A 49092-nucleotide genomic window follows, 5' to 3' on the forward strand; every position below is an offset into this window, starting at 1 on the left:
AGTTGAGGGTGCGGGTTACGGCTTTTTTCCAGGCGGTGTAGGAGTCGGTGCGGCGGGTGGGGGGCCAGGTGGGGTGCCAGCGGTGGGATTCTTGCCAGTTTTGGGTTAGGGAGTCGGGGGATTTCCAGAAACCTACTGCTAGGCCGGCGGCGTAGGCGGCGCCGAGGGCGGTGGTTTCGGCTACTACGGGGCGGGAGACGGGGACGCCCAGGATGTCGGCCTGGAGTTGCATGCAGAGATTGTTGGCGGTTATGCCGCCGTCCACGCGGAGGACGTCGAGGGGGACGCCGGAGTCGGCCTGCATGGCTTCGACGACGTCGCGGGTCTGGTAGCAGATGGCTTCCAGGGTGGCGCGGGCGATGTGGGCGCTGGTGTTGTAGCGGGAGAGGCCGACGATGGCGCCGCGGGCGTCGGAGCGCCAGTAGGGGGCGAACAGGCCCGAGAAGGCGGGGACGAAGTAGACGCCGCCGTTGTCGGGGACGCCGGCGGCCAGGGTCTCGCTGTCGGCGGCCTCGGTGATGATGCCCAGCTGGTCGCGGAGCCACTGGACGGCGGAGCCGGTGACGGCGATGGAGCCCTCCAGGGCGTACACGGGCGGGGAGTCGGCGAACTGGTAGCAGACGGTGGTGAGCAGGCCGTGCCGGGAGCGGACCAGCTCGGTGCCGGTGTTGAGGAGGAGGAAGTTGCCGGTGCCGTAGGTGTTCTTGGCCTGGCCGGGGGCGAAGCACACCTGGCCGACGGTGGCGGCCTGCTGGTCGCCGAGGTCCCCGGCGAGGCCGACCTCGCCGCCGAACGGGCCGTCGGCGCGGGTCACGCCGTACAGGCCGGGGTGGGAGGACGGCAGGATGTCGGGGAGCATGGCGCGGGGCACGCCGAACAGGGACAGCAGCTCGTCGTCCCAGTCCAGGGTCCTGAGGTCCATCAGCATGGTGCGGCTGGCGTTGGTGGGGTCGGTGACGTGCACGCCGCCGTCGGTGCCGCCGGTGAGGTGCCACAGCAGCCAGGAGTCGGTGGTGCCGAACACCGCCTCCCCGGTCTCGGCCGCCGCGCGCACGCCGTCGACGTTCGAGAGGATCCACTGGAGCTTGCCGCCGGAGAAGTAGGTGGCGGGCGGCAGGCCGGCCTTGCGGCGGATCACCTCGCCCTTGCCGTCCCGCTCCAGCGCGGCGGCGATGCGGTCGGTGCGGGTGTCCTGCCACACGATCGCGTTGTGGTACGGCCGCCCGGTCCTGCGGTTCCACACGACGGTGGTCTCCCGCTGGTTGGTGACGCCGACGGCGGCGAGGTCGGCGGCCGTCAGCCGGGCCTCGCGCAGCGTGGTCTCGATCACCGCGCGGGTGCGCTCCCAGATCTCCACCGGGTCGTGCTCCACCCAGCCGGCCTGGGGCAGGATCTGCTCGTGCTCCAGCTGGTGGCGCGCGACCTCGTTGCCACCGTGATCGAAGATCATGAACCTGGTGCTCGTGGTTCCCTGATCGACGGCTCCCACGAAGTCGGCCATGGACTGTGTCGCCTCCTTGAACGGCCCGCACGGCCGGGCCCACGCGCGGCGAAGAAGCCCGGTTCCCGGCACGGTACCCGCCCGGAGGCCCGCCGATCACCTCAGGCCACGCGCGCGTTTCCCGTTTCGGCGAGCAACTAACCCGTTGTCATTCCAAATCTGGCGATTTAGCGTTTAACCAGTCCATATCGGAAACTGTGAACTAGCCGAAAGCGGCCTTGCGCCGCCACCTATCCCAGGGAGGACGCGACCCGATGGCCAAACCGCTGGGCGTGCAGCTGTACACGGTCCGCGACCGGATGAAGAGCGATCGCGACGAGGTGCTGGGCCGGATAGCGGGGATCGGCTACGGCGCCGTGGAGCCGTACGATCCGCTGGACGACCCCGAGGGATTCCGGCGCGTCGTCGACGACCTGGGGCTCGTGGTCTCCGGCACCCACGCGATCGACCTGATCAGGCAGGATCCCGGCAAGGTCCTGGACGCGGTGGCCGCCATCGGCACCGACTCGGTGATCGTCCCCGCGGGCATCCCCGAGGAGGACTTCACCACCCTGGACGGCGTCCGGCGGGCCGCCGACCTGCTGAACGGCCTCGCCGAGAAGGCCGCCCCCTACGGCCTGCGGCTCGGGTACCACAACCACTGGTGGGAGATCGAGCCGCGCCTCGGCGGCAGGCACGCCATCGAGGTGCTGGCCGACCAGCTCGCCCCCGAGGTGTTCCTGGAGATCGACACGTACTGGGCGGCGGTGGGCGGCGCCGACGTGCCGCGGCTGCTCGGGCGGCTCGGGGACCGCGTGCGCGCGCTGCACGTCAAGGACGGGCCGGGGGTCAAGGGCGAGCCGCACACCGCCGTCGGGACCGGCGTCATGCCGGTGCCGGACATCCTCGCGGCCAGCCCGGAGGCGTGGCGCATCGTCGAGCTGGACGAGTGCGCGACCGACATGCTGGAGGCGCTGGCCGCCGGATACGCCTACCTGGCCGAGCTGGAGCGGGTGTGACGTCCGGGCCGGTCGGCGTCGCCCTGGTCGGCGCCGGGAAGATCAGCGGCGAGTACCTGCGGAACCTGAGCTCCTTCCCCGACCTGCGGGTGCTCGGCGTGGCCGACCTGGACGCCGCCCGGGCCGCGGAGGTGGCGCGGGAATGGGGGGTACCGGTCGGCGGGGACGTCGACACCGTGCTGGCGCTGCCCGAGGTGGAGATCGTCGTCAACCTGACCGTGCCGGCGGCGCACGCCGACGTCGCGATCACGGCGCTGCGGGCGGGCAAGCACGTGTACGGGGAGAAACCGCTCGCGCTCACGCCCGAGGAGGGCCGGGAGGTGCTGTCCGAGGCCGTGGTGCGGGGGCTGCGCGTGGGCAGCGCGCCGGACACGTTCCTCGGGGCGGGGCTCCAGTCGGCGGCGCGGGCGCTGGCGGCGGGAGTGATCGGGACGCCGGTGGCGGCCACGGCGGTGATGCAGAACGCCGGGCCCGAGTCGTGGCATCCCAATCCGGAGTTCCTGTACCAGCGGGGCGCGGGGCCGTTGTTCGACATCGGCCCGTACTACCTCACCGCCCTGGCCTCCATGCTGGGACCGGTGGCGAAGGTGGCGGCCACGGCGCGGCAGGCCCGGCCGCGGCGGGTGATCGGGTCGGGCCCCCGGGGCGGGACCGAGTTCACGGTCGAGGTTCCCACGCACGTCATGGCGCTGATCGACTTCGTGGGCGGGCCGAGCGCGTCGTCGACGTTCAGCTTCGACTCGTCCGCGGGGGTCACGATGATCCAGATCCTCGGCACCGAGGGGACGCTGTCGCTGCCCGACCCCAACACCTTCTCCGGGCCGCTGCGGGTGCGGGCCGCCGACGACGAGGACTGGCGGGAGCTGCCCGTGGAGGGGGCCACCGCCGGGCGGGGCATCGGGCTGCTGGACATGGCGCGCGCGTTGCGTGCCGATCTTCCGCATCGGGCCACCGGGCTGCTCGGCCTGCACGTTCTGGAGGCGATGACGGCGATCATCGAGTCGGCCGAACGCGGGGAGTTCCGGCGCATCGAGACGGACGCGCCGCTGCCCGAGCCGCTGCCCGCCGGATGGGATCCGCGCGCGGCGACGGTGTGAGACCCGGCACGAGGGTAGGCATCAGGAGGTGAGCCCCTGTTCCGGTGAGCCGGTCGAAGGCAGAGGAGAGCCGCCGATGCACAAGTTCTCTTTGGTAGCCGTGTCCCGCCAGCAGATGGCGCGAGCGGCGGCGTCGACCGGCGGGCTCGCGGCCGACACGGTGGTGGGCGGGCACGAGCGCGTCCTGCGCCAGACGGTGATCGCCCTCATCAAGGGCTCGGCGCAGACCGAACACGAGGGCAACGGCGAGGCGACCGTCTTCGTGTTGTCGGGACGGGTCCGGGTGGTGGCCGGTGAGGTGTCGTGGGACGCCCTCACCGGCGACCTGGTGATCGTTCCCTCGGAACGGCACCGCGTCGAGGCCGTGGAGGACTCCTCGATCCTCCTCACGGTGGCCATGCCCCGCTGACCCGATCAGGTGCCCGCCAGGGCCACCGTCGGGGAGAGGCGGGCGGCGCGCATGGCCGGGTACAGGCCGGCGAGGGTGCCGATCACCAGCGTGGCGCCCAGGGCGGCGCCCACGGACCACAACGGGACGACGCCGGGCCAGTCCCGGGAGAAGGCGTAGGCGACGGAGACGGCCGCGCCCACGGCGGAGCCTATGGCGCCGCCGCAGAACGAGAGCAGGAGCGACTCGGTCAGGAACTGGAGGCGGATCTGGCCCCGGGTGGCGCCGAGGGAGCGGCGCAGGCCGATCTCCCTGCGGCGTTCCAGGACGGAGATGACCATGGTGTTGGCCACGCCCACGCCGCCCACCAGGAGGGCCACGGCGCCGAGGCCGAGGAGAAGGTTGGTGAAGGCGCCCGCGGCGGCGGCCTTGGCCTCCAGGGCGTCGGAGGGGCGGCTGACGTCGACCTCGTCGGGGTTCTCGGGGTTGACCGTGCGGGCCAGGACCTCGCCGACGGCCGTCACGGCCTCGTCCGGGGAGCGTTCGTAGATCATCGTGGGGTGGCCGTCGAAGTCCAGGTAACGCTCGGCGGCGGGCCAGCCGACCAGGGCGGAGCGCTCGATCTCCGGGGCCAGTGGCATCGCGTCGAGGATGCCGATCACGGTGAACCAGCGGTCGCCGAGCCAGACCTGTACTCCGGTGCGGGTGAGGCCGAGGCGTTCGGCGGCGACCGCGCCCAGCACCACGGCGGGGCCGCGGGCGGTGGCGGCGTTCAGCCAGGTGCCGGTGCGGACGGTGCCGCGCAGGGTGGCGAGCAGGTCCTCCCTGGCGGCTTGCACCTGGATGCCGCCGGTCACCGCCTCGGAGATCTTGCTGGTGCGGCGCACCGTCGCGTCGAGGTCGCCGGTCGCGCTGGCGGCGGTGACCGGGCCGACGCGCCGGACCATCTCCACCGATTTCAGCGGCAGCTTGGCGTCCTCGCCGAACATGGTCTGGCCCGGTTTGACGGTCAGCATGTTGGTGCCGAGCGCGTCCAGGCGGCTGAGCAGGCCCGCCCGTGAGGACGACGAGATCCCGATGACCGCCACCATCGTGGCGATGCCGATGGCGATGCCGAGCGCCGACAACGCCACCCGGGCCGGCCGGGTACGCAGCCCGGCGGCCCCGACCCGCAGCACGTCCCGGGGGCCGAGCCGCGCCGGGACCAGTCGCGGCGCGCCGTCGTTCCGCCTGGAGCGGCGAGGCGCCTGCCGCACGGCCTCACCCCCCGGTCGCGCCATGGCATCCGTGATGCCGTCCGCCGGTCGTGTGGTCTCGCTCACCGTTCGCTCCCCTCGCCGGGCCCTCGTGGTCCGGGGCCGCCGGTGTGGGAGGCGAGGCCGTCGGCGCCGCGGCCCAGCCGGTTCAGTGTGCTCGCGGCCGGGTGGCCGCGGCCGGGGCCGTCGTCGGCGGCGATCAGGCCGTCGCGCATGCGGACGCGGCGCGGGGTCCAGTCCGCGATCTCCATGTCGTGGGTGATGATCGCCACCGTGGTGCCCGAGGTGTTCAGGTCGGCGAGGACGGCCAGGACCTCGGCGCCCGCGGCGGAGTCCAGGTTGCCGGTGGGCTCGTCGGCCATGAGCAGCGGGGGGTCGCCGACCACGGCGCGGGCCACGGCCACCCGCTGCTGCTCGCCTCCGGACAGCTGGTGCGGCCGGTGGCCGAGCCGGTGGCCGAGGCCGACCCGCTCCAGGGCGGCGGCGGCGCGGTCGCGGCGCTCGCGGGAGGGACGGCCGCTGTACAGCAGGCCGTCGGCGACGTTGTCCAGCGCCGTGGTCCCGGCCGCCAGGTGGAACTGCTGGAACACGAAACCGAGGTGCCGGGAGCGCAGCGCGGACAGCTCCCGGTCGCGCAGCGCCCCGACCTCGTACCCCGCGATGCGCACCCCGCCGGACGTCGGCCGGTCCAGCGTGCCGATCATGTGCAGCAGCGTGGACTTGCCCGACCCGGACGGCCCCACGATGGCCAGCATCTCCCCCGGTTCGATGGCCATGCTGACCCCGCGCAGGGCCTCCACCTGCCCGGCGTAGACCTTGCGCAGGTCGGTGATCTCGACGATGGCGCTCACCGGTCCGGCACCCCGACCTTCATCCCCTCGGCCAGCCCGGCGCCGGACACCTCGACCCGCCCCTGGCCGTACGCGCCGGTCTCCACCGCCACGACCTTCGACGTGCCGCCGTCGACGAGCTCCACCCCGAAGCCGCCCTCGCGCAGCGCCAGCAGCGCCTCGATCGGCACCGACAGCACGCCCTTGGCCTTCTCGCTGGTCAGGGTCACGCTGACCGGCGCCTGGTCCAGCCGCCCCGCCTTCTTCGGCGACGCCAGCGCGATCTCCAGGCCGACGGTCGGCTCCGACTCGTCGCCGGGCGCGTCGCTCCCGGCGTCCACGACCGTGCCGATCTCGCTGATCTTCCCCTTGAGCTCGGTCCCGTCGGGCAGCTCGACGGTCACCCGTGCCCCCTTGCGGGCCAGCGGCTGCAGGTCGGCCTCCAGGTCCACGTGCACCGTACGGCGGGTCGAGGTGACGGTGAGCACCTGGTGGCCCGGCGCCACCTTGTCGCCCACCTCCGCCTTCACCGCGGACACCCGCGCCGGGCCGGGCAGGAACACCACCTGGCTCGCGTCCACCGCCCCCGTCTCCGGCAGGCCGCGGTCGTCCTGCCAGTCCAGCACGGCCAGGTACGTGGCGTAGGTGAACTCCGTGTCCACCGTCATGTCGTCGCCGTACCCGAGCTTCTTGAGGTTGCGCTCCAGCTGCTCGACGTCCGTCCCGTCGGAGACCCCGCGCTGAAGCGTCCGGTAGAGCGGCAGCCACCCGTACATCAGCACCTGTGGCTTGCGGTCCACCTTGATCAGTGGCCGGCCCCGGGTCACGATCGCGCCCTCCGGCGCGATCGACGTCACCGTGCCGGCCGCGCCCCCGTAGATCTTGCGCTCGCCCTCGTAGGTCAGCGTGCCGTCGACCGACATGCTGTCGGTCAGGTCGCCGCGCTCGATGGCCGCCGTCTTGGCCGGCGGCGGGGCCGTCGTGGGCCCGGACGGCCCGGCCCGGCCGCCGCCCGTCATCACCGCCGCCGCCGTCCCGGCCAGGATCGCCGTCACCGCGATCCCGGCCGGCAGCGCAGGCCGCCGTATCCGCATCACCGTTCACCTCTCAGGCCTCGGGACGATCGCCCTCGGCAAGGCTGATTTGTAGTCAGGGTCTGATTAGCGGCGGATAAGCGACGGCCCTTACCGGTGACTAACACGCGATGGACCAGGCTGAAGGCCTGAAATCGGCCCGGGAGCCCTCCGCAGGTCCGGGCCGTGGCGGAAGGGACCGTGGAGATGCGCGTGCTCGTGGTGGAGGATGAGGACCGGCTCGCCGAAGCCATCGCCCATGGGCTGCGGCGGCGGGCCATCGCGGTGGACGTCGTCTACGACGGCGCCGAGGCGCTGGAGCGGGTCGCCTACGTCGAGTACGACGTGATCGTCCTCGATCGCGACCTGCCCGAGCTGCACGGCGACGAGGTGTGCCGCAGGCTCACGGAGGCGGGGTCGCTCAGCAGGGTGCTGATGCTGACCGCCGCGGGTGAGGTGCTCGACCGGGTGGACGGGCTGTCGCTCGGCGCCGACGACTACCTCACCAAGCCGTTCGCCTTCACCGAGTTGGTGGCGCGCATCCGCACCCTGGCCCGGCGCACCGGCCCGCCGCGCGCGGCGGTGCTGGAACGGGAGGGCGTGCGGCTGGACCTGGCCGCCCGCCTGGTGACGCGGCAGGGCAGGCCGGTGACGCTGACCCGCAAGGAGTTCGCCGTGCTGGCCGAGCTGATGCGGTCGGAGGTCGCGGCCTCGGCGCGGGAGCTGGTCGCGCGGGCGTGGGACCAGAACGTCGAGTCGGGCACCGGGGCGCTGCGGGTCACCATCACCACGCTGCGCAAGAAGCTCGGCCCGCCGGACGTCATCCAGACCGTCCCCGGCATCGGGTACCGCATCGGCGGGGAGCCCTCGTGAGCGGGCGCACGACGGGCGGCGCGTGGGAGGCGCGGCTCAGGAGCACGGCGCGCCGCGTGGCGGAGGGGGCGCGGCGCGGCCCGGGGCTGCGGGCACGCTTCACCCTCATCTACAGCAGCCTGTTCTTCGCGGCCGGCTCGGTGCTGCTGTGGGCGACGTACCTGCTGACGGCGACCGCGCTGAACCGGGAGTTCTACGTGCGGGTGGCCGGGCCGGAGGAGCCGATCGTCACGGAACCCGGGCGCCCGGTGATCGCCATAATGAAGAGGGACATGATCGCGCGGATCGACGAGGCCAAGGCGCAGGTGCTGGAAGACCTGCTGAACAACTCGGTGATCATCATGGTGGCGGTCGGCGTGCTCGCCATCGTGCTCGGCCACATGATGGCCAGCCGCGCGCTGCGGCCGCTGCACCGGGTCACCGTGACCGCGCGCCGCCTGTCGGAGAGCACCCTGCACGAGCGCATCGCGCTGTCCGGGCCGAACGACGACGTCAAACGGCTGGCCGACACGTTCGACGGGATGCTGGACCGGTTGCAGCGGGCGTTCGACGCGCAGCGCCGTTTCGCGCTGAACGCCTCGCACGAGCTGCGCACCCCGCTCGCGATCAACCGGACGCTGCTTGAGGTGGCGATGGAGGAACCCGAGCCGTCGGAGGATCTGGTGCGGCTCGGCAAGGCGCTGCTCAGCACCAACGCGCGGCACGAGCGCCTGATCGAGGGACTGCTGCTGCTGACCCGTTCCGAGCAGGAGGTCATCACCCCCAAGCCCGTCCAGGTGGACGAGCTGGTGGACGCCGTCGTCGAGTCGCTGGACCCGATGGCGAGGCGCAGGCGGATCCTGGTGCTGCGGCGGACGGTCCCCGCCGAGGCGGCGGGCGATCCGGTGCTCATCGAGCGGTGCGTGTTCAACCTGCTGGAGAACGCGCTGAAGTACAACGTGAAGGGCGGCACCGTCGAGATCGCCGTGACGCGGGAGCAGGAGGCGGTCGTGGTCCGGGTGGAGAACACCGGGCCGCAGATCCCCGGGTACGAGGTCGGCGAGCTGTTCGAGCCGTTCCGCAGGCTCCAGGACCGGGTCGGGGCGGCGCACGGCTCGGGGCTCGGTCTTTCGATCGTGCGGGCGATCGTCGTCGCGCACCGGGGCGAGGTGGAGGCCGCCGCACGCGCCGAGGGCGGCCTCGTCGTCACCATGAGGTTCCCGGTGCCCTAGCTCACTCGCCGCCCGTACGGGAGCCGCCGGGCCCGTCGCCGGGGCCGTCGCCAGGCCCGCCGTCGGGGCCGCGGCCGGGCAGGAGGCTCTCGCAGGCCTTCCGCGCCCGCTCCATGGTCTTGCGGTCCATGTTCTTGTCCTTCCGTATCATGATTCCGCCGCCGGGCTCGGGGTCGGGCATGTTGACGCCGTGCTCGCGCATGCAGCGGGCGAACTTCAACGCCGCGTCCCGCGCCCTCGGGTCCTCCGGGCCACCGCCGGGGCCACCCTTCGCCATGTACCGGCCGCACTCCCGGTGCGCCTGCTCCAGCTTCCTCTCGTCCTTCTTGTTCATCTTGATCGAGATGCGCCCGTCGGGCCCGGGGTCGCTCATCTCGATGCCGTGCTCGCGCATGCACTGGGCGAACTTCACGGGGTCGCTCGTCGCGGACGGGCTCGGCGACGCGGACTTGGCCGCGGTCGGGGTGCCCGCCGACGCCACGCTCGGGGTGTTCTGTCCCCCGCCGCACGCGGTCAGCGCCAGCACCGGGAGCACTCCGGCGACCAGCGCCATACGCCTGACCTTCATCTCGGCTCTCCTCCCGCCACCGGGACGCACGCCCGGCGACTGGCACCATGTCTACGGAGCCGTGGATTAGCGAGGAGTAAGCGCGTGCGCGGCCCGTGCCGCGTGGCTGGTGAGAAGGCTCGCGGCCGGTCTGACGGAGGCCGGGGCCGCGGCGGTCAGGTGGTCTCGGGGTTGGCGCCGCGCGGCTTGCCGGCGGCGAGCCAGGCGACGTCCCAGGCGGCGTACCTGCGGCGGTCCAGCGAGCGGCGGACCAGCGCGAAGCAGCCGAGCAGCAGGCCACCGGTCACCGTCACCGTGCCGGTCGCGCCGGCCATGGCGCGGGCCACCGTCATGGCGCGGTCCGGCCGCGTCCCGCCGGGGCGGCCCTTGGCGTCCAGCCACACCCGCACGGTCGAGCCCGCCCGGGTGCCGAGGAACACCGGCGCCTCGGCGATCATCGTGCGGCCCCGGACGTCGGTCCAGGAGACGGGGGTGCGCAGCTCGGCGCGCACGGAGTCGACGGACGTCCTCGGCGCGGGGGCGTCGCGCAGCACGCGGGCCGCCACCCAGTGGCCGGACCGCTCGGCGGCGACCCCGGCGCGGTACAGCGCGCCGCCGGTCGCGAAGGCGAGCGCCAGGCTCCCGGTGAACAGCAGGCCGCACACCAGCACGACGAAGGACTCGATGCGATCGGTGCGCCGGCGAAGGGCGTTGCCGTCGGGCCGGTACAGCCGTACGCGGCGCATCACCCATCGGCCCACGTCCCGCATCGGGACCACCTCCTACCGGCTTCCTTTCGCGTCCAGGCTGTCCCCTTCCCCGATCAGAGGCGTTGCCACGCCGGAATGCCATCCTTCCCTTGGCGGCCGGTTCCGGACGCGACCCGTCCCGGCCGGGCGTGCCTGCCGCGAACCCCCGCCAAGCGGTCTGAGCTGGTGTCATCCGGTGCTATCTCGTCCACAACGTCTCCTGCACGGCGTGCACGAGGGTCGTCACCTCGGCCGGGACGCGGCCGGCGGGCCACGCGAGGCCGAAGGTCAGCCGCAGGTCGCCGGCGTCGAAGGGGACGTACCTGACGTCGGGCCGCCGGATCGACGTGGCGAGCAGGCGGGGCGCGGGCAGCAGGCCGATCCCGGCGGCCACCAGGTCGAGCAGGGCCGCGTAGTCGTCGATGTCGTCGGCGACCTCCTGGTGCTGGTACGCGCCGCGCAGCGTCCCCGCGAGGCGGGCCCACATGCCGCCGGGCGGCCGGACCCTCGGCATGAGGACCTTGTGGCGGCCGAGCAGGGCGGGCGTCACCCGGGGCAGCGCGGCGAGCGGGTCCCCCGCGGGCACGGCCAGGTGGGCGACCGCGACGTGGAAGCGGGCGCCGGTGGTGCAGCCGAGGGGGAACGGTGCGCTCAGCAGGGCGGCCGGCACCTCGCCGCGCGCCAGGGCCTCGGTGGCGGCGCGCCACCCGAGGGGACGCAGCTCGACGTCGATCGCGGGCTCCCGTCCGGCCAGCCGCCGCGCCGCCCGGGCGGCGAGCGCTCCGACCAGCGGTGCATAAGCGAGCTGAATGGATGAGCGGGGCGGGGCGGCCAGGCGGGCCGCCTCGGCGGTGAAGGCGGCGGCCGTCTCCAGCAGCGTGTCCGCGTACGGCAGCAGCCCGGCGCCGGCCGGCGTGAGGCGCACCGCGCGGCTGCTCCGCTCGAACAGCGCCACGCCGAGTTGGCGCTCCAGACGTGCGACGGCCTGGCTCACCGCGGGCTGGGACATGCCGAGTTCCGCCGCGGCGCGGGAGAACCCGAGGTGCCGGGCGACGTGCGCGAAGCACTGGACGTCACGCAGGGGCGGTGCCGTGGCCACGCTCCAGTATGGCTCCCCGATCCATAAGCGGCGTCAATGGCACCGCTCTTACGGGTGATCGCGGCGGGCACGATGCCCGCGAACGCCTCGGCGTGCCCTGGCCATGGGGACGCCCCGGACCCGACGCTAGGAGCCCGAATGACCACCCCACGCATCTCGCCCTTCCCGGCCGCCACGGTGCTCGGCTACCCGAGGATCGGCCGCCGCCGGGAGCTGAAGCGGGCGCTGGAGGCGTACTGGGACGGCCGCGCCACCGCCGCGGGGCTGCGGCGCGCCGGGCTGGACCTGCGGCGGGAGAGCTGGACGCGGCTGGCCGCCCTCGGGCTGGACCGGCCGCCGTCCAACACGTTCTCCCTCTACGACCACGTGCTGGACACCGCGGTGATGCTCGGCGCGGTGCCCGAGCGCTACCGGGGGCCGTCCGCCGAGGACACCTACTTCGCCATGGCACGCGGCACCGACCGGGTGGCGCCGCTGCGGATGACCAAGTGGTTCGACACCAACTACCACTACATCGTCCCGGAGATCGGCCCGGACACCGTGTTCGCCGCCGACCCCGGCAAGCCCGTCGCGGAGGTGCGCGAGGCCCGCGAGCTGGGCCTGTCCACACGGCCGGTGCTGGTCGGGCCGGTGACGTTCCTGCTGCTGGCGCAGGGGGTGCCCGGGGGCGCGCGGCGGTTCGCGCCGCTGGACCGGCTTCCGGACGTCCTCGGCGCCTACAAAAACGTGCTCGCGGCCCTGGCCGCCGAGGGGGTCGACTGGGTGCAGCTGGACGAGCCCGCGCTGGCGGCCGGCCGGACCGAGGCGGAGCTCGACGCGGCGGGCGCGGCCTACCGGCGGCTCGGCGCGCTGCCGGACCGTCCCGGGTTGTTCGTCGCGACGTACTTCGGAAGCGCGGGCGCCGCGCTGCCCGTGCTCGCGGACACACCCGTGGAGGCGATCGGGCTCGACCTGGTGCGCGGCGACGACCACCTCACCGCCGCCTGGCCCGAGGCGCTGGCGGGCAAGACCGTCGTCGCGGGCGTGGTGTCCGGGCGGGACGTGTGGCGCACCGAGCCGGAGCCCGCCCTGGCGGCGCTCGCCGCGCTGCGCGAGCGGGCCGGGAGCGTGTCGGTGAGCACCTCCTGCTCGCTGCTGCACGTGCCGTACGACCTGGCGGCGGAGACCACGCTGGAACCCGCGCTGGTGCGGCGGCTGGCGTTCGCCGACCAGAAGGTGGCCGAGGTGACCGGGCTGGCGGCCCGGCTGGCCGTGCTGCCGCCCGGTGGCGGGCCGTCCCTGCCCCCGCCCGCCGCGCCCGTGCCCACGCGGCCTCCCGCGCCGCCCGCGCGCAGCCCGTACGAGGTGCGGGCGGCGGCGCAGGCCGCCCACCTGCGGCTGCCGCCGCTGCCCACCACCACCATCGGGTCGTTCCCGCAGACCGGTGAGCTGCGCGCGGCGCGGGCCGCGCTGGCCGCCGGGGAACTGGGCGAGGCCGAGTACGACCGCCGGGTGCGCGGCGAGATCGAACGGGTCGTCCGCCTCCAGGAACGCCTGGGGCTGGACGTGCTGGTCCACGGCGAGCCGGAACGCAACGACATGGTGCAGTACTTCGCCGAGCACCTGGACGGCTTCGCGGTCACCCGGAACGGATGGGTGCAGTCTTACGGCTCCCGCTGCACCAGACCGCCCATCCTGCACGGCGACGTACGGCGCGGCGCGCCCATCACCGTCCGCTGGGCCGAGTACGCCCGGTCGCTCACCGCCATGCCGGTCAAGGGCATGCTCACCGGGCCGGTCACCATCGTGGCGTGGTCCTTCGTGCGGCGCGACCTGCCGCTGCGCGACGTCGTGTTCCAGGTCGCGGACGCCGTCCGGGACGAGGTGCGCGACCTGGAGGACGCCGGGATCTCGATCATCCAGGTGGACGAGCCCGCGCTGCGCGAGCTGCTGCCGCTGCGGGCCGCGGACCAGGAGGCGTATCTGGCGTGGGCGGTGGAGGCGTACCGCAGGGCCACCTCCGGCGCCGGGGACCGCACCCAGATCCACACGCACCTGTGCTACTCCGACGCCGACCAGATCCTCGCCGCCATCGACGGCCTGGACGCCGACGTCACCAGCATCGAGTCCGCCCGCTCCCACGGCAGGATCCTCACCGAGCCCGCCGTCGCCGCGTTCGCCCGCGGCCTCGGCCCCGGCGTGTACGACATCCACTCCCCCCGCGTGCCTGACGCCGCCGAGGTGGAGAAGTCCCTGCGGGCCCTGCTGGACGTCCTGCCTCCCGGCCGTGTCTGGGTCAACCCGGACTGCGGCCTGAAGACCCGCACCTATCCCCAGGTGGAGGCCGCTCTCACCAACCTCGTCACCGCCACCCGCCGCGTCCGCGACACCGTCACCTCCGGAGGCGGCACGGGAACGGACGCGCGGGGCGGGTGACCCGGTGGGCCGCGCCCTGCTCAGGAGTAGGGCGGCGGCGGGCGGGGCCCGGATCTGAGTACTTCGCTACTCAGGTCCCGCGGGGCCGGTCCTCCTTCACTGGAAGTGCGAAGGATCGCATCTACCGAAAAGGACCGGTCCCGTGGCACTCACCTTCCAGCACACCCCCGAGCCCTCCCCCTCCCGCAGGACGCACGCGTCGCGGGCCAGGCGAGGGGGCGCCCGCCAACGGCGCGCACGCGCGCTCCTGCACGCGGGCACGACCGTGGCCGCCCTGTGCGACCTGCTCACCCTCATGCCCGCACACGCCGCTCCGACCGGGATCACACCCGCGCAGGCCACCGGCGCCGCTCTGACCGGGATCACACCGGCTTACGCCACCGGCGCCGCTCTGACCGGGATCACACCGGCCCACGCCACCGGCGCCGCCCCGGCCGGGATCACGACCGCCCCGGCGCACCGGGCCGGAGCAGCGGCGGTGCCCTGGTACCTGCCGTGGACCGGCTTGCTCTACCACAAGCTGCGCGACTCGGCCGACGACCGGACCTGGCCCGACTTCGCCGGGATACAGGCGTCCATCGAGATCCCCTGCGTCTCCGGGGACGGTCCGGTGGGGCCGTACCACGCGTGGATCGGCCTCGGCGGGTTCGACACCGGGAACATCATCCGGGCCGGGCTGACCGGCCAGGCGGTGCGGCGCGGGGACGCGGTGGTCACGACGTACACGATCTGGGCGGAGTCCCGCCGCGGCGTCTCGGGCTTCGCCCCCCGCGTCCAGACCAACGTGCCGCGTCCGAGCTTCTCGCGCACCGGCGACGACCTGTGCGGCCGGTCCGTCCCCGTCAAGGTCCGCTCCAACGGCGCCGTGAACCTGGACGGCCGGTGGATCCGCCTGCGCAGGCCCCGTGACGTGTCCACCGCCGAGTACATCCTGCAGGGCCGGCCCCGCTCGTCGGAGACGGTGACGTTCACGGACACGCTCATGACGGCCTTCACCCGGAACCTGAACGTCTACGGGATCGAGGGCCAGCGTGCCGCGGAGCTCGAATACCGGGGCCTCGGCCCCGTCGTCACCGGCCCGTCGAGCTTCCGCCTCACCGCACCCTGACCCCGGGTGGCGCCGCACAGGGGCAGGCGCCTGTCCTACAGCAGGGGGCCGAGGTCGCCGCGGCGGGTGACGCCCAGCTTCTGGTACACCGCCTGGAGGTGGTTCTCCACGGTGCGGACGGAGAGGACCAGCCGTCCGGCGATCTCCCGGCTGGACAGGCCGGAGGACGCGAGGAGGGCCACCTCCAGCTCCCGGCTGGTGAGGCCGGGGCCTCTCAGGCGGGCCAGGACGGGGCTGCGGGCGCCTTCACAGCGGCCGGCCAGGGCGGCGGCGCGCGCCGAGGAGGCGCGGGAGGAGGCGGGGCGGGCGGCGGACCGGTGGGCCTCGGCGGCCTGGGCGGCGGCCTCGGCGGCGTGCAGCAGCATGCCGCGCCGCTCGAAGCGGGACGCGACCTCGTCCAGGCCACGTCCGTCCCCGCCGGCGGCGGCGCGGGCGTGGGCGTCGGCGATGAGAACGAACTCCCCCTGGCACAGCGACACGAGCTCCGCGAGCCGGTCGGCGACCGCCCTGGCCGCGCCGAGCCGTACCGCGTCGTGCCGGGCGATCGCCTCAAGGCTGAACAGCCCGATCCGCGCGGCCCGGTCGCCGACCTCGAGGCAGAGGCCCACCGCCCGCGTCAGCTCACCCGACGTGGCGGCGATCCACGGCCGGACCATGTCGACGTGGCAGCGCAGCAGCGGGAACTCGATGCCCTCCGTGCCCGCCATGGCCCGCTCGGCGCCCTCGGCGTCCCCGCCGAACGCCATGGCCAGCGCCAGGTCCGCGTGCCCGATCGCGGCGTAGCCGCTCGGGACGTTCACCGTGCCGGGATTGCTCATCAGCCGCACGGCCTCCGCGACCTGGCCGCGCAGCAGGGCCAGCCGGCCGCGGACGAAGCGCTCCTCGTAGCGCGCGACCTCCCATGCGCCGTCCTCCGTCAGGGCGGCGTGCCCCTCCGCGACGACGACCTGGTACGTGTCCGGGTCTCCGGTGATCAGCGCGGCGTGGGCCCTGACGGCGTACGCGGTCCGGAGCAGCACCGGGACGTGGTCACGCCACTGCTCCTGGGACGCCAGTGCCCGCCGGGCGAACTCGGCGGCGTCCAGGGGACGGCCGGAGAACAGATGGATCCAGCCGTGGACCATGTTGGCCTGGGCGGCCATCGCCGGGCTCGCCGGGTCGGCGAGGATCCAGCGGGCCAGCCTCGACGCGCCCTCGGTGTCGTTGCGGCCCATCATGAGATGGCCGGCGCGCTGGATGGCGAACTCCTGGCGGTTCTCCGGCCGCACGCAGGCCGGCTCGTGCTCGTCCAGCAACGCGGACGCCTCGGCGAACCGCCCCATGGAGTTGAGCGTGTTGGCCCTGGTCACCGCCAGCAGGGTGCGGGTGCGTTCGTCGCAGGGCCGTTCCAGCGCCGCCGCGAGGAGCCGGTCGGCCTCCTCCCCCCTGCCCGCGTACAGCAGGACCGTGCCGAGCATCAGCTCCGCCTCGCTCCCGCCGCCCCCCGCCACGGCGGCCCGCGCCAGCCGTACGGCCAGGGGGTATTCGTGCAGCGCCCACGCCAGCCTGCACGCCCGCACCAGCGGCCCCGGCTCCCCGGGTGTTCCGCTCTCCAGCCGCCACACCGCCGCCCGCACCTCGTCCCCGCCCACCGCCCCCGCCAGCTCCCCGAACCGCCTCCGCCGCCGCAGCCGCGGGCACCGCCCCCGGATCACCTCGCCGTACAGCGGATGCCCGAGCCACACCATCTCACCCCCGGGATCGGCGTCCCCCTGAGCGCCTACCGTCCCGGGATCGTCGTTCCCCTGAGCTCCCCCCGCCCCGGGATCGGCGCCCTCCTGAGCGGAGGCCGCCCCGCCGCCACCCGCCGCCCCGGGTGAAGACCGCTCGGGAGCGACCCGGACGAGGCCGCGCGCCTCGACGGTCTCCACCGCACGCCACCCCGCCACGGCGACCAGGGCCGCGAGCGGCACCGGCTCGCCGAAGGCGGTCAGCTCCAGTACGGCGGTCTCGTCCTCGCCCAGCTCCCCCATCCGCCCGGCGATCAGTTCGGCCAGGCGGTCGGGCAGCACCGTCCCCTCCCGCCACCGCCAGCCGTCCTCGGTGAGCCGCAGCGTCCGGGCCAGCTCGCGGAGGTACAAAGGGTTACCCTCACTCAGCCGGTACAGCAGGGCACAGGTCTCCCCGGGCACCCGCCCGAGCGCCGCCACCAGCAGTTCGTCCACCTGCTCCCGGGTCAGCGGCCTCAGGTCGACCCGTACGGCCAGCTCGTCCTTCCACAACGACGTGACCGCGTCCGGCCTGGGCTGCCCGGCGCGCAGCGTCGCGAGCACCTGCCCGTACCCGGCCACCTGGTGGACCAGCGCCGCCGAGGCGTCGTCCAGCAGGTGCGCGTCGTCCACCACGAGCAGCAGCCGCCGCTCCCCCGCCAGCGACCGCACCACCCGCCCCGCCCACCCGAGCACGTTGGCCCTCGGCGGCTCCCCGGCCAGCAACGGCCCGAACGCCCCGAGCGGCACATCCCGGGCAGCCCGCGTCCCGTCCACCCTGAACACCGCATACGACCCCCCAACCCCCCCGGCCACCTCCCGCACCAGCCGGCTCTTCCCCACCCCGGCCACCCCGGCCACCACCACCGACCCCCCACCGGCGATGGCCCCCCTGACCACGCCGCGCTCCCGCCCCCGCCCGCAAAAGGGCCACATCCCCCCAGTATCGGGCCCTACCTTCCCCTTGGCACCCGGCTCCCGCGCATCCGGCGGCCGAAGCGATGCATGTAAAATGCATGCATGGTGGCGTTGCAGATCAGGGACGTGCCCGAGAGCGTGCGAGAAGCCCTCGCCGCGCAGGCTCGGGCGCGTGGGATGTCATTGCAGGGATTGCTGCTGGAACTCGTGACCACAGAGGCTCGCCGGGCGCGGAACCTGGCGGTTCTGGATCGGGCCCGTCGCCGGGCCGGAGGTTACGACGCGCGGCCCGGAGAGGCGGTGACGGAACTCGACGAGATCCGCCGGGAGCGATCCGCACGGTTCGAGGGAGACGAGTGATCGTCATCGACGCCTCCGTGCTGGCCGAGGCACTGACCGGGTCCGGCCGGGCGGCCGAGGCCGCGCGGGAGGCCCTGGGGGGCGACCCCAGGTGGGCCGGGCCATCCCTGCTCAAGACCGAGACTCTTTCGGTGATCCGGGGACGCCTGCTCGGCAAGAAGATCACGCAGGAGACGGCGGACGACGCGGTCACCGACCTGATGGCGGTCGTGGTCGACACCGTCGACGAGAACTGCCTCCTGCCCCGGATATGGGAACTTCGCGGCAACCTCACCGCATATGACGCGGCTTACGTGGCCGCCGCCGAAGCCCTCGGCTGCTCTCTGGTCACCATGGACGCCAGACTCAGCCGCGCCATCGGCCCGAGATGTCCAATCCAGGTGGTCACCTCCTGAAAAGGCCTGGGGTCAGGTGAAGCGGCGGAGGCGGAGGCTGTTGGTGACGACGAAGACGGAGGAGAAGGCCATGGCGGCGCCGGCGATCATGGGGGTGAGGAGGCCGGCGGCGGCGAGGGGGATGGCGGCGACGTTGTAGGCGAAGGCCCAGAACAGGTTGGACTTGATGATGCGGAGGGTGCGCCGGGAGAGGCGGATGGCGTCGGCGGCCACGCGCAGGTCGCCGCGGACCAGGGTGAGGTCGGAGGCCTCGATGGCGGCGTCGGTGCCGGTGCCCATGGCGAGGCCCAGGTCGGCCTGGGCGAGGGCGGCGGCGTCGTTGACGCCGTCGCCGACCATGGCGACGGTGCGGCCCTCGGACTGGAGGCGCTTGACGACGTCGAGCTTGTCGGCGGGGAGGACCTCGGCGATGACGTCCTCGGGCGGGATGCCGACCTCGGCGGCGACGGCCCTGGCGGCGGCCGTGTGGTCGCCGGTGAGCAGGACGGGCCGCAGGCCGAGGGCGCGCAGGTCGGCCACGGCCTGGCGGGAGGTCGGCTTGACGGTGTCGGCGACCACGAGGATGCCGCGGGCGGCGCCGTCCCAGCCGACGGCCACGGCGGTGCGGCCGGCGGCCCTGGCCTCGCCGAGCGCCCGCTCCAGCTCGGGCGGGAGGTGCTGGGACCACTCGGCGAGCAGCTGGGGGCGTCCCACCAGGACGGCGTGGCCGTCCACGACGCCCTGCACGCCCAGCCCTTCCAGGTTGGCGAAGTCCTCGGGGACGGGCAGTTCGGCGGCAGCGTCGGCGGCGGCGCGGGCGACGGCCTGGGCGATGGGGTGCTCGGAGGCGTGTTCCAGGGCTCCGGCCAGGTGGAGCACCTGGGCGGGGTCCTCGCCGGGGGCGGGGACGACGGCGACGAGGGTCATCCTGCCCTCGGTGACGGTGCCGGTCTTGTCGAGCACGACGGTGTCGACGCGGCGGGTGGACTCCAGGACCTCCGGGCCCTTGATCAGGATGCCGAGGGCCGCGCCGCGGCCGGTGCCGACCAGCAGGGCGGTCGGGGTGGCCAGGCCGAGGGCGCAGGGACAGGCGATGATGAGGACGGCCACGGCCGCGGTGAACGCGGCGGCGGTCCCGGCGCCGGTGCCCAGCCAGTAGCCGAGGGTTCCGACGGCCAGCGCGATGACGACGGGCACGAAGACGCCGGACACGCGGTCGGCCAGGCGCTGCACCTGGGCCTTGCCGGACTGCGCGTCCTCCACCAGCTTGGCCATCTGGGCCAGCCTGGTGTCCGCCCCGACCCGGGTGGCCCGGACCACCAGCCGCCCGCCGGCGTTGACGGTGGCCCCGGTGACGGCGTCGCCGGGCCCCACCTCGACCGGGACGGGCTCGCCGGTCAGCATCGAGGCGTCGACCGCCGAGGAGCCCTCCTCGACCACGCCGTCGGTGGCGATCTTCTCGCCGGGACGGACCACGAAGCGGTCGCCCACTCCGAGCTGATCGCTCGGCACGCGGGTCTCGGCGCCGCCGCGCAGCACGGCCACGTCCTTGGCGCCGAGGTCCAGCAGGGCGCGCAGGGCGGACCCGGCGCGGCGCTTGGCGCGGGACTCGAAGTACCGCCCGGCCAGGAGGAACGCGGTGACGCCGGCCGCCGCCTCCAGGTAGATGTTGGAGGCCCCGCCGGTGCGCTCGGCGGTGAACTCGAACCCGTGGGTCATGCCCGGCATGCCCGCGTCGCCGAGGAACAGCGCCCACAGCGACCACCCGAACGCGGCGAGGGTGCCGAGCGACACCAGCGTGTCCATGGTGGCGGCGCCGTGGCGCAGGTTGACCCAGGCCGCGCGGTGGAACGGCCATCCGCCGTACACGACCACGGGCGCGGCCAGCACCAGGGAGAGCCACTGCCAGTTGGTGAACTGGAGCGGCGGGATCATCGCCATGGCGATCACCGGGACCGCCAGGACGGCCGAGGTGACCAGGCGCTGCCGCAGCGGGCGCAGCTCGTCCTCCGGGCCGTCCGCGGCGGCCTCTGGCGGGGCGGGGAGGGCGGCTGTGTACCCGGCCTTCTCGACCTCGGCGACCAGGTCGCGGGGGTCGAGGCCGCCGGGGTAGGCGACCTTGGCCTTCTCGGTGGCGTAGTTGACGGTCGCGGTGACGCCGTCCAGCTTGTTGAGCTTGCGCTCGATGCGGTTGGCGCAGGACGCGCAGGTCATGCCGCCGATGGTCAGCTCCACCGACCCGCCGGCCGCCTGCCGTCCGTCCCCGGCCATGGTGTCCCCCTCCCGCGCCGTGCCCCTCATGACCGGTCTACCACCTGGTAACCGGCCTCCTCGACGGCGGCCGTGATGGCGGCGTGGTCGCCGGCGGCGTCGCCGTCCACGGTCAGCAGGCCGGTGGCCAGGTCAACCCGTACCCCGGTGACGCCCGGCACCGCACCCACTTCCTCCTGCACGGAGCTGACACAGTGGCCGCAGGTCATGCCCTTGACGGTGTAAGTGGCGGTCATGGGGGTCGTTCCTTCCGTTAGGCGTGCACACCACAATACACCGTACCCCCCTTGGGTATTCCCGGGCCGCCTCTCAGGCGCACAGGCAGTCGCAGGGGTCCTCGGCGGCGGCCGGGCGCAGCCGGGGCTCCAGCAGCAGGGCGAGACGGCTCCGCGCCCGGGAGGTGCGGCTCTTCACCGTGCCGACCGGGATGCCGAGCGCCTCGGCGATCTCCGGCTGGGTCAGCGACTCGTAGTAGGTCAGCCGCAGCACCGCCCGCTCGTGCGGGTCCAGCTCGGCGAGGGCGCACCGCACCTCCGCGCTGAGCCAGGAGTCCCGTCCGTCGTCCTCCCGGCCCCTCCGCTCGGCGAGGTCCGCCAGCACGTCGGACGGCACGGTGGTGCCGGTCCTGCGCTCGCTGCGATGGACGTCGATCGCGGTGCGCCGCACGATCGCGTACAGCCAGGGGAGCAGGGGCCGGGAGGCGTCGAAGTCCGGGGCCGCGCGCCAGGCCCGCACGAAGGCCAGCTGGACGGCGTCCGCCGCCCATTCGTGATTGCCGAGAATACGCATTGCGGTCGCGAACAATGGCGCGTGATAAGAGTCGTGGATTTCTTTGAACGCGTCCGGCGAACCCTGCTTGAAACACTCCGCGAGCTCGTCGTCACCGCACGTGCACACCGTAAGCCTCCATGAGTCCAGTGGCCGTTCCGCCGCCCTGAGAATCAGCGCCGGACCGCTCTTCTGTCCATGGGATTTATGGCGGCGCATCCGCGCCCCGGAAGATCGCAAATAGGCCTTCAAAGGTGTCTCCGCAGGTAGATGACGATCCCACCTCACCGGACCCGGGGCCCGTTCCCCGCCGAGTGTGTACAAATACACGTACTGGAACGATGTTCGGTCGGCGTTCCGTATATCCGGTGAAAGTCGCCCCACCGGGGCCCGGAAAACAAACGACACGAGGGGCGAGAGTAACGATGATCGGTTTTCACGGCTACGCGCAGGCCGATCCCGAATACTACGCGCCGCTCTCCGGCCTCACCGGGGCGGGCCGCCGGTTCACACCGGGCGGCGTCCCCGGGGGATGGACCTCCACGGACCAGGACATCTGGACCCGCTGGACCGCCGACGGCGTCGAGGTCCCCGACCAGGGCTGGAAGGTCCACGTGTCGGCGCGGCTGGAGCGGGCGGACGCGGTGCTCGGCATCGTGGCCCGCGCCTGCTTCGCCGAGCGGGTGGCGTTCAAGCACATCGCCGCCGAGACGTTCTTCCTCGTCCTGCACCACAAGCACGGGCCCCGCCCCCAGTCGGGCAAGTTCTGCGCGATCTACCCGCCGGACGAGGCGACCGCCCGCCGGCTGATGGAGCGCCTCACCCGGGACCTGGCGGGCGAGCAGGGGCCGTACATCCTGAGCGACCGGCGGTTCCCGGGCTCCGGCGTCGTGCACTACCGCTACGGCGCGTTCCGCCGGCGCGGCGGGACACGACCGGACGGCACCCTCGCGTCGCTGGTGCGCGACGGCCACGGCCGGGACGTGCCGGACACCCGGGGCGTGTCGTTCGCCCCGCCCGCCGGGATCACCGACCCCTTCGCGCCCGAGCCCCCGGCCACGCCGCCCGGGCCCGTGGTGATCAACGGGTACGAGATCCTCCAGGCGGTGCAGCCGAGCAACTCCGGCGGGTCGTACAAGGCCAGGGACACCCGCACCGGGCGCGTCGTGTTCATCAAGGAGGCACGCGCGCACAACGGCCTGTACTGGGACCGCACCACGGCGGCGCAGCGGCTGCGCCGGGAGTACGAGACGCTGCGGGAGCTGCACCGGGCCGTGCCCGGGGTGTGTCCCGAGCCGCTGGACCACTTCACCGAGTGGGAACACGACTTCATGGTCACCGAGTTCGTCGAGGGCGACTCGCTGCACGCCTGGATGGCGCGGCACGCGCCGCTGGTCCAGGCCGGGCGCGGGGCGGCCGGCCACACCGCCTACCACGTCGAATGCCTGACGATCGTCGACCGGCTCGACGTCCTCCTCGGCCGCATCCACCGGGCCGGGTACCGCTACGGCGACCTCAACCCGCGCAACGTGATGGTGACGCCCGAGGGCGCCAGGCTGGTCGACTTCGAGTCCTGCGCGCCGGTCGCCGGCCCGCTCGTCCGCATGGGCGCGCAGGGCTACGCGCCGCCGGACTCCGTGCCGCTGACCGGCCCGTTCACCTGGGACGACTACGGCCTGTCCGCCATCGCGCTCGCGCTGGTCATGCCGATGCACGACGTGGTGAGCCGCAGCCCGGGGAACCTGCGCTGGGTGCGGCGGGAGGCGGGGCGGCACGCGCCGGTCCCCGGGCGGCTCTGGCGGCGCGCCACCCGCTTCCACGACGAGCACGACCCGGCGCCGGACAAGGTCCTGCCCTCCCCGGACGACCTGGACGAACGGCCGCGGGAGAGCCTCACGCGGTTCGCCGGGCACGTCCGGGACGGGCTGCTGGGCATGCTCAGCCCGGACCGGCCTCTGCCCACCGTCCCGCACGGGTTCGAGACGAACACGCTGTGCGTCACCTACGGGCTGGCCGGGGTCCTGCACGCGCTCCTGGTCACCGGGTCGCACGTGCCGCCGGAGCTGACCGGACGGTTCCTCGCCCGGGCCACCGCCGAGCGGGACGCGCTCCCGCCAGGCCTGCACATCGGCGCGGCCGGGGTGAGCTGGGTCCTCGCGGACCTCGGCCTGCTCGGCGAGGCCGAGGACCTGCTGGCCACGGCCGCCCGCCACCCCGCCCTCGGGGACCGGGCCGGTACCGGCACGGCGACGCTGGGCGAGGGATGGGCCGGGGTCGGCATGGCCGCGTTGCGGCTGCATCGGGGCACCGGGGACCAGCGTCATCTGGACCTCGCGGTGCGGGCCGCGGACGGGATCGCCTCGCTCGGCGATCCGCGGGCCGCGCTCGGCGCGGGCAACGCGCGGGGCCTGCTGCACGGGCGGTCGGGCATCGCCCTGTTCCTGCACCGGCTGGCGGCGCGCACCGGAGAGGAGCGCCACCTGGCGCACGGCCTCCGGCTGCTGCACGCCGAGCTGGACCTCGCCCTCGAACTGAAGGACGGCGCGCTGTCCTTCGCCGACGACGACACCGCGCGGCGCGCCCTGCCGTACCTCGGCACCGGATCGGCCGGCGTCGCCCTGGCCCTGACCCGGTACCAGGCCGCCGTCCCCGGCGAACGGATCGCCGCCGCCCTGCCCCGGGTGCTCGCCGACACGGCCAAGACCTACTGCGGCGTCCCCGGGCTGTACCCCGGCCTCGCCGGCCTGGCGTTCGCCCTCGCCGACCACGCCGAGATCACCGGCGACGCCGCCTGCGCGCACGCCGCGCTGGACGCCGCCCGCGGCCTGGTGAAGTACGCCGTGCCCGACGGCCACGGCGTGCGCTTCCTCGGCGACGGATCCCTGCGGTTCAGCGCCGAACTGTGGAGCGGCGGCGCGGGAGTCCTGCTCGCCCTCCACCGGGTCCTGCACGGCGCCTCGGGCCACTTCCTGCTCGACGCCTGACCCGCGCCCCCGAACTTCCGGCCGCCACCACCGGCCGGTCCCCCTCGCACGTGAGAAAGGAGGTGAACCGACATGACCACGATCCTGGCCCTCCAGGAGCTCGGCGCCGAGCTGGAGCAGGACGCCCCGCTCAGCACCCTGAGCTGGCACTGCGGCTCCACCAACTGAGGCCCCCTCCCGAACGAGCCCCTGGAAGGGGGTGAACCGACATGACCACGATCCTGGCCCTCCAGGAGCTCGGCGCCGAGCTGGAGCAGGACGCCCCGCTCAGCACGCTGAGCTGGCACTGCGGCTCCACCAACTGACGCACCACGTGACCGATGGAGACGGGTACCCCTGACGGCCCGCACGGTGCCGCACCCGACCCGAACTCCCGGCACGGACGATCGAGCGCGGCCGGCCCCCGGACGACCCGGTGGCCGGCCGCACCGTCACCCCCAGCCACGACCCTTACGTCAGGACCCTCGATGAAGACCTCCGCCACCCGCCTCCGACTCGGTACCCACCGCCCCGGCCGGTGGGCGAGGACTCCTGCGAACCGGGACCTGCGCCTCTACTGGGGCGGGCAGACCGCCACCGCCTTCGGGTCGGTGTTCACCGCGATCGCCGTCCCCCTGGTCGCCGTGCACGCCCTCGGCGCCTCACCGGCCGAGACGGGCCTGCTGGCCGCCGCCGCGAGCCTGCCGCTGCCGCTGTTCGGCCTGTTCATTAGCGCGTGGGCCGACCGGCTGCGCACCCGCCGCCGGGTGCTGATCGGCTGCGACCTCGCCATCGCGGGCGTGCTCGCCGCGACCCTGGCGGCCGTCGCGGCGGACGTGCTCGGCGTGTGGACGCTCGCCGCCGTCGTGTTCCTCGTCGCCACCGCCGGAGTGATGGTCGAGACGGTGTACATGGTCCACCTGAAGAGCATCGTCGCCCCCGCCGGCCTCGTCACCGCGCGGGCACGGCTCAACCGCGGCGAGTACATCGGCGGCACGCTCGGCCGCGCGCTCGCCGGGCCCGCGGCGGCCCTCGGGCTCGCCGTCCCCTTCCTGGTCGACCTGCTGGCCCGGCTGCTCAGCGCCGTCACCCTGATGCTCATCCGGTCCCCGGAGACACCCACCGCCCCGGCGCCGAACCCGGAGGGAAGGCGGCTGCCGCGGGACCTCGGGGCCGGGTTCCGGCTGCTCGCCACGCAGCCGTTCCTGCGCGGCCTGGTCCCGTTCCTGGCCGGGCAGCAGGTCGTGGCGGGCATGACGCTGGCCCTGGTCGCGCCGTTCCTGCTGAACGTCCTCGGCGTGCCCGCCGGGTGGTACGGGCTGCTGTTCGTGCTGCTCGGCGTCTCCGGCGTGGCGGGCACGTTCCTCAGCGAACTGCTGTCCCGGCGCCTGGACCCCGAACGGCTCACCCTGCTCGGCCTGCTCGGCGCCGCGCTCGGCACCGCCGCGCTCCCCCTCGCGGGCGGCCCGCTCACCGCCGCCGCGGCCGTCGCCGCGCTCGGCATCGGCCTGCCGCACCTGTTCGCCGCCATGGCCAACATCGGCCTCGTCACCTTCGTGACCCTTCGCGTCCCCGACGAGGTGCTCGGCCGCGTCTCGGTCAGCGTTCAGCTGGTCACCGCCGCGGGCGCCACCGCGGGCGCTCTGCTCGGCGGCCTGCTCGGCACGGCCCTCGGCGTCCGCCCCGCCCTGTGGGCGGCGTTCGCGCTGTCCGCGCTGAGCCTCCCCCTGCTCGTCCCGGTGCTGCGCCTCATGCGCGCGGGCGACCGGCCCGACGTCCCGGCACCGGTATGAGCCCCGCCTACCCGCCCGCGCGCCGGGACGGCACGGCCGAGGTGCGGCACGGCCGGGTCATCGAGGATCCGTACCGCTGGCTGGAGGACGCCGTGTCCCCGGAGACCGTGGAGTGGTCGCGCCGCCAGCAGGCGCTCACCGCCGCGTACCTGGACGCGCTGCCGTCCCGGGCCGCGTTCGCCGACCGGCTCGCCGAGCTCGGCCGCACCCGGATCTCGTCGGTGCCCGTCCGGCGCGGGGGGCAGGAGTTCTTCGTCGCACCCGCCGGGCACGGCCTCGCGCTGCACACCCGGCGGCCGGGCGGGGCCGAGCGGGTGGTGTACGACCCGTCCACCCTCGGCCCGCCGGGGCGCGTCTCCCTGGACGGGTGGTCCGTGTCCCCGAGCGGCCGCCTGCTCGCCTGCCAGACGTCCCTGGACGGCACCGAACAGGCCGTGCTGCGAATCGTGGACCTGCCCACCGGCACGGTGACCGGCGCGCCGATCGACGGCGTGCGCTACTCCACCGTCGCATGGCTCCCGGACGACTCCGGCTTCTTCTACGTACGCACACCCCCCACCGGACACCCCGGCCCCCCGCCCACCGGACGCCCCGGCCCCCGTGTGTGGCTGCACCGGCTCGCCGGCGGCGAGGACGTCCCGGTGTTCGGGTCCGGCGCCGACCCGCGCGCCGTCCACCGGGTGCGCCTGGACCACGGGCGCTGGCTCGTGGTGTCCACCCGCACCGGCACCGATCCCGCCAACCGGCTCCACCTCGCCGACCTGGCGTCCACCCCCGCCGCCGCCCCCCGCTTCACGCCGATCCCCCTCGCGCCGGGCACGCGGGCCGTCGCCCAGGTGAGCCGTCAGGGCGTCGTGTACCTGCACACCACCGAGGGCGCCCCTCGGGGCCGCATCGTGGCCCTGCGCGCGAACGACCTGCCCCTCGGGGACGACCTGCCCCTCGGGGACGACCTGCCCACCGGGAACGGCCCGGCCCCCGCGAAAGACCCAATCCCCGCGAAAGACCCGGCTCCCGAGAGAGACCCGGCCCCCGGGAAAGGGCCGGCCCCCGGGAAAGGGCCGGCCTCCGAGAAAGGGCCAGCCTCCGAAAAAGGGCCGGCCTCTGGGAAGGGGCCGGCGGGAACGCGAACCTCCCCCGTGGAGATCGTCGCCGAGGACCCCGGCGCCGTGCTGTCCGCCTTCGTCCTGCTGGACGACGACGGGATCCGGACCCCCCGCCTGCTGGTCTCGCACACGCGGCACTCGGTGGCCGAGCTGACCCTCAGGGACGGTGCCTACGGGCGTCCGCTCGCCACCGTCCCCCTCCCCGGCGCGGGCACCGTCCGCGACCTCACCGCCGACACCGCGGCCCCCGCCACGGCCTGGTTCACCTACACCGACCACCTCACCCCGCCCACCGTCCTGCGGTACGGCACCCACGAGCCCGCGAACCCCCTCCCGGGGCACCGCACGGGGATCGCCTCCTGGCAGGAGACCTACACCTCGCCGGACGGCACCCGGATCCGCATGTTCCTGCTGGCCCCGTCCCGGCGCCCCGACCGGGCACGGCCCGCGCTGCTCACCGCGTACGGCGGTTTCGGCGTGCCCATGACCCCGTCGTTCGACCCGAACGTCCTGGCCTGGGTGGAGCGGGGCGGTGTGTTCGCCGTCGCCTGCGTCCGCGGCGGCGGCGACGAGGGCGAGGCGTGGCACCGCGCCGGGCGGCGCGAGCACAAGCCGAACACCTTCGCCGACCTGCACGCCGCCGCCGCACATCTCGTCGCTACCGGCCGGACCACCCCGGCCCGCCTGGGCCTGATCGGTGCGAGCAACGCGGGCCTGCTGGCCGCCGTCGCCGTCACCCAGCGCCCCGAGCTGTACCGCGCCGCCGTCTGCCTGGCCCCTCTGACCGACATGGCCCGCTACGAGCTCTCCGGAATGGGCCGGGCCTGGCGCGCCGAATACGGCACCGCCGACAACCCCGAGGACCTCGACCGGCTCCTGGCCTACTCCCCGTACCACCAGGTCACGCCCGGCACCCCCTACCCCGCCTGCCTGTTCGCCGCCTTCGCCGCGGACACCCGCGTGGACCCCCTGCACGCCCGCAAACTCACCGCGGCCCTCCAGCACGCCACCACCACCCCCACCGCCCCGATCCTCTTCACGTCCTACGAGGCCCTGGGCCACGGCCCCCGCCCCGTCCCCGCCGCCACCGCCCTGGGTGCCGACACCCTGGCCTTCCTCGCCCACCAGACGGGCCTGTCAGAGAGCGAGGACCCGGGCGGCGGCGTCGAGCAGGGAGTCACGGTAGCTCCCGCCGTACAGGCAGACATGCACCAGCAAGGGGTGTAGCTGGTGCAGGGGGACCCGCTCCCGCCAGCCGTCCGCCAGGGGCGTCTCCTCCTGGTAGGCGGCCAGCACGGCACCGAGGCGCGGCAGCCCGAAAAGGGCGAGCATCGCGAGATCGGTCTCCCGATGCCCGCCGTGCGCCGCCGGATCCACCAGCACGGCCCCGTCGGCGACCCACATCACGTTCCCGCTCCACAGGTCCCCGTGAATCCGCGCGGGCGGCTCGGCGGGACCGGCGACAGCGGGCAGACGCTCCGCCACCCGATCCAGCACCCCGGCGTCCCGGGCCGAGAGCCGCCCGGCGTCCCGCGCCGCCCGCACGAACGGCGCCAGCCGCCGCACGGCGTAGAACTCCGCCCACGCCCCCACCGGCCGGTTGTCCATCGGTATCCGCGCGATGAACCCCGCCCACGGCGCCCCGAACCCCTCCGCCCCCGCCGCGTGCAGCCGCGCCAGCCCCCGCCCGAACCCCTCCGCGGTCCGCGCCGACGCCACCCCCGCCTCCACCCAGGACACCACCAGCCGCTCCCCCGTGACCTCCAGCACCTCGGCCACCCCGACCGCCCCCGCCTCCCCCAGCCACCGCAGCCCCGCCGCCTCGGCCGCGAACACCGCCGCCGACCCTGAGGTGGCGTCCGTCTTCACGAAGACCCGCCCCCACTCCGGCGACTCGGCCTCCCGCAGCTCCCACGCATGGGACCGGCCAAGCGAACGAACCGTCCTCATCTGACCGCCTGCTCCAGATGCTTCGCCAGCCCCTCGGCGGCCGTCTCCACCATCTGAAGCACTTTGACGAACCCGTCGGCCCCGCCGTAGTACGGATCCGGCACCTCGGCACCGTCCGGCGCGGACGCGTCAAAAGACCGGAACAGCCGGATGTCGGTCCCCGAAGGCGCCATCCGCCGCAACGCCCGCAGATTCTCCTGATCCATGGCCAGCACAAGATCGGCCCGCCCGAACCACCCGGACTCGAACCGCCGCGCCCGATGCGCCGCCCCGTCGTACCCACTCCGGGACAACACGGCCGCGGCCCGCTCGTCCATGGGCTCCCCCGCGTGCCACCCCCCGGTCCCCGCACTGTCCACCGTCACCAGCTCCTCCAGCCCATGATCAGCCAGCACCCGCCGCACCACGATCTCCGCCATCGGCGACCGGCAGATGTTCCCCATGCACACAAGACAGACGTGATAACTCATCCCCCAAGCATGCAACACCGGCCGCACTCCGCCGGACGCGACGGTACCCGCGAATCCGCCGCTGAAATGGGCTACTGTCACCATTAGTCGTGCATTCCCAGGGAGACGCATGGAGTACGCGATCCCGTTACGGCCGTCCTTCCGCTATGTCCACGAGCCATTGCAGGTAGGCGACGGCGCCATCCCCTTTCTCGGTGACATGGCACTGGTCGACGAACTCGCGACCCGTGTCGGATACTCCCGGGGCGGCACCTTTCTCATCACCGGATTCCGGGGCATCGGCAAGACCACATTGGTGACGCACGCCCTGCACCGCATCGCCGAGAACACCGAGCCCGACGAGATCGTGGTCCCGGTCGTGCTCAGCGTGGCCCGGCCCGTCACCCCCGACCGGCTGCTGTACACCGTGCTGCGCCGCACCTACGAGCAGCTCAACGAGCTCGGCGGCCTGCGGCACCTGCCCGACGAGGCGCGGCGTTCCCTGCTGCTGGCCTACCAGCGCACCTCGGTCATGCTGAAACAGTCGAACACGGCGACGAGCGAGGCCGGGATCTCGGTGTCGTCCGGCGAGAAGGGCGTGCCGGGGGCCGGCCTGACGGCCAAGCGGGGGCGCACGATGGCCACCGAGGCGTCGTACCTCACCTACTCCGAGCACGACGTCGAGTACGACCTGACCCGCGTCGTGCGCGCCTTCGGCGGGCAGGCCGCCCCGTCGTTCAGGCGGTCCCGGCGCCGCCTGTGGGGCGGGCGGCGGGCGGCCCGGGTGCGGCTGGTCGTGGTGCTCGACGAGGTGGACAAGATGACCGCGGGCCCGACCGGCCTGTCGGTGGTCGAGGACCTGCTGACCAGCCTCAAGACGGTGCTCACCATGCGCGGCGTGCACTTCCTGGTCGTCGGCGGCCCCGACCTGTACGACCACGCCCTCAAGGACGTGGGGCGGGGCAACAGCGTCTACGAGAGCGTGTTCGCCTGGCGCCTGTACGTGCCGTGCACCTGGGACGCCGCCAAACGGCTCCTGGAGGCGGTGACCGCCGAGCGCGTCCGCGGCACCGAGGAGCTGGAGCGGTACCTGAGCTTCAAGGCCCGCGGGGTGCCCCGCCGCCTGCTCCAGGAGTTCAACGAGCTGGTGACCTGGGACGACGGCCGTCCGGTGATCAGGCTGGACGCGGCGGCGAGCGACCGCATCGGCTTCTACGCCAAGCTGGAACGCCTCCTGGACGACCTGCACCAGGAGACCGGCACCTTCCTGTTCCCCATCGCCATCGACGAGGACCGCCGGCGGCTGAGCGCCTACTACGTCATCGACTGGATCCTGCGCACCAACGGCAGGACGTTCAGCGTGCTCGACATCCTCGGCAGCACCCACCAGAGCGAGCTGGACCCGCTGCTCGGCATCTCGCGGCGCCGGGTGGACCGGCTGCTGGCGCACCTGGCGGGCCACGGCGTGATCGAGGCGGTGCGGGAGCTCGGCGCGACCGCGACCATCATCCCGGACGTCGCCGCCGCGCAGGTCACGGCGTACAAACTGGTCGACAACGTCAAGGAGATGCTGCTCGGGCTGGCCCGCCACCACGAGAGCGAGCGCGGCGGCCGGTCCTTCGCCGCGCCGCCCCCAGGCCCCGACGGCTTCTCCGGCACCTCCGCCGACAACCTGGTGGCCGACCGGTACATCCTCGGCGCGCGCATCGGCGCCGGCGGCATGGGCGAGGTGTTCAGCGGCTTCGACCTGCACCTGCGCAGGGACGTGGCCATCAAGGTCCTTTACAGCACGGCCGCGGGCAGCCCCGCCGCGCTGACCCGCTTCCGCCGCGAGGCGGAGATCACCATCCGCACCCGCCACCCCCACCTGGTGGCCGGCTACCAGTTCCTCGACGATCCCCGCGTGGGCCCTGCACTCGTCCTGGAACTGGTGGAGGGCACGGCCCTGGACGACCTGGTCCGCGACGGCGGCCCCCTGCCACCCGCCGCGGCCGTCCAGGTGGGCGTCGCCCTGGCCGAGGCGGTGGAGTACCTGTCCGGCCAGTCGATCATGCGCCTGGACCTGAAGCCCTCCAACGTCATCGTCTCCCCCTTCCGCGGCCCCGTCATCATCGACCTCGGCGTCGCCCGCGAGGAGGGCTCGGACCACCTCACCGACACCGGCATGTTCATCGGCACGCCGGGTTACCTGGCCCCGGAGACGGTCGAGGGCCTCGACGACGACTACAAGTCCGACGTCCACGCCCTCGGCGCCGTCCTCTGCTACGCCCTCACCGGCCGCCCTCCTTTCGGCAAGGGCACCCTGGAGATGGTCTTCTACAACATCACCACCGGCAAGATCGACCTGGAAGCCGACATCTCCCCCGCCCTCCGCACCGCCGTCCTCAACGCCATGACCCGCGACCCCGCCCTCCGCTCCACCCCCCGCGAACTCCGCGACGCCCTCCTGTCCACCCCCGAGGCCACCCTCCTCCCCATCCCCTGGCCCACCCACCCGAACGAAATCACCGGCGAAATCCCCGGCAAGTTCTCCCAGCCCTCCCCCGACGACTCCCCCACCAGAACCGCCGCCCGCCCTCTCCCCGGCATCTTCGCCCCTCCCCCTCCCGTCAACGTCCCCCACCTCGAGAACGACCACCTATTCCTCACCAGAGAGGTCCGATTCCCCAAAGCCCCGGAACAGCCCACGCCCTGATAGTCCGGGCCGGACTGCCACCCCATTTCGTTATCAACCCGATGTACCGCAATTGCCGCGTGCCCCTCGTCTCCCGGAGCTATGGTTTAAAGCGCTACAACGACCGGCTTAGGCATTAGTGACCGCCTTAAGACGGTATATAAGTGCTTTATTCCGGTAAAACGGACAGGAGCCGCGGGTGAGGAGATGGCGGGGGGTGGCCCTGTCCCTGATCATCGGCATCCTCCTCATCATGGGAGCGCCGGCGGTCTACCAGGCCCTCACCGACGACGGATCGGAAGGCGACGCCCTGCGCGCCCTCTGCCTGTCGCCCACCTGGCGCGGCAGGTTCACCGAAGTGGGGCTCACGCTCGGCACCATCCCCGCCGTCAAAGGCACCGACGTCGACCTCGGCGGGAAGCCGCTCACTCTCGAGAAGTGGCGCGAACACCACGAGGCCGCCTTCGAGCGCACCTGCAAGGCCATGCGCGCGACCGTCCCGGGCCTGCCCGCCCTGTCCGGCGGCGACAGCGGCTGGGCACCCGCCCTCCAGACACTGCTCGGCGCGCTCGCCGGCGGCCTCGCCACCCTCGGCGTGACCGCATGGCAGAGCGCCCGCAGCCAGGCGGCCACCCAGGCGGAGAGCCTGCGTCAGGCCGCAAGGGAGTTCCGCCAGGAGGCCGAGCGCTACCTGGAGCAATGGGAGGACCCGGACGGCGGACGGCCCTCCCACCATCCGGTGCTGATACGGCGCATGGACCTGTCCTCCAGACTGCTTCAGATCCAGCGACTCCATCCGCGCTGGAAGTCCCCCGAGCGGCTGCTGAGGACGCTCGGCGAGGAACTGTCCATGGGCGACCAGAGCTGGTGGCTGAGCCTCGGGAAAAACCTCGGTGACGAGGCCGGGAAGCTCAGGGCCAAGCTGAAGCGGTTCGACGAGGAGGTCGGCGTTCTGTCGGAGTCGGTACAGCATCCGTTGTGGACGCGCCGGGACAAACGGGACGTGGAGCAGGGGGATCCGCTCAAGGGTGCTCCCGCGACGGCCGCCGTCACCGCGCCTGGCGAGCCCCCGGAGTAGCGACGTTGGCCATCATCAATCCTTTCGGATTCCCCGACCGGCCGAGACGCGTCAACGACACGCCGCTGCGCCCGTGGGAGAAGAAGAACGACGGGAAGTGGTACGTCGACATCGACGACACCGAGACGGCCTTCGGCGAGTTCCAGGAGACGTTCACTCGGAACGGTGCCGTACGCCAGGGCCATCTCGTGGTGGCGACCGGCGGCACGGGCCAGGGCAAGACCTCTTTGATCAACCGCTGCGTCGCCTGGTTGCAGGACCACGCCGCCGGAGACAGCAGTTTACAAGTCTTCGACTTTTCCGGAGGCTCCAGCGGCCTGACGGTCGCCGAGCAGGAAATCAATTTCTACCAACGCCTGATCGGGCGATTGAAACGCCCCCTGAGGCTCACGGAGCATCAAGTCGAATCATTGCTGGCGAGCGAGGTGCAAACCGGGTTCGACACGCTCAGTGAGTTGTTGCCCGACATCCAAGGAGTGGCGCTCGTCCTGGCTCCGCCATTGACGAATGTCGCCCAGGTGGAGATGTACGCCAAACTGATTCGCAGTGACATGATCTTCTTTACGGAGGGCCAGGATGATGATATTATCAAAAGTTGTGCCCGGAGATCGCGGTCCCAGGACAATGTGATCCGCATCCAGGCGGGGGAGTTGAAGCCGGATGACCCGCAACTGTTCGTACAAGAGCGGACAAGTCGCCAGATCGGCGACGAGGACTCCTTTCCCGATATACCCCCCGAAGTGGTCACCGCGATGATGAAGAAGGTCCGCCCGGAGATCGTCTCCATCCGCAAACTCCAGCTAACGCTCCACACACTCTGCGAACACGTCGTGGCCGATAACCGCGACATGGTGTCATTGAACGACATCGATCGGTGGAGAACCATCCAGCAGGAACTGCTGGCGACGTAGCCGACGCGCCACGGAGATTGACAGGAAAAGAGGCCGACAATGGGCGCCGACCATCGCGACGACCCCGAATCGTCGGGAGCACCGGTTTACCGTCACGCCTCTGTCGCCCGCCTGTCCCGGTACCATTACAACGAAGACAACTACGAACCGCCGCCGACCGTACGCACGCCCGCCGTCGTGAATCTCGTCCAGTACATCAACGATTATTTCCGGGCCACCTTCGAGACAAAACCGTCCGTGATATCGGGCTCCGGCGGATGCCTCTTCATCAGCGGTGAATACGGTATCGGAAAGACCCATCTCGCCCAGATCGCCTGGAATCGCATATCCGCGCACAGCGACGACACGGTGCACCGGCTCCTCCTCGACGTTCCGCGCGAGAACTTCCTCACCATGTACCGCGAGTATCTGATCGACCAGATCGACCACAACGACCTGTTCGAGCGGGTCGAGGACTATTACCGGTACATCGTGGCCGCCGAGTTCACCGGCCCGGACAACCGCGGATCCGCCGACCCCATCGCCGAGGGACTGAAACGGCGTGAACTCGATCCGCAACCGGTCGTCCAGAAACTCGGGCTCGTCGAGAGCACCCTGCGCGCGGATCTGCACCGGAAACTGCGCCTGGTCACCGAGGCCAGGAAGTTCAGCGTCGCCCTCTCGCTGATCCTGGACCCCGACTACAGCGACGCGGTCTGGGAGTGGCTACAGGGACACCCGCCGTCCACGCTGCTGCGCGAGCGGGGCGTCACCGAGGCGATCGACAGCGACCGGGCCGCCCTGGACGCGCTCGGCGTGCTGGCGTTCGTCTACGGCCGCATCGGGCACCGGATGGCGTTCGTAGTGGACGACCTGCACGTGATCATGAGCGATCTGGAGGAGCGGCGCGTCCCGTTCCTCCAGGCCTTCGAGCGGCTCGTCAACGTCTTCATCGACGTGGGCGGGCTCCTCGTCGTCTGCGGCACACCCGAGGTCGAGGAGGCGCTGTCCCGCAGCACCCGCGACCGAATGCAGGTGATCAGGCCGAACAGGTTCACCGCCAAGCACACGGAGAAGTACATCGAGGACAGCATGCCCGAGAACCCCTCACTGTTCGCGCCGGGCGCTGCCGCGTACATCACCGAGCTCGCCGACGGCCTCCCCCGCCGCATCCTGCAGCTCATCGACCAAGCCGTAGAGATCGCCGCCCGTAACCGCAGCCGGGTTTCGGACGCCACCGTGCGCGCCGCGGTGCGGGCGGAGTACGAGCAGGTGCCGCTGGACGAGGTGCGCCGGATGGTCTGGCGGACCCTGGAGGCCGAGGGACGGCCGTTCAGCGCCGACCAGCCCGCCGGAGAGGGTGGCGGGGCGATCATCGACGCGTGGATGCCGATCGGCACCCAGGCGGCGGTCGCCGTCATCGTCGTGGGGGCACTCCTCATCTCCGAACAGATCCCGGCGATCGACCTCAAGGTGTCCGCGGCCCGGTCCGCGGTCCCGGACTGCGAAGTGATCCTCGTCGTGAACGGGTACGTCGCCGCGTCGCTGCGGACGGACGTCTCGTTCATCACCGGCAGGCAGCCCCTGGTCTTCGAGAGCAGGGGCTTCCCCGGCGAGTTCCGTGAGGCCACCCGGGCCGTCATCGGCAAGGTGGAGAACGCGCTGCAGGAGGACGTGCTCGCCGTCGTCAAACGGCAGGTCGACCGGATCGGCCTCCAGCAGGCCTACGGCCAGACGCTCATCGAGCAGTTGGCGGGGATGTTCGACACACAGCGCGCCGAATCGGACCGCCGCCTGAACGCCATACAGGGGGAGCTCGCCGAGCTGAGCCGGTCGGCGGCCGGGTCGAGGCCGGGGCAGGCGGACGGGGCTCCGGTACGGGCGGCGCGGCCCCCGGGGCTTCCCGACGACGTGCGGATGTTGTTCGACACGGCGCTGGACGCGGTGGAGCAGGTCAGCGATGTGGGGGGGTTGTTCCGCGCGGAATTCGACGCCGTGACGGCGGAGCCGCCCGCGTCGGGCGGGGGAGACATGCCGCTCAGCCGGCTCCTGACCGCGCCGGAGATGTTCCGGTCGTTCGGGGTGGCCATGTTGCTGCGACGGCTGATCGAGACGTTCCGCGACAGCGTCGGCGAATGGTTCGGCAGCATACGCGCCACGGGGGCGGGCGGGCGGGCGGCGCCGACGGTCGAGGCCGACCTGCCCCGGCTGCTCGCCATCTGCCGCACCTACGACGAGACCGTGGACGTGCTGCCGCTGTTCCGCCTGAACAACCTGATCAAACTCATGTCGCGGAGCCGGGAGCCCGAGGGACCGGCCTACCCGCGCTCGGTGCGGATCACCGAGGCGCTGGACAACCTGGGCGGCCGCGTGTACGACGGCGCCAGGCGGGCCATCGGCATCTGACGGTCACGACGGGAGGGAGAGCCCCCTCCGGACGGTGTCCACCACCTCACGCAGCCGCCACTCCGCGTCGTTCACCGCCCGCTGCCAGAGGGTGACGCCGAAGACCAGATGCTCAGGGGTCGGCCAGTGGTAGTACAGCGCCCCCTGCTGCATGTCGAGCACGATCCGGTCGAAGCGGCGCCCCATCACCGGCCGCAACTTGTGGGCGAGACGCAGGGTCTCGTGCCGGGCGGCGCGGGCCTGGCGGTCGTACATCCTGCGGCGTTCTTCCGGCTCGACGTCCGCGAAGAGCGCCAGCGAGGACGCGTCCAGGATGTCCGCGGCGAAGAGCAGGCGCCAGTCGCGGTACAGCGCCAGGTAGTGCAGATCGTCCGGCGCCAGCAGGGTGGCGGCCTGGCGGCACAGTTCGTTCTCCCGCCCGGTGGCTTCCCCGCCTTGCGACAGGTGGGCATGACTCCGGCCGGTGACGGCCTTCTGCCCGGAACCGGTGCGCCCGCCGGCCATCTCGTCCGGCAGGTGGTACGCCTGCCGGATGGCGGTCACCAGGGAGAAGAACTCCCGGTCGGCGGTGTCCACGGCCCGGGCGCAAGCCTCGGCGCCGAGGTCGCGGCGGGCCTTCACCATGATGCCGACGAGGTGCTGGTCCCGGCGCACCCGGCCGCAGAAGATGACCAGACGCTTCTCCTCAAGCACCGTGCGCATCAGCTCGCCGGTGTCGAGCTCGGCCAGCGCGCCGTCGTACGCCTTCATCTGGGCCACCACGTGGCATCCGGCGTTCCTGAACGCCGCCCGCCGCGCCTCGTGCTCCGACGCCGGATCCCCGTAGGCGTCCACGTCGAAGACGCAACTGCCCTTGCTGTACAGGGCGACGTAGGCGATCTGCTCGGACCTGCTCACGGTCGGCGAGCACATCTCCCTGATGTCGCCGAACCTGGCCCCCGCGTAGGACGCCAGCTTGACCGGCCGGGGCGGCCAGGTGCCTAAGTGCGTCTGATCGTCTGGGCGGCTCACCGTGGTCTCTCCTGTGGGGTCATGTTCCTCTCCCGCTGCCGGATGCCGGTCATATCTCTGGCATTTCCAGGTCGATGTGCGCGCGGGACCAGCCATCATCGGCGTCCCTCCGCGACATTCGCACCCGCGTGTCCTTCTGATTGGTCTCGGCCAGCCGCACGATGTGGTTGGCCGGGCCGAAGGCGTTGTGCAGGATCTGGTGGCAGTCCTCGTCCAGAGCCAGAGCCTCGTCCAGACGGCCCAGACGCACCAGGGTGCCGGCGTGGTTCATCGCGGCGGCCTGCGTGAACACGTGCATGTCGCCGAAACTTTCCCGCATCCGGGCCAGTGCCTCGGCACCCAGGATCGCGGAACGGTCCTCGTCGCCGGCACCGGCCACGTAGACCGCCAGGTTGACCCTGCAGACCACGGTGAACGGGTGATCGGGCGCGAACACCTGCTCGTAGTCGGCGAGGGCCCGCTCCGCCTGCCTCACCGCGTCGGCGTGCCGCCCGACCGCGTACAGGTCGGCGGCGAGGCTGAGCGCGCAGGACAGGGTGCCCTGCTGGCGTGGCCCCTGGAACGCCAGGTACTTCGCCAGCACCTTCTCCCGCCGGTTCAGCGCCGGAACGGTCCTTCCCAGCAACCGCTCGGTCACCGCCAGGGCGTTCTGCGCGCGCAGCGCGCCGAGGCTGTCCATCGGGTCCCCGACCATCGGGCGGCCGGTCTCGTCCTCGCCGGACGCGCCGTCCTGCCCGGCCGGTGATTGCTCCCGCAGGTCGCGAGCGCGCAGGTCCTGGTCGCGCAGGTACGCCGCGGCCTTGCGGACCAGGTCGGACGACTTCTCGTAGTCGCCGAGGTCCCGGTGGTAGCGGGCCTCGCCGCACGCCAGCCAGCACACCACGGGGTCCTGGTCGCCGAACCGCTGCCGCAGCCGCTCGTGGGCGTCCTGCGCGAACTCCAGCGCCTCGACCGGGTCGGCCCACAGCAGCGCGGACAGCGCGCGGTTGTTCATGGCGCGCACGGTGTGGGTGTGGTCGTCGCCGAACAACGCGCTCAACCCGCCGAGCACGGCCTCGTCGTGGATGTGCGCCGCCTCGAACCGCCCGCGGGCCCGCTCGTTGGCGGCGTGCCCGGACTGGGTCATCAAGGTGCGTGGGTGCTCCGGGCCGAGGGCGCGGTCCGCGCGCTGCGCGTCGAGCGCCGTGCCGCTGGCCACCGCGGCCTTTTCGTGCAGCCCGAGGTCGCGGTAGGCGTTGGCCAGCTCGATGAGCAGCCGGGGCCGCAGCCCGGCGGCAAGTGCGGGGTGCCGCTTCCACCGGGCGTCGGCGCGTTCCCCGATCTCTTTGGCGCGCTCCCACCCACTCTGGTCGTTCAGCCCCCAGAAGTGGCGAACCTGCTTGACGACCCACTCCGCGACGGCCGGATCGTCGCTGTCCAGCGCCCCCGAGGGTTCGAGATGGTCCGCGAGCTGGGACAGCACCTGCTCGTGCCACCCGTGGACGCCCTCGGCGTCCGTGGGCGCGCACCCGGCGAGCGCCGTCAGCACCTCGGCGCGCGTCGCGGCCAGTTCCGCGTCCGTCATCGCGGCCTGGATCATCTGCTGGAGCAGGCGGTGCATGACGATTCCCGGGGACGCGCCGGACTCCAGCCGGGCCAGGCCGCGGACCTCGATGTCGCGCAGGACGACGTCGATGAGGAAGGTGTCCGCCAGCCGGGACGGCGTGTGCTGTCCCGGCCGCTCCTCGGCCCGGGCCAGCAGGGCACGGATGGAGGGGGCGTAGAGCAGGCGAGCGGAAAGCCCTTCGCCCGAGAGCAGGGACAGCGCGGTGAGCAGCCACACGCCGGCGGGCCCTCCTCTGCCCTCCCGCAGGCCGTCCAGCGCGAGCGCCAGGACGGCCCGGTACTCGGCGGAGAACGGGGAGGTGGTCTGGGCGAGCCTCCGGGAACGCTCCCTGATGGCGGTCAGGAACTGATCGGCGGCCTGCTCCAGGCTGGTGGGCAGGGACCGGTCGTCTGTCAGCGGCGTCAGGCGCGCCGCCGTCCACGCCGCGCCCAGCTCGACCGCGAGCGGCATCTGCTTGGCCGCGGCGGCCATGCGCGTCGCTTCCCTGTCCGCGAGGCCGGGCAGGTGCCGCCTGATCAGCGTCAGGCTCTCCTCTTTGAGGAACGGCCCGAGCGGGACGCGGCGGCGCGTTCCCCAGTCGCCGCTCTGCGACGTGATGATCACATCGCAGGTGGCGGACTCCGCGGGCAGCAGATCCTCGACCGCCGCGGGGTTCTCGGCGTTGTCGTAGATCAGGAGCCAGCGCTTGCCGCCGGCCCCGGCCTCAAGGTGGTCGAGAAGCGCCCGTGCCGCGTCGGAGCCGGTCGGCAGCTTACCCGCGACCGCGTACTCGCCGAGGCTCGCGCGCAGCCCGTGCCGCTGTTCGGCGGGCAGCCACGCCACGTAGTCGTAGGCCGGGGCGAAGCGATGCGCGAACTCCAGCGCGATCTGGCTCTTCCCCACTCCGGCGTCGCCGGAGATGACCACCGGGCGGGCCAGGGTGCCTTCGAGGACCTTGTCGCGCAGGGACTCCAGGATGGCGTCCCTGCCGACGAACCCGTGGTTGCGCCCCGGCAGGCGATGCTCGACCGGCCGTGCCGGGTAGCGGGGAGGCGGCGGGCACGGCACCGGGGCCGAGAACCCCAACCGGTCCCGCAGCGCGCCGAAGGCGCCGACCGCGCCGCGTTCACGCAGGTCGATCAGGGGCAGGCCGGCGAGCTCCGGCCCGAGGTCGCACTTGTCGACCTTGACGACGGATACCTTGGGATCACCGCCCGTCCCCGCGGCGGCCTTGCACCGTTCGACGAGCCGGGCCACGCCGCCCACCCCGTGCGGAGTGAACCTGGAGACCACGATCAGGACATGGGGGTCCTTGCCGTTCCAGCGCTGGTCGCAGCGGTCCGGCATGACGTCGAGGGTGTCGATCCCCGAGTGGCGCAACTGGGCACTGATCCACTCCGCCCACACGCGGTCCTGGGGTGCCCGGACCACCAGCACGCCACTCGGTTCCGCGACGGGCACCGGGGCGGGCTCACGGTCGGCGACGGCCTGCGCCACCGGCCGGTACGCCGCCAGGGAGCCGCCCCCCGCGCCCGTGGCGTTGTCGAACGGGAGGTAGGGGATCTCGATGAGCACGCCCGCCGGCCACCGGAACATGTCGCGGACGTGTTCCCTGGCCTGCCGTAGCTCGTCACCGGCACCGGCGTCCACCAGCATCATCACCGGGATGACCTTGATCGGCCGCTCGGCGCGATCCACGATGTCCTTGGCGTTGGCGGCGCCCTCACCCACCGCCCGCGGCCCCACGGTGAAGCAGATCACGACCGTGTCCGGGATCAGCACGGTCCACAGCTCGGTGCTCGGCGGCTCGTCGCTCGGCGCGTCGACGAGCACGTGGTCGTAGCCGCCGCCGCGCAGGCCGTCGCGCAACACCCTCGCCCGGACCGCGAAGTCCTCCGGGGTCGAACGTCCGGGGGGAACGACCCCGCGCACGGTCAGGACGTCGATGCTCCCCTCGCCGTCGTGCCTCACGGCGGTCAGCGCGCCGGACGGACCGCCTTCCACGGACCACTCCCGCTTCTGGCCGGTCAGCCGCAGGCAACGCCGCAACTCGCGGGACTCGTGCTCTTCCTCCACCACCAGGACCTTCGCGCCATCGGCCGCGAGGAGGCGGGCCACACCGGCGATCGTCCTGGTGCGGCCGACGCCCGCCCGGGAGGAGTAGAACGTGGTGATCGGCGCCGGCTCAGCAGTCATCGTGCCGCCCTGGGGCCCGGTTCCCGGCGATCCGAGCGCCGTGCCTCACCGGGCGCTGGAGCGGAATCGGTCCAGTCTTTTCCTCGAATCGGACACGCCACACGTCCCTTCGAAAACTGGCCGTCGTTACCAGTGGAATTGCCCTCACCCCCCACGGCCTGGGTATTCGATGGTTGGACGCGCCGCTCCCCCGTCTGGTGTACCGGCGGTGTCCGCATTCGTGGCTCCAGGATTTCAGATCGATTGTAGAAATCCAGCGAACGGTTCGCCGTCGTCGGTCATCTCTTGATAGATGCGCAGGAGGGCCGCGGCTCTCAGGGAATCCGATGCTGCGAGGAGTTCGAGGTCGAGCTGGGCCACGTCGGGGAGTTCCGAGCGCAGGTCCGGCTCTTCTTCAGGCATCCCGCACACCGCCGTTTCCGGTCGACAACCTAGTTCCGGCCCGGCGTCGCAGGTGGTCATGGGAAGGGCGTGTCCCTAAAGGACGTGGGACGCCCACTCCCCCGGCAGGCAGGCCGTCAACGCGAGGCCATGTTAGTCGCTCGAACGCTACTTGCCACTACTTTTCATTACCTAATATTTTCATGGCATTGCGGGGGCGCGCGTATTTCGATCAACGTTTCTTGCCGAGGCGGAGGGCTCTGGGGAGGGGGGTGGAGCATGGTGGCCGATGACGTCCCGCGTCGATGGCACGGCATTCCCGCCGGGCATTTCGAGGATCTGGCCCGTGGGGGTGGCGGGGCGGCGGTGGGCGAGCTGGTGGCGGCGCAGCACAGCAAGCACGCGCTGCTGGTGCGGGCGGTGGTGGACGAGGCCGTGGCGCACGGGCATCCGGGGGGCGGGGCGGCTGAGGACGCCTATGCCGCGCTGACCGAGGTCCAGCGGCGGGCTCCGGAGGCCGTGGCCGCCGTCGTGCGGTATCCGGCCACGGGGGCCTGGGCCCTGCGCACGGCGCAGCGCCTCCGGGCGGGGGACGGGGCCGCGGTGCCGGGGCGGCTGGCCGGTCTCGCCGCGGCGGCGGCCGTGCGGGGGGCGGTGGCGCTCAGCGTCCGGGTGCCTCGGGAGCCGGACGGGACGGTGCACCTGCCGTCGGTCGGGGTCGCGTGCCTGCCGGACGGGGACGGGGCCGGTGTGGAGGTGGAGGTGAGCGGGGACGGGAGCGCGCTGATCGGAGGGCGGGTGCGGGTACGGCCGGCGGGCGGGGGGCCGGTGCGGGCGGTGGCGGAGGTCGTCGGCGGCTCGGCGGATCAGGGGTGGACCGGCGTGCGGATGGTGGGGCTGGGGGGTGGGTTCTCGCCGGTGTTCGATGATGTGGAGCCGTTCCGGTTTCCCAGCGGGGAGGTGCGGGGGCGGCTGGCGGAGGGGGAGCTCGGGGAGTGGGCGGGGACGTTGCGGGCGGGTTGGGAGGTGCTGTGCCGGGTGCATCCGGAGACGGCGAGCGAGGTGGTGACGGCGGTCCGGGTGCTGACGCCGCTCGCGGCGCCGGGGCCGGGGACGTTGAGCGGGACGGCGCGGGAGACGTTCGGGTGTGTGGCGTTGTCCCGGCCGCCGGACGCGGTGGCGGCGGCGGCGATGCTCGCCCATGAGATTCAGCACGCCAAGCTGACCGCGTTGATGGACCTGTTTCCGTTCGTCACCTCGCCGTCCTCCGACCGGCGGTTCTACGCCCCCTGGCGGGACGACGCGCGGCCGGTCACGGGGCTGCTGCACGGGGCGTACGCCCATCTCGGGGTGGCCGGGTTCTGGCGGCGGCAACGCCACGAGGAGGCCGATCCGGCCGAGGTGACGGCCGCGCACACCAAGTTCGCCCGCTGGCGGGACGGGGCCGCGGAGGTCACCGCGCAGCTGGCGGCGAGCGGGCTGCTGACGCCGGCCGGGCTGCGGTTCGTGCTCGGAATGGCGGAGGTGCTGGAAGGGTGGCGCGCGGACCCGGTTCCGGCGGAAGCGGCTTCCGTGGCACGACGTGCGGCGGAGACGCACCGGGCGGCTTGGATACGCCGCCACGGCCGTCCGGTGGTTCCCGGCTGAGGATTCGCAGTATGACCATTCAGCGGACTTTCCAGAGCTTCCCGGTTTTCCGTGGCGGTCATGAGGACGAGGTGCCGGTGAACGGTGAAGTGATCCCTGAGATGGAGGACGGCACGACCGTAGGCCAAACCATCCGAAACGGTCATGAGCGCAGTCACCCCGCATAAGGTGATCAAACTCCGCCAACCAATCAATATCTATAAATTCCCGACACTGTCGAGAAACGCGCACCCCGCGAATAGCCTCCCCAGCCCCGAGGGATGAACGCCGGAAAAGGCGTGAGATCAGCCCCTCCCCCGCGCCCACTCCTCCCGCCCGAGCGCGTACTCCACGTCCCCGTGTTCCGCGCCTTCGATGTACTCCGGCCATTCCTCGAAAAAGGTCCGTACCAGCGACAACCCGGCCTTCTCCATCACCCGGCGGGAGGCGTGATTGACCGTCATCGTGGTGGCCACGATCCGTTCGGTGGCGAGGCGGGTGAAACCCTCCTGGACAAGAGCTCGCGCGCCCTCGGTGGCGAGACCGCGTCCCCATACGGCGGGCAGGAAGCGGAACCCCAGTTCCGTGCCGCCGCGTAGTCCCCGGCTCGTCGCGGGGCGCAGCGACAGCCAGCCGAGGAACTCGCCCGTGGCCCTTCCGGTGGCGGCGAAGCAGCCTAGGCCGTCCGGGAGTTCGCGGTACTCACGCAGGAGGCCGGGGAGCGTCTCCGAGGCCACCACGGACGGCGGTACGGGGCGGCCGTCGTCGATGTACCGCATCACCGCGGGGTCACCGTGCAGCCTGGCCAGGTCCTCCGCGTCGGCCTCGGTGAAGCGGCGCAGGACCAGCCGTCCGGTTTCCAGGAGCACGCTCATCCCGGGATCCGACCATCACTCCCGGGGCCGGGGCAATCGCTTTTCGCGCGGACCTCACGCCGTCAGGGGGGCGCGCAGGCGCCGTACCCGGCGGGTGTAGCGGCGGCGGCCGACCGTGTGCCACAGGAGGCGGGCGGTGACGGGGACGCGGCCGAGGTAGAAGCGGCGTTCCTGCGGGGTGGCGTCCTCCAGGACGGCGCCGAGGACGATCAGCGCCCGGTTTCTCGGGATCTGCTCCAAGCCGCGCCTGCCCACCGCCTCCCACTCGGCGGCGGACATGTGCTCGGCGATGAGGTCCAGCACATGCCACTCCTCCTCGTCCAGGTGCTCCAGCAGGGCCGCGCGGTGGGACTCCAGGGCGAGGGCCAGCGCCTCGCCGGACGTTCCCGACGCCGTGCGCAGCCACTCGGGCAGCAGGTCCTCGACGCGGCCCATCGTCTCGTCGATCCGCTTGTGCTGGCCCTGCATCCGCAGCACAAGGCCGGCCCGTGGCTCCGCCCTGGCGTGCAGCAGCGGCCAGATCATCTCGTCCTCGCCGGTGTGGTGGAGGTACAGCCCTTCGGCGTAGTCCTGGTAGTGCCGCGCGATCTCCGCCGCCCGCGCCAGATCCCCCTCCGGCACGGCACGCACCAACCGGGGTAGCAGCCCGGACTCGCGCCGGAAGACACGGTGGACGACCACCATCTCGTGGGTGTACGGGCGATCGGCGGCGTGCGCGTGGTTCATCATGTCGTCCTCGGTGCCTTGATCACGGCTTGGCCCGCCAAGTCTCCGGGGACGCGATTGCAATCGGTTTGGCGTGGCGTCAACACCCGCGCCACGCGGGCACCGCACGGGTCGGTCGTTCAGGCAGCCGCCGTGTCCACCACGATCAGCGCGGCGGCCCCCATGCCCTGGCCCTTCCCGGGCGCCCCCATGATCGCGCCCGTGACAGGCGGGCCGGGGGCGCCGGGGCCCGCTAGGAGCTGGGCGGGCAGACGCAGAACAGGTGGCCCTCGGGGTCGGCTAGCACGACCCAGCCCTCGCCCGGCTGGAAGTCGGGCTTGGTGGCGCCGAGGGCGACGTAGTCCTTCACGGCCTGGTCGACGTCCGGGACGCGGAAGTCGAGGTGGAACTGCTTCTCCGGGCCCGGCCAGGTGGCGGGCTTGCGCTCGTCCACCCGCTGGAAGCCGATGGTGTGGGTGCCGTCGCCGATGTAGGCGTAGTCGTCGCCGGCGTACTGGGTCTCATAACCGGTGATCGCGGTGTAGAACCCGGCCAGCGTCTTGGGGGAGGCGCAGTCCACGGTCACCGCGACAAAGGTCGCTTTCGTCGTCATGCGCCTATCGTCGCCGCCATACCTGTCAGCCGCCGTCAGGTACAGAAACGGCGTGCATATGGCCACAAAAGGCCATCTGATTGCCGGTGCGACAACGCGGTGGAAGTGTCGGATCTCCGTGACGCAACGACCGGGGAGAACTTTCATGAGCGAGAACACGCTGAGCACCGCGAAGCAACAGCGGATGGCGGCCGTGCACGCGGCGATCGCGGCCACGACGATGCCGAGGGCCTTGGTGTGGAACCCCTGGAAGCACGTGGCCGAGGACGGCGTCGACCTCCTGGCCCTGTCGGCCCCCGCCCAGCGCGGGACCGTTCCAGACACCATCCCGGACAACCGGGAGTTCAGCGCGATCAAGGCCGTGCAGCTGAGCCAGCTCGGCGCCGAGGCCGGATACGACGGGCCGGTGACCGAGCACACGTTCGCGGACGCCAAGCAGAGGCTCAGGAGCAAGTACGTCGCCGCCGGCCGCGCGCGCTACGCCAACCTGGCCAGCGGCAACTGCACCCTGTTCGCCTGCTGCGTCATCGGCATGCTCGCCGACCAGCCCCGGCTGCTCGGCCCCGGCGTCAGGGTGGAGCTGTTCAACCTGGCCGACACCACCGGCGGCGGAGGCCACGCCTACGTGGTGATCGGCCGCGCCGACGGCGACTTCAGGAACCTCAAGACCTACGGCCCCGACTCCTTCTTCGTCGACGTCTGGTACGCCCGCCAGCAGCTCAGCTCCCCCGGCGTCAACGCCGTCAAGGACATCGTCCTCCACGACACGTCGAACAACCCCTTCTGGGACCTGAACTTCTACAGCTTCATGGACGACGACAACACCTTCCTCCTGAAGCACACCTTCACGAGCGACGAACTCGCCACGCTCGGCCGCTGAGCCGGTCAGAGCACGAGGGCCGGGCTCACCGCCACCGGGGTCTCCTCGCCCGGACGGTGGACGGTGAGCTGGGCCGGGCCCCGGGGGGTGCGTTCGAAGAGGAACCGGCCGAGGGGGTCGGTGGCGGTGGTGAGGGTCGTGGACGAGGTGCGGAGGGTCAGGTGATGGGGGGTGGCGGGGGCGGTCCAGCCGTCCAGGCGGGCGGTGGTGTCGTCCAGGACGGCGATGGTGACGACGATGGTCAGGTCGGGAGTTTCGAAGGTGACGGTGCGCAGGTCGCCGGTGGCGCGGACGGCGGCGGGGAGAGCGGGCTCGTTGCGGGGCCGCAGGAGGTGGACGTCGCCGGGGTGGGGGTCCATCGCGAAGCGGCTCAGGGCGGCCAGGCCCGGGGGGACGGGGTCGGCGGCCGTGTAGAGGCGGCGGATCTCGTCCAGGAGGTGGCTGTCGTCCAGGTCCAGAGGGGCGCCGGCGAGTAACCCCTCGTCCGGGGAGTCGCCGCCGGGGACGTTTCTGGGGCCGTCGCCCGGAGGCTCGGTCATGACGCGCTCCATCTGGGGTCCTGAGCGAGGAGGGTGCGGAGTTTGGCGAGGCAGCGCCCCCGGGTGGGGCCGATGCTGCCGCGCGGCATGCCGAGGGCCGTGGAGACGGCGTCGTAGTCCGGGCGGTGGACGAAGGCGACGATGCGCAGCAGGGCGCGGCAGTTGGCGGGAAGGCGGGCGACGGCGGACCACAGGAGGCTCTTGCGTTCGTCCAGAAGCAGGCGCTGGTCGGGTGGGTCGGCCGGGTCCGGGAGTTCGGTGAAGACGGTGTCGCCCATCAGCTCGGTCTCGCGGGCGCCCGCGCGCAGGTGCCAAGCCTCGCGGCGGGCCGTGGTGACGAGCCACTCGATGAGCGCCGCCGGCGTCCTGATGGTGTGCAGGTTGCGCACCAGAGCGAGCCAGGTGAGCTGCACCGCGTCCTGCGCGGGCTGATACCCGAGCCCCTGAGCACGGACGGCCTGCCACAACAGCGGCGTCAACTCGGTGACGATCTGGTCGAGCGCCTCCCGATGCCCCTCCCGCGCCTTACCGAGCAACTCCGCCAGCCGGACCCGGCGCTCGGCCCCCCGATCGCCGGACCCGGCAGCGGGCGACTCGTCCATCACGACCCCACCCCGAACGCCCGGCCCCCGGCCCCGCGCGGCTGCTCCCCGGGCGGTGGCGCCCCGGGTGGGCACAGCCCGGCTCCGGCGTTCCGGGAGCCGGTCTCGGGTCGGGAAGTGGGGCGTGAGGCGATCTTCGCCATGCGGCTGTCCCTGGGGGGTCCGGGGGAAGGGCGGGCTGCTCCCCCTACCGATACCCCGGCCACATAACGACGGGGTCACGCCCACGCGCGAACCCGTCCCGCACCCGGTGGTGCCGTACGCGGTGGCCACAACAGTCCCCGGACAAGTCGCCATGGTGCTCACAGGCCAGAAGCCGGTGGGGGTCGCCGACAGTAGTACCACCTGGCCACCCGCGACGGGTTTCCCACCGTACGACGGCGCCGATTTCGCCGTCACACGTCCCGCCGTCGCGGCGCCGGAAACAGAACGTCCTGAACGGACGGGGCGCGAATTGGTGGGGGTCGCGGGCAGTAGTGCCGCCTGGCCACTCGCGACGGGTTTCCCACCGTACGACGGCGCCGATTTCGCCGTCACACGTCCCGCCGTCGCGGCGCCGGAAACAGAACGTCCTGAACGGACGGGGCGCGAGCCGGTGGGGATCGCGGGCAGGGGCGCCACCTGGCCACCCGCGACGGGTTTCCCACCGTACGACGGCGCCGATTTCACCGCCCCACGTCCCGCCGTCGCGGCGCCGGAAACAGAACGTCCTGAACGGACGGGGCGCGAGCCGGTGGGGATCGCGGGCAGGGGCGCCACCTGGCCACCCGCGACGGGTTTCCCGCCGTAAGGCGCCACCGCACCGCCGTAAGGCGGCGCCGCCGGAGCCCCGGCGCCTCGTCGGGTTCGTCTTATCGGCGCCGGGTCGGCGGGAAGTGGTACGGCGAACACGGCGCCGTCATACGGCGGGACACCGGCCCGGCGGAACGCGTCGCGGTGGAGCACCATGAGCCCGGCAGGGCCGGGGGCGCGGGGGTGTCCCCCGCACCAGCACAGGCCTTGCGGCCTTCGCGCGGAGCGCGGCCTTCGCGAGGACCATTTCACCGGCGCCGCACACACGCCGGGTTGTCCGCCGTATGACGGCGCCGAATTCGCCGACCCACGTCCCGCCGTCGCGGCGCCGGAAAGAGAACGTCCTGAACGGACGGGGCGGGAAACGGGGGGCGGCACGGGGTGGGAGCCGGGG

42 protein-coding genes are annotated in these 49092 nt (G+C 72.8%); 21 read left to right on the forward strand and 21 right to left on the reverse strand.

Going from position 1 to position 49092, the window contains the following annotated elements; genetic code table 11:
• On the reverse strand, positions 1-1501 hold a 1501-nt coding region (glpK, locus tag ACFP1K_RS32150), incomplete at its 3' end, for a glycerol kinase GlpK (RefSeq protein ID WP_380760437.1).
• Positions 1502-1755: 254 nt separating this feature from the next.
• Between glpK and ACFP1K_RS32155 the strand changes: the two genes are divergently transcribed.
• The 3 genes from ACFP1K_RS32155 to ACFP1K_RS32165 all read left to right on the forward strand — a co-directional run bounded on the left by ACFP1K_RS32155 (position 1756) and on the right by ACFP1K_RS32165 (position 4005).
• On the forward strand, positions 1756-2499 hold the full coding sequence (locus ACFP1K_RS32155; protein WP_380760439.1) for a sugar phosphate isomerase/epimerase family protein: 744 nt from the start codon (positions 1756-1758) through the stop codon (positions 2497-2499).
• Positions 2496-3596, forward strand: a complete 1101-nt coding sequence (locus ACFP1K_RS32160; protein WP_380760441.1) for a Gfo/Idh/MocA family protein — start codon at positions 2496-2498, stop codon at positions 3594-3596. Before ACFP1K_RS32155 ends, ACFP1K_RS32160 begins: the two co-directional genes overlap by 4 nt.
• Positions 3597-3672: 76 nt before the next feature.
• Positions 3673-4005: a cupin domain-containing protein gene (locus ACFP1K_RS32165; protein ID WP_380760443.1), complete on the forward strand. Its 333-nt coding sequence runs from the start codon at positions 3673-3675 to the stop codon at positions 4003-4005.
• A gap of 5 nt (positions 4006-4010) precedes the next feature.
• On the opposite strand, the gene ACFP1K_RS32170 is transcribed toward ACFP1K_RS32165, so the two are convergent.
• From ACFP1K_RS32170 to ACFP1K_RS32180, 3 genes are read right to left on the reverse strand one after another with little or no spacing between them, the layout of a single operon-like run.
• A complete protein-coding gene (locus ACFP1K_RS32170; RefSeq protein WP_380760445.1) occupies positions 4011-5306 on the reverse strand; it encodes an ABC transporter permease in 1296 nt (431 codons plus the stop codon).
• Positions 5303-6091, reverse strand: a complete 789-nt coding sequence (locus ACFP1K_RS32175; protein ID WP_380760447.1) for an ABC transporter ATP-binding protein — start codon at positions 6089-6091, stop codon at positions 5303-5305. Before ACFP1K_RS32175 ends, ACFP1K_RS32170 begins: the two co-directional genes overlap by 4 nt.
• Entirely contained in the window at positions 6088-7164 is a 1077-nt protein-coding gene (locus tag ACFP1K_RS32180; RefSeq protein ID WP_380760449.1) for a peptidoglycan-binding protein, read from the reverse strand. The genes ACFP1K_RS32175 and ACFP1K_RS32180 overlap by 4 nt, the downstream gene beginning before the upstream one ends.
• 186 nt (positions 7165-7350) lie before the next feature.
• On the opposite strand from ACFP1K_RS32180, the gene ACFP1K_RS32185 reads away from it, so the two are divergent.
• Both ACFP1K_RS32185 and ACFP1K_RS32190 read left to right on the forward strand, forming a co-directional pair.
• Positions 7351-8016, forward strand: coding sequence for a response regulator transcription factor (locus ACFP1K_RS32185; RefSeq protein ID WP_380760518.1), 666 nt, complete (start codon positions 7351-7353; stop codon positions 8014-8016).
• Positions 8013-9227 (forward strand): HAMP domain-containing sensor histidine kinase, encoded by a 1215-nt coding sequence (locus ACFP1K_RS32190; RefSeq protein ID WP_380760451.1) that lies wholly within the window; start codon positions 8013-8015, stop codon positions 9225-9227. The genes ACFP1K_RS32185 and ACFP1K_RS32190 overlap by 4 nt, the downstream gene beginning before the upstream one ends.
• A 1-nt stretch (position 9228) precedes the next feature.
• Here the strand turns inward: ACFP1K_RS32190 and ACFP1K_RS32195 are convergent, their stop codons facing one another.
• The 3 genes from ACFP1K_RS32195 to ACFP1K_RS32205 form a co-directional block, all read right to left on the reverse strand.
• Positions 9229-9795 carry a hypothetical protein gene (locus tag ACFP1K_RS32195; protein WP_380760453.1) on the reverse strand — a complete coding sequence of 189 codons (567 nt, stop codon included), beginning with the start codon at positions 9793-9795 and terminating at the stop codon, positions 9229-9231.
• A gap of 155 nt (positions 9796-9950) precedes the next feature.
• Complete coding sequence (locus ACFP1K_RS32200; protein ID WP_380760455.1) at positions 9951-10544, reverse strand: Rv1733c family protein; 594 nt, start codon at positions 10542-10544, stop codon at positions 9951-9953.
• Between the two features lie 178 nt (positions 10545-10722).
• On the reverse strand, positions 10723-11622 hold the full coding sequence (locus tag ACFP1K_RS32205; protein ID WP_380760457.1) for a LysR family transcriptional regulator: 900 nt from the start codon (positions 11620-11622) through the stop codon (positions 10723-10725).
• 138 nt (positions 11623-11760) lie between these two features.
• On the opposite strand from ACFP1K_RS32205, the gene metE reads away from it, so the two are divergent.
• The gene (metE, locus tag ACFP1K_RS32210) at positions 11761-14037 is read left to right on the forward strand and encodes a 5-methyltetrahydropteroyltriglutamate--homocysteine S-methyltransferase (RefSeq protein WP_380760458.1); all 2277 of its coding nucleotides are present in this window, start codon (positions 11761-11763) and stop codon (positions 14035-14037) included.
• Positions 14038-14179: 142 nt separating this feature from the next.
• On the forward strand, positions 14180-15145 hold the full coding sequence (locus ACFP1K_RS32215) for a hypothetical protein (protein WP_380760460.1): 966 nt from the start codon (positions 14180-14182) through the stop codon (positions 15143-15145).
• 35 nt (positions 15146-15180) lie between these two features.
• Here the strand turns inward: ACFP1K_RS32215 and ACFP1K_RS32220 are convergent, their stop codons facing one another.
• Positions 15181-17793, reverse strand: a complete 2613-nt coding sequence (locus ACFP1K_RS32220) for a helix-turn-helix transcriptional regulator (RefSeq protein ID WP_380760463.1) — start codon at positions 17791-17793, stop codon at positions 15181-15183.
• Between the two features lie 120 nt (positions 17794-17913).
• Between ACFP1K_RS32220 and ACFP1K_RS32225 the strand changes: the two genes are divergently transcribed.
• Both ACFP1K_RS32225 and ACFP1K_RS32230 read left to right on the forward strand, forming a co-directional pair.
• Entirely contained in the window at positions 17914-18171 is a 258-nt protein-coding gene (locus ACFP1K_RS32225) for a hypothetical protein (protein ID WP_380760466.1), read from the forward strand.
• A complete protein-coding gene (locus tag ACFP1K_RS32230) occupies positions 18168-18566 on the forward strand; it encodes a type II toxin-antitoxin system VapC family toxin (protein WP_380760468.1) in 399 nt (132 codons plus the stop codon). The genes ACFP1K_RS32225 and ACFP1K_RS32230 overlap by 4 nt, the downstream gene beginning before the upstream one ends.
• Positions 18567-18578: 12 nt before the next feature.
• Here ACFP1K_RS32230 and ACFP1K_RS32235 read toward each other — a convergent pair whose 3' ends face one another.
• From ACFP1K_RS32235 to ACFP1K_RS32245, 3 genes are all read right to left on the reverse strand, one after another.
• A complete protein-coding gene (locus tag ACFP1K_RS32235) occupies positions 18579-20816 on the reverse strand; it encodes a heavy metal translocating P-type ATPase (RefSeq protein WP_380760521.1) in 2238 nt (745 codons plus the stop codon).
• Between the two features lie 26 nt (positions 20817-20842).
• Entirely contained in the window at positions 20843-21052 is a 210-nt protein-coding gene (locus tag ACFP1K_RS32240) for a heavy-metal-associated domain-containing protein (protein WP_380760470.1), read from the reverse strand.
• Positions 21053-21125: 73 nt separating this feature from the next.
• Positions 21126-21803, reverse strand: a complete 678-nt coding sequence (locus ACFP1K_RS32245; protein WP_380760523.1) for an RNA polymerase sigma factor — start codon at positions 21801-21803, stop codon at positions 21126-21128.
• A gap of 206 nt (positions 21804-22009) precedes the next feature.
• Between ACFP1K_RS32245 and lanKC the strand changes: the two genes are divergently transcribed.
• The 5 genes from lanKC (at position 22010) to ACFP1K_RS32270 (ending at position 28673) form a co-directional block, all read left to right on the forward strand.
• Complete coding sequence (gene lanKC, locus ACFP1K_RS32250; RefSeq protein ID WP_380760472.1) at positions 22010-24568, forward strand: class III lanthionine synthetase LanKC; 2559 nt, start codon at positions 22010-22012, stop codon at positions 24566-24568.
• A 72-nt stretch (positions 24569-24640) separates the two neighbouring features.
• Positions 24641-24736, forward strand: coding sequence for a class III lanthipeptide (locus ACFP1K_RS32255; RefSeq protein WP_380760475.1), 96 nt, complete (start codon positions 24641-24643; stop codon positions 24734-24736).
• A gap of 41 nt (positions 24737-24777) precedes the next feature.
• Positions 24778-24873 carry a class III lanthipeptide gene (locus ACFP1K_RS32260; RefSeq protein WP_380760475.1) on the forward strand — a complete coding sequence of 32 codons (96 nt, stop codon included), beginning with the start codon at positions 24778-24780 and terminating at the stop codon, positions 24871-24873.
• A 162-nt stretch (positions 24874-25035) separates the two neighbouring features.
• Complete coding sequence (locus ACFP1K_RS32265) at positions 25036-26340, forward strand: MFS transporter (protein ID WP_380760477.1); 1305 nt, start codon at positions 25036-25038, stop codon at positions 26338-26340.
• Positions 26337-28673, forward strand: a complete 2337-nt coding sequence (locus ACFP1K_RS32270; protein WP_380760479.1) for a prolyl oligopeptidase family serine peptidase — start codon at positions 26337-26339, stop codon at positions 28671-28673. The genes ACFP1K_RS32265 and ACFP1K_RS32270 overlap by 4 nt, the downstream gene beginning before the upstream one ends.
• On the opposite strand, the gene ACFP1K_RS32275 is transcribed toward ACFP1K_RS32270, so the two are convergent.
• Together ACFP1K_RS32275 and ACFP1K_RS32280 are read right to left on the reverse strand one after the other, a co-directional pair.
• On the reverse strand, positions 28584-29396 hold the full coding sequence (locus ACFP1K_RS32275) for a fructosamine kinase family protein (RefSeq protein WP_380760481.1): 813 nt from the start codon (positions 29394-29396) through the stop codon (positions 28584-28586). The genes ACFP1K_RS32270 and ACFP1K_RS32275 overlap by 90 nt on opposite strands.
• Positions 29393-29866 carry a low molecular weight protein-tyrosine-phosphatase gene (locus tag ACFP1K_RS32280; RefSeq protein ID WP_380760483.1) on the reverse strand — a complete coding sequence of 158 codons (474 nt, stop codon included), beginning with the start codon at positions 29864-29866 and terminating at the stop codon, positions 29393-29395. The genes ACFP1K_RS32275 and ACFP1K_RS32280 overlap by 4 nt, the downstream gene beginning before the upstream one ends.
• Before the next feature lie 109 nt (positions 29867-29975).
• Between ACFP1K_RS32280 and ACFP1K_RS32285 the strand changes: the two genes are divergently transcribed.
• The 4 genes from ACFP1K_RS32285 to ACFP1K_RS32300 all read left to right on the forward strand — a co-directional run bounded on the left by ACFP1K_RS32285 (position 29976) and on the right by ACFP1K_RS32300 (position 36893).
• Complete coding sequence (locus ACFP1K_RS32285; RefSeq protein ID WP_380760485.1) at positions 29976-32540, forward strand: serine/threonine-protein kinase; 2565 nt, start codon at positions 29976-29978, stop codon at positions 32538-32540.
• A gap of 178 nt (positions 32541-32718) precedes the next feature.
• Positions 32719-33597 (forward strand): hypothetical protein, encoded by an 879-nt coding sequence (locus ACFP1K_RS32290; RefSeq protein WP_380760488.1) that lies wholly within the window; start codon positions 32719-32721, stop codon positions 33595-33597.
• Between the two features lie 5 nt (positions 33598-33602).
• Positions 33603-34508, forward strand: coding sequence for a hypothetical protein (locus tag ACFP1K_RS32295; RefSeq protein ID WP_380760491.1), 906 nt, complete (start codon positions 33603-33605; stop codon positions 34506-34508).
• 177 nt (positions 34509-34685) lie between these two features.
• Complete coding sequence (locus ACFP1K_RS32300; protein ID WP_380760493.1) at positions 34686-36893, forward strand: hypothetical protein; 2208 nt, start codon at positions 34686-34688, stop codon at positions 36891-36893.
• 3 nt (positions 36894-36896) lie between these two features.
• On the opposite strand, the gene ACFP1K_RS32305 is transcribed toward ACFP1K_RS32300, so the two are convergent.
• The 3 genes from ACFP1K_RS32305 to ACFP1K_RS32315 all read right to left on the reverse strand — a co-directional run bounded on the left by ACFP1K_RS32305 (position 36897) and on the right by ACFP1K_RS32315 (position 42147).
• On the reverse strand, positions 36897-37904 hold the full coding sequence (locus tag ACFP1K_RS32305) for a hypothetical protein (protein WP_380760496.1): 1008 nt from the start codon (positions 37902-37904) through the stop codon (positions 36897-36899).
• Positions 37905-37953: 49 nt separating this feature from the next.
• A complete protein-coding gene (fxsT, locus tag ACFP1K_RS32310; RefSeq protein WP_380760497.1) occupies positions 37954-41685 on the reverse strand; it encodes an FxSxx-COOH system tetratricopeptide repeat protein in 3732 nt (1243 codons plus the stop codon).
• Positions 41686-41919: 234 nt separating this feature from the next.
• Positions 41920-42147: a hypothetical protein gene (locus tag ACFP1K_RS32315; RefSeq protein WP_380760499.1), complete on the reverse strand. Its 228-nt coding sequence runs from the start codon at positions 42145-42147 to the stop codon at positions 41920-41922.
• 198 nt (positions 42148-42345) lie between these two features.
• Between ACFP1K_RS32315 and ACFP1K_RS32320 the strand changes: the two genes are divergently transcribed.
• Entirely contained in the window at positions 42346-43713 is a 1368-nt protein-coding gene (locus ACFP1K_RS32320; RefSeq protein ID WP_380760501.1) for an HEXXH motif domain-containing protein, read from the forward strand.
• Positions 43714-43724: 11 nt separating this feature from the next.
• Entirely contained in the window at positions 43725-43880 is a 156-nt protein-coding gene (locus tag ACFP1K_RS32325) for a hypothetical protein (protein ID WP_380760503.1), read from the forward strand.
• A gap of 117 nt (positions 43881-43997) precedes the next feature.
• On the opposite strand, the gene ACFP1K_RS32330 is transcribed toward ACFP1K_RS32325, so the two are convergent.
• The 3 genes from ACFP1K_RS32330 to ACFP1K_RS32340 form a co-directional block, all read right to left on the reverse strand.
• The gene (locus ACFP1K_RS32330; RefSeq protein WP_380760505.1) at positions 43998-44567 is read right to left on the reverse strand and encodes a GNAT family N-acetyltransferase; all 570 of its coding nucleotides are present in this window, start codon (positions 44565-44567) and stop codon (positions 43998-44000) included.
• A 54-nt stretch (positions 44568-44621) separates the two neighbouring features.
• Complete coding sequence (locus tag ACFP1K_RS32335) at positions 44622-45296, reverse strand: hemerythrin domain-containing protein (protein ID WP_380760507.1); 675 nt, start codon at positions 45294-45296, stop codon at positions 44622-44624.
• 229 nt (positions 45297-45525) lie between these two features.
• Positions 45526-45885 (reverse strand): VOC family protein, encoded by a 360-nt coding sequence (locus ACFP1K_RS32340; protein WP_380760509.1) that lies wholly within the window; start codon positions 45883-45885, stop codon positions 45526-45528.
• A 145-nt stretch (positions 45886-46030) separates the two neighbouring features.
• On the opposite strand from ACFP1K_RS32340, the gene ACFP1K_RS32345 reads away from it, so the two are divergent.
• Positions 46031-46765 (forward strand): hypothetical protein, encoded by a 735-nt coding sequence (locus ACFP1K_RS32345; protein ID WP_380760511.1) that lies wholly within the window; start codon positions 46031-46033, stop codon positions 46763-46765.
• A gap of 5 nt (positions 46766-46770) precedes the next feature.
• Here ACFP1K_RS32345 and ACFP1K_RS32350 read toward each other — a convergent pair whose 3' ends face one another.
• Together ACFP1K_RS32350 and ACFP1K_RS32355 are read right to left on the reverse strand one after the other, a co-directional pair.
• Complete coding sequence (locus tag ACFP1K_RS32350) at positions 46771-47304, reverse strand: hypothetical protein (RefSeq protein ID WP_380760514.1); 534 nt, start codon at positions 47302-47304, stop codon at positions 46771-46773.
• On the reverse strand, positions 47301-47906 hold the full coding sequence (locus tag ACFP1K_RS32355) for an RNA polymerase sigma factor (RefSeq protein WP_380760516.1): 606 nt from the start codon (positions 47904-47906) through the stop codon (positions 47301-47303). The genes ACFP1K_RS32350 and ACFP1K_RS32355 overlap by 4 nt, the downstream gene beginning before the upstream one ends.
• Positions 47907-49092: the final 1186 nt, after the last annotated feature.

It is taken from the genome of Sphaerisporangium aureirubrum (assembly GCF_042658925.1).
GTDB lineage: Bacteria > Actinomycetota > Actinomycetes > Streptosporangiales > Streptosporangiaceae > Sphaerisporangium > Sphaerisporangium aureirubrum.

Coding starts and splice junctions, on each gene's coding strand:
- ACFP1K_RS32345 (WP_380760511.1), top strand. CDS start 46,031: ATGAGCGAGAACACGCTGAGCACCGCGAAGCAACAGCGGATGGCGGCC.
- ACFP1K_RS32270 (WP_380760479.1), top strand. CDS start 26,337: ATGAGCCCCGCCTACCCGCCCGCGCGCCGGGACGGCACGGCCGAGGTG.
- ACFP1K_RS32330 (WP_380760505.1), bottom strand. CDS start 44,567: ATGAGCGTGCTCCTGGAAACCGGACGGCTGGTCCTGCGCCGCTTCACC.
- ACFP1K_RS32325 (WP_380760503.1), top strand. CDS start 43,725: ATGACCATTCAGCGGACTTTCCAGAGCTTCCCGGTTTTCCGTGGCGGT.
- ACFP1K_RS32225 (WP_380760466.1), top strand. CDS start 17,914: ATGGTGGCGTTGCAGATCAGGGACGTGCCCGAGAGCGTGCGAGAAGCC.
- ACFP1K_RS32285 (WP_380760485.1), top strand. CDS start 29,976: ATGGAGTACGCGATCCCGTTACGGCCGTCCTTCCGCTATGTCCACGAG.
- ACFP1K_RS32315 (WP_380760499.1), bottom strand. CDS start 42,147: ATGACCACCTGCGACGCCGGGCCGGAACTAGGTTGTCGACCGGAAACG.
- ACFP1K_RS32335 (WP_380760507.1), bottom strand. CDS start 45,296: ATGATGAACCACGCGCACGCCGCCGATCGCCCGTACACCCACGAGATG.
- ACFP1K_RS32260 (WP_380760475.1), top strand. CDS start 24,778: ATGACCACGATCCTGGCCCTCCAGGAGCTCGGCGCCGAGCTGGAGCAG.
- metE (WP_380760458.1), top strand. CDS start 11,761: ATGACCACCCCACGCATCTCGCCCTTCCCGGCCGCCACGGTGCTCGGC.
- ACFP1K_RS32320 (WP_380760501.1), top strand. CDS start 42,346: ATGGTGGCCGATGACGTCCCGCGTCGATGGCACGGCATTCCCGCCGGG.
- fxsT (WP_380760497.1), bottom strand. CDS start 41,685: ATGACTGCTGAGCCGGCGCCGATCACCACGTTCTACTCCTCCCGGGCG.
- ACFP1K_RS32280 (WP_380760483.1), bottom strand. CDS start 29,866: ATGAGTTATCACGTCTGTCTTGTGTGCATGGGGAACATCTGCCGGTCG.
- ACFP1K_RS32275 (WP_380760481.1), bottom strand. CDS start 29,396: ATGAGGACGGTTCGTTCGCTTGGCCGGTCCCATGCGTGGGAGCTGCGG.
- ACFP1K_RS32180 (WP_380760449.1), bottom strand. CDS start 7,164: ATGCGGATACGGCGGCCTGCGCTGCCGGCCGGGATCGCGGTGACGGCG.
- ACFP1K_RS32340 (WP_380760509.1), bottom strand. CDS start 45,885: ATGACGACGAAAGCGACCTTTGTCGCGGTGACCGTGGACTGCGCCTCC.
- ACFP1K_RS32265 (WP_380760477.1), top strand. CDS start 25,036: ATGAAGACCTCCGCCACCCGCCTCCGACTCGGTACCCACCGCCCCGGC.
- ACFP1K_RS32240 (WP_380760470.1), bottom strand. CDS start 21,052: ATGACCGCCACTTACACCGTCAAGGGCATGACCTGCGGCCACTGTGTC.
- ACFP1K_RS32185 (WP_380760518.1), top strand. CDS start 7,351: ATGCGCGTGCTCGTGGTGGAGGATGAGGACCGGCTCGCCGAAGCCATC.
- ACFP1K_RS32195 (WP_380760453.1), bottom strand. CDS start 9,795: ATGAAGGTCAGGCGTATGGCGCTGGTCGCCGGAGTGCTCCCGGTGCTG.
- lanKC (WP_380760472.1), top strand. CDS start 22,010: ATGATCGGTTTTCACGGCTACGCGCAGGCCGATCCCGAATACTACGCG.
- ACFP1K_RS32245 (WP_380760523.1), bottom strand. CDS start 21,803: ATGCGCCGCCATAAATCCCATGGACAGAAGAGCGGTCCGGCGCTGATT.
- ACFP1K_RS32165 (WP_380760443.1), top strand. CDS start 3,673: ATGCACAAGTTCTCTTTGGTAGCCGTGTCCCGCCAGCAGATGGCGCGA.
- ACFP1K_RS32235 (WP_380760521.1), bottom strand. CDS start 20,816: ATGGCCGGGGACGGACGGCAGGCGGCCGGCGGGTCGGTGGAGCTGACC.
- ACFP1K_RS32200 (WP_380760455.1), bottom strand. CDS start 10,544: ATGCGGGACGTGGGCCGATGGGTGATGCGCCGCGTACGGCTGTACCGG.
- ACFP1K_RS32350 (WP_380760514.1), bottom strand. CDS start 47,304: ATGACCGAGCCTCCGGGCGACGGCCCCAGAAACGTCCCCGGCGGCGAC.
- ACFP1K_RS32255 (WP_380760475.1), top strand. CDS start 24,641: ATGACCACGATCCTGGCCCTCCAGGAGCTCGGCGCCGAGCTGGAGCAG.
- ACFP1K_RS32355 (WP_380760516.1), bottom strand. CDS start 47,906: ATGGACGAGTCGCCCGCTGCCGGGTCCGGCGATCGGGGGGCCGAGCGC.
- ACFP1K_RS32155 (WP_380760439.1), top strand. CDS start 1,756: ATGGCCAAACCGCTGGGCGTGCAGCTGTACACGGTCCGCGACCGGATG.